The organism is Bradyrhizobium iriomotense (assembly GCF_018130765.1).
In the GTDB taxonomy this organism is placed as follows: domain Bacteria; phylum Pseudomonadota; class Alphaproteobacteria; order Rhizobiales; family Xanthobacteraceae; genus Bradyrhizobium; species Bradyrhizobium iriomotense_A.
This window is the reverse complement of record NZ_JAFCJZ010000002.1, coordinates 510,818-557,810: the sequence shown is the minus strand read 5'-3', so window position 1 is coordinate 557,810 and position 46,993 is coordinate 510,818. Positions and strand designations below refer to the sequence as shown.

Genomic DNA, 46,993 nt, shown 5'->3' with positions numbered 1-46,993 from the left:
ATCTGGCTCTCCGTGGGTTCGAGTGTGGAAACCCAAACCTATCGGAAAGGCCACGCTCACCGCCCCATGGAATCTACAAGACCGCGCCTTAAATCAATGCAGCCGGAACACGCCGTCCACGGCGCGCAGCTCGGCGGGCTTGATCAGCTTGGAATGCGCGACCGTCACCGAGAACAGGGGGCCATCGAGCTTTTCCTGCCAGAAGGCCAGGAAGTCGGTCAGCGCCGGGAATTTCGGAAACATGTCGTAGTTCTGCCAGACATAGGTCTGGAGCAGCGAGGGATGATCCGGCATCCGGTAGAGAATTTGCGCCGTCGTCAGACCGTAGCCCAGCATCTGTTTCCGGAAGTCCTCGGAAACGCCCCCAACCCGCAGTCCCATGCCAACCTCCTTTGCAGGAGCGCATTCAGGGGGCGGCTTTGCCGGTACGCTGCTTACGAGCCACCCGGAAACGATGCGCTCACATGAGAGAAATGTGACGCAAACTGACAACCCATCTCAAGCCCAAAAGTTTAACAAGCTGTTGAAATTCAATGCGTTAGCAGCAGACATGACTCCGTGCTAATACGGTCCCCGCGGGGGCCTCGAAGAGGCCTCCAAGGCTGGTTAACGATGGGAAAGAGATTCCAGCAGTCCACGCTTCCGGGTGCTGATTTTTCTGCTAGAAGCCCTTGCCCCCGCAAAATTCCTGTCCTATTTCAGCCTCGCCTGTGCTAGCACTCGCGGGCACAGACTGCTAACGCCCAAAAATTCCCATATCGTGCAACTACTTAGGAGGACTGCATGAAATTCCGTCCGCTTCACGACCGCGTCGTGGTCAAGCGCATCGACGCAGAAGAGAAGACCGCTGGCGGCATCATCATTCCCGACACTGCCAAGGAAAAGCCCTCCCAGGGTGAAGTCGTCGCCGTTGGCCCCGGTGGCCGCGACGAAGCCGGCAAGCTGATCCCGATCGACCTGAAGGTCGGCGACCGCGTGCTGTTCGGCAAGTGGTCCGGCACTGAGGTCAAGATCGACGGCGTCGATCTCCTGATCATGAAGGAAAGCGACATCATGGGCGTCCTCGACGTCCCCGCTTCCAAGAAGAAGGCGGCCTAAGAGCCCCTCTCTCCATCCAGTCAAACATTCCAAGGAAAGATCCAGATGGCAGCCAAAGAAGTCAAATTCTCGGTTGAAGCGCGCGACAAGATGCTGCGCGGCGTCGACATCCTCGCCAATGCGGTGAAGGTCACGCTCGGTCCGAAGGGCCGCAACGTCGTGCTCGACAAGTCGTTCGGCGCTCCCCGCATCACCAAGGACGGCGTCACCGTCGCCAAGGAGATCGAGCTCGAGGACAAGTTCGAGAACATGGGCGCCCAGATGGTGCGCGAAGTCGCCTCCAAGTCCGCTGACGCGGCCGGCGACGGCACCACCACCGCGACCGTGCTCGCGGCCGCGATCGTGAAGGAAGGCGCCAAGTCGGTCGCCGCCGGCATGAACCCGATGGACCTCAAGCGCGGTATCGACCTCGCGGTCGAAGCCGTCGTGGCGGATCTGCAGAAGAACTCCAAGAAGGTCACCTCGAACGAGGAGATCGCCCAGGTCGGCACCATCTCGGCCAACGGCGACTCCGAGATCGGCAAGTTCCTCTCCGACGCCATGAAGAAGGTCGGCAACGAGGGTGTCATCACCGTCGAGGAAGCCAAGTCGCTCGAGACCGAGCTCGACGTCGTCGAGGGCATGCAGTTCGACCGCGGCTACATCTCGCCCTACTTCGTCACCAACGCCGACAAGATGCGCGTTGAGATGGACGACGCCTACATCCTCATCAACGAGAAGAAGCTCTCCTCGCTGAACGAGCTGCTGCCGCTGCTCGAGGCCGTGGTGCAGACCGGCAAGCCGCTGGTCATCGTCGCCGAGGACGTCGAGGGTGAAGCGCTCGCGACCCTGGTCGTGAACCGCCTCCGCGGCGGCCTGAAGGTCGCGGCCGTCAAGGCTCCGGGCTTCGGCGATCGCCGCAAGGCCATGCTGCAGGACATCGCGATCCTGACCGGCGGCCAGGCGATCTCGGAAGACCTCGGCATCAAGCTCGAGAACGTCACGCTCAACATGCTCGGTCGTGCCAAGAAGGTGATGATCGACAAGGAGAACACCACGATCGTCAACGGCGCCGGCAAGAAGGCCGACATCGAGGCGCGCGTGGCCCAGATCAAGGCGCAGATCGAGGAGACCACCTCGGACTACGACCGTGAGAAGCTCCAGGAGCGTCTGGCCAAGCTCGCAGGCGGCGTCGCGGTGATCCGCGTCGGCGGCGCGACCGAGGTCGAGGTGAAGGAGCGCAAGGATCGCGTTGATGACGCGATGCATGCGACCCGCGCGGCTGTCGAGGAAGGCATCGTCCCGGGCGGCGGCGTCGCCCTGCTCCGTGCCTCCGAGCAGCTCAAGGGCCTGCGCACCAAGAACGACGACCAGAAGACCGGCGTCGAGATCGTGCGCAAGGCGCTGTCGGCTCCCGCTCGCCAGATCGCGATCAATGCCGGTGAAGACGGCTCGGTGATCGTCGGCAAGATCCTGGAGAACAAGGCCTACAATTACGGCTTCGACTCCCAGACCGGCGAATATGCCGACCTCGTCAAGAAGGGCATCATCGACCCGACCAAGGTGGTCCGCACCGCGATCCAGAACGCAGCCTCGGTTGCCGCGCTCCTGATCACCACGGAAGCCATGGTCGCCGAGCTGCCCAAGAAGGGCGGCGCAGGTCCCGCGATGCCCCCCGGCGGCGGCATGGGCGGCATGGACTTCTAAGGTCTGGCCACTCAGGCACGATACGAAATGCGAAACCCCGGCAGCGATGCCGGGGTTTTTGTTTGGGGGGCACACACTCTCTCGCTTCGTCATTCCGGGGCGCGCCCTCTTGGGCGCGAGCCCGGAATCCATAACCACGAATCTCAGTTGGTTATCCCGGAATAAAGATCATTCCAATTCGGGTTCTGCTCGTCGATCAGGCGCGTCTTCCAGTCGCGACGCCACTTCTTGAGCTCTTTCTCACGTGCGATGGCGGTTGCAGGATCGTCGTAGATCTCGAGACGAGCTTGTCGACTCCATACTTCGTCGTGAAGCCGGGAACGGCTCTTGTCTTGTGCTCGTACACACGGCGCACGAGGTCGTTGGTTACGCCGATGTAGAGCGTACCGTGTTTCTTACTCGCGAGGATGTAAACATAGTAGGCCATTCCATCCGCCTGTGGTTATGGATTCCGGGCTCGGCGCTCCGCGCCGCCCCGGAATGACGCCCCCCCTCACCCCACCTTGCCCAGCCGCTCCATGTGCGGATCGCCGTTTTCGTCGAGCGACCAGAAGATCCGCGTCACCTTGCCGACCAGGTTGTCCATCGGCACGAAGCCGAACGCCGACATCATGCGGCTGTCGGTGGAGTTGTCGCGGTTGTCGCCGAGCACGAAGAAATGTCCTGGCGGCACCGTGTAGACGCTAGTGTTGTCGAGGAAACCATTGTCGACGCAGTCGTAGGTCACATAGCTCGCGCCGCTCGGCAGCGTCTCGCGCCAGCGCTTGGCCTTCGCCTCGTCGTCGCCTCCGCAGGCCGCACCGGCGAACACCTCCTTCAGCGCCACGCGCGTCACCGGCTTGTCGTTGAGGAAGAGCTGCCCTCCCCGCATCTGAACGCGGTCGCCGGGCAGACCGACCACGCGCTTGACGTAGTCGACCGAAGTGTCCTTCGGCGTGCGAAAGACGACGATGTCGCCGTATTCGGGATCGGCGGCGAGGATGCGGCCCGAGATCCAGGACGGCGCGAAGGGGAAGGAATAGCGGCCGTAGCCATAGGCGTATTTGGCGGCGAAGACGTAGTCACCGACCACCAGCGTCGGCGTCATCGAGCCGGAGGGGATGTTGAACGGCTGGTACAGGAAGAAGCGAACCACGAACGGCGGCGACCACAGCACCGGGATCAGCAGGATCAGGACGACGATCGCCTTCCATTCGCTGGATCGCTCCGCGGGGCGGATCGTTTGCTCAAGAGTGGTCATTGGCCTGCCTGATCAAGATCGTAGTCGTGGCGAGATTACGCAACCTGCGCGCGCGTGCAATCCCCAGCGAACCTGCGAATTGGTCGCGCGTCGCGTGGATCGCGTTCACCGCGGGGCGACGCGGATGTGAAGGGCCGCCCGCGGGCGGCCCTTCGGCCCGGCCGGATGCCGGACGACAGGTTTCATTTGCAAAGGACGTGAGGACGCGGACGACGCTTCCTGGGAGATCAGCGGGCCGAGGCTTAAGCTTGCGTGACGACGGGCGCACGCGCGCGATCGCGCGAGGTGTGTCGCGCGGTCACGCGGAGCCACCCGGCATCAGCGCAAGCGGTTCTAAACGGTCGCATTGAAGCTATCTATAAACTCCCTGCGGGCAAAAACGAAATCCGCATATCGGAAGATGCCCTTACTGTCGGGGAAGCAATCAATAATTTGGAATATCTCAAATCCTCTCTCTTGCAGCCAGTTGATAATCTCGCTGGGCTGATAAGACTTTTGGAATCTCTTGATCAAAGATACTTCGGCGACGATAAAGTCTATTTTTGACAGAAGCGCCTCGCTTCCTTTCAGAACTTCCAGCTCGAAGCCTTCCGTGTCGATTTTTAGGAGCGTCGGATGTTTCAGCTCATCGGCACTCACAAGCTGGTCCAGCCTGCGGATTTGGACCTCTACCGTCTCAAGCTTTTTGTTGTAAAGGCCTGTCATCTTGGATGCGGTCAAAAGACTAGATCCAGGACCGTTGAGTTGGAGATAGCCGCTGCCGCTTGAGGAGCCGACAGCAAATTTCACGAGCCGCCCCTTCCTGCGTCCCAAGACTTGGCTTTCAAGATAAGAATGAAATTCTGCGTTCCCTTCCACCAGAATCAGTTCCGCATCGGGGAAATAGGCATAGAGATCTGGCGTACCGTATGCGACGCCAACGTCGATGATAGTCTCCACCTTCGGCAGGAGTTTTAGTCCGGCTAGTGCCGGGACCTTTCGCCTGATGCTGAATCCAAGCACAGAGAATGACTTCTTGATAAACCAGTGCAGAGATTTCATTTCAGGCAACGCCAAATTGATGCGTGGATTTGGATAGCTTTCTTGTGCGATCGGCGAGGTGGCTCGAAATCGCTCAGCCCGAATAGCGAGCCGAAAACCGCATCTGCATTCACGTAGCATCTCCCGCGCAGGTCGATGAACACTGCTAAAGCGACCGGGAGTGCTGGTCAAGGGCATGCCCACCGCCAGTTGAGGGTGCGTTGCTCGGCGGCCACATATGAGGCGATGTCTGCCCCGGAAACGGAGCCCGCCATGGCTGTCAATCTCACGGACCTCAAGACTCGGAACGAAGCACGCTGAAAGGTGATGCATGTCGGCCCGAAACGGGTTCCGGCGTTCGACGTCGTGGCACAGCGGCTAATCGCTCCGGCCGCCAAGGCGCGCTATGTTGGTGTGCAGGAGCGGCTGCGGAGGGACGGCTTCAGGCCGGTTCCGTGGCGGTTCGTAGCCATCGTCTCGGTGCGCGACGGGATGAGTGACAATCATCTGTTCTACCAAACTGAGCTATCCTCCGTGGGGCAAGAGATCGGAATCGAACCGATGCCTTCGGGAGGCGTTCAAGATTTTTCGTCGCAGCGTGCGCGCTGTGACGCGATCGTCACACCGAGACATCGCCTCAACTGCGCGACATCTCCTGGAAACACGCCCTCACCCAGTCGATCGTGACGCGCGCTGCGGCGTCGCGCTTGAGATGGTTTTGCACGAGCAGCCAGACGTCGCGCCGCTTCGGCAGCAGCGTGGCGCGCAGGCGGCGATCGCCGAGCAAGTCCGCACAGACATATTCCGGCAACACGCCCGCGGCCTGATGCGCGCGGATCAGGTTGCGGATGACGCGAACATTGTCGGTGACGCAGCGCGCGCGGGCTTTCTTCGTGCGCAGGAATTGCATCTCGGGAATGGTCCCGAGCTCATCCGGGTAGGCGCACAGCATCGGCTCGCCCTCGGTCGCAACCGGCTCGAAATAATAGATCCGGATATCGCCGAGCTTTGAGATCGCGAAGTCGCCCTTGTCGGGTTTGCGCAGGCGGATGGCGAGATCGGCCTCCCAGCGCGAGAATTTGACGTTCTCGCTCGAGGTGAGGAATTGCAGCGTCAGGCCGGGATTGGCACGCAGGAAGTCGCTCGCGCGCGGCGACAGCACCTCCTCGGCAACCGTGTTGGTAGAGGCGATGCGCAGGCGCCCCACCGGACCAGCCAGACTCTCACCGACGCGGTCGATCTCGGCGGCATGCGCGGCCATCGCCTCGACATGCGCCAGCACCGCCTCGCATTGCCGCGTCGGCCTGCGAACGCCATCGGCGGCCTCGAACAGACGCAAACCGAGCGCACGCTCGATGCGCGACAGCCTGCGCCCGACCGTCGTCTCGTCGATGCGCAGCCGCGCGCTGGCGCCCGCGTAGGTGCCCTCGTCCCTGACGGCAGCGATGATGCGCAGATCGTCCCAGTTCATGGCGCGAGGTTATACCGGCGCGGAGCGACCTGCAATATCGCAGCCACCCGCTGCAATATCCCTGCATATCGGCAGGCCTCCCCGGGGCTATGTTTGTTCAGCGTTTTTTGATCCGGAGATTTCCAAGACCATGACGACCGCAAAGACCCTGCTGCAGCTCGCCGGCGCCGATCTCAACCCGCCGCGTCTTGCCGACGCCGCGCTGGTGCTGATCGATATCCAGAACGAATATCTCGAAGGTCCTCTCGCTTTGCCCGACGCAGGACCTGCGATCGCGCGGGCGGCTGCGCTGCTGGCACGGGCCCGCGAGAGCGGAGCTGCGATCATCCATATCGCCCATCGCGGCAAGGCCGGCAGCCTGTTCGATCGCGGCGCCGACCGCGGCGCCATCGTCGCCGAGCTCAGCCCCATTGCCGGCGAGCTGGTGATCGAGAAGGAGTTGCCGAACGCGTTTGCCGGCACCGATTTGCGGGCGCGCCTTGCCGCAACCGACAGGAAGAACATCGTGCTGGCCGGCTTCATGACGCACATGTGCGTCAGCTCCACGGCGCGAGCCGCGCTCGACCTCGGCTTTCGCACGACGATCGACGCCGATGCCTGCGCCACGCGCGACCTGCCGGACGGCCGCGGCGGCACGCTGGACGCTCGCACCATCCACGAGGTTGCACTCGCCGAGCTATCCGACCGCTTCGCCATCATCGCGCGCGGCGATGCGCTGAAATAACGGAGCAACGCGATGCTGCAACTCTATTTCTCGCCGATGGCCTGCTCGCTTGCGAGCCGCATCGCGCTGATGGAAGCGGGCCTCGATGCGCGCTATCATCTGGTGCATCTCCGGACCAAGCAGGTCGTGGACGACGACAGCGACTTTCACGGTATCTCGCCGAAGGGCGCGGTGCCCGTCCTCGTGCTCGAGAACGGCGAGCGGCTGACCGAATGCGCGGCGGTGCTGCAATACATCGCCGACGCAAAGCCCGAGTCCGGCCTTGCACCGCGCTTCGGCGATCCCGATCGCTATCGCCTGCAGGAATGGCTGAGCTTCATCGGCGCCGAGATCCACAAGGCGTTCCTGTTTCCGACCTTCTGGTACAAGGACGACGGCTCGCTCGCCAAGCCGCGGGCACGGATCCCGCAGACCTTGTCGGTGCCGTCGGCGCATCTTGCCGACCGCGAATTCCTCGTGGGCAACAGCTTCACCGTCGCGGATGCCCATCTCGCCTGGGCCTTGCTGCTGCTCCGTCCCGCGGGGGTAGACATCGGAGAGTGGCCGTCGTTGTCGTCCTATCTCGAGCGCATGCAGGCGCGGCCGACCGTGAAGAAAGCGATCGCAACCGAGATGGCGCTGCGCAAGACCTTGGCGGCCTAGAGGCGGATCAGTCCACCCGCGCCAGCACGGCGAGCTTGCGGATGCCCTTGTTGCGGTAGGCATCGAGGAACGCGTAATAGTCCTTGAACGACACGCAGCCGTTGGAGTCGCCGTTCGGCCCGAGCATGAAGGTGTGCGCGAGCAGGCCGTCGCGGCCGTAGATCGCGCTCTCGCCGCCGATCGGGGTCAGGCGCAGCGCCGGCACGCCGTGGAACAGCGCTTCGCGCGGCTTCAGCGTGTAGATGTGCGGCGGCGTCACGCCGCGCATGCGGGTGCGCTGGGAGCGCGGATCGTCGAGATTGGAGCCGAGGCCGGAATGCGCCTCGAGCCTGGTGCCGTCGGGCAGATAGACCGTCTTGGCGGTGATGTCGTAGACCGCGGTGTCGCGCTCATAGGGCGGCGCGCCGCCGAACATCGGGTTCTGCTCCTTCGGCGCGATGGCCGCGGTCACGCTGGCATCGGCCGAAGCATAGGCGAGCAAGCCGCCGGACGGCTCACGCTTGCCCCAGAGCTTTTCCACCATCGACTGGCGCGGACCGGTGATCGACATCACCGCGGCCTTGGCGCGGTCGGCGAAAGACTTCGGCTTCGCCTCGGGCGCCGGGACGATCTCGGCCGGATCGGCCGAGGCCAGCTGCATCTGGCCCTCGGGCGCACGCTTGGTCTTATCGGTGGTCTTGTCAGTATTCTTGGCCGCCGGCTTCAGCGCTTCCGCGACCTTCGCGATCACGCCCTGCTTCGGGGCGTCCTTGGCCGCAGCAACCTGGGTTGCGGGCGCGGCGCTCGCCGCATTCGACGGCACGCCCTGCGTGGCAGCGGCGGCAAAGCGCTCGTTGAACATCTCGCGCGAGATCGGGGCAGCGACCTGGAGCCGGTCGGGCAGCAGGGCAAAAGCTTCGTTGATGGCCTCGCTGGCCTCGCGCAGCGCCACCCTGGGCGCGCGCTTGATCACGGGCTCGTCGTAGCCAATGCCGCCGACGCTGGGATAGACGCTCGCGCCGAGGATATTGCTGTAGATGGTCCAGCCGGCGCCCATCACGACGCAGCCGATCGCCGCGGCGCCAAGCCAATTGGTGGTGGTCATTTTCCGGGAAGATTTCCGCGAAGATTTCTTGGACTTCCGTGCCGCGTTACTCTGCGCAGCGATGCTCGTACTCATTCGCCTTGCGTCCAGGACGGTGTCACTCAGTCCCCCTTCGAAGCGCCGCTGGTCACGATCCGGGAACAGCATCTCGCAGGAGGTCGGAGCGTCATTAAGGCGACTTTTAGTTAAATGCGGATTAAGTTCGGGCAGATGTGGGGCAACTCGTTAACGCTGTCTCATTCTGAGAAAAAAGCCCGAAGAACTACGGACTTAGTCGCGTTTGTTAACCATAATTCTCGGCTGGATCGGGCGATCAGCGAACGTCTTACGGCCGCCTTCTCTAGGCGCATCCAACCAAGTCATTTTCGTGGTCTTCAATACCCGGACGATAGCGGGGAAGGATTGCGCGAGGCTGGTGCGCCGGCCGTCTCATCGCCTCTCGTGACGCACGGGCGTCCGGCGGATCGACGTCAATGCGCGCACACGCCACTGCACACCGCGTGGCGACACTACGCCCTGACCGAAAGTTGATCGCGCCGGGCTAGAAAATGCCGCAGCGAGAAAATAGCTGCGAGAAGCGGCACTATTCAGCAGCCTCTGCGTGTGATACGGTACCGTATCAGCATCGCCTTGAACTGTGCCGAGCACGCAAACGGAGGCTGGCATGAAAGGGATCGCACGCGCCGGAGTCATTGCTCTGGCGTGGTCGTTGTTGTTGATGGAATACGCGGCCGCGCAGCCGGCCCATGCGGGTTGCACGCCGTCGCCATCTGCAGCCGGAACGCAAGTCTGGCGCTGCGATAACGGCATCACGATTGTTGCGGAGAATGGCGCCAGGTTTGAACTAAAGGACGCCAACCGCGACGGACATATTGACTCCGTGGAGTTGAGCAGCAAGGCGCTGCTGGTCGAGGTGCCCAGGAAGCCCGGCGGCAATCCCTTCAGGGTGCTGACGCCGCAGGCGATTGCGGCCGTGCGCGGCACCAAATGGGCCGTCGATGTCGCAGAGGCAAAAACCGCGGTCTTCGTTGCCGATGGCCGCGTCGGCGTCTCCCGCAGGAGCGGCGGACGCGGCGTTGTGCTCGGACCGGGCGAAGGCGTCGACGTCGAGGCGACCGGTGCATTGACCGTCAAGACATGGGGCCAGCCGCGCGTCGATGCGCTGATGGCGAGACTGGGCCAATAAGGCTCCGACAATACGATTAACGCCCGCGCAGCAAGGCCCGGGCGACAAAGAAGATTGCATGACCTAATGACTAGACGCGTTCAGATCCTGGTGGCCCTCGTCCTCACCGCGCTGTGGGGCGCCGGCATCTATGCGGCTCACGCCAACGGTCATCTGCGCTTTCTCGATCGCCTCGAGGCGACGCTGACGGATTGGCGGACACAGGTCCGCGGCGTGCAGGCGCCGCCCGATCTCGTCACCATCGTCGCGATCGACGACACCGTCGTCAAACGCGGCGGCAGCTATCCGCTGCCGCGCGCCGATCTCGCCCGCGTCGTCGACACCATCGTGCAGTTCAAGCCGAAGGTCGTCGCCATCGACCTCTTGCTGGTCGACCGCAGCGCCGCGATCGGCGATGCCACGCTGGCCAGTACGCTCGCCACCGGTCCCATGGTGCTCGCCGCCGCGGCGATCTTTCCGAGCGCCAGCGAGACCGTGGCCCCAAGCAACCAGGGCCCCCTCGCCGTCCTGCCGCAAGCCGAGCGCTTCCTGCTGCCGCTGCCGGCGTTTGCCGATCACGCCGAGGTCGGCGTCGTCAACGTCGCCACCGGACAATCGGGCTCGCCACTCTCGGTGCCGATGCTGTTCCGGACCCAGGACAAGGTCGAGCTCTCATTCCCCTTACGTGTCGCCACCCGCGCGCTCGACAAGCCGCTGACGATCGCGCCGGACCGTCTCATGCTGGGCGATCGCGCGGTGCCGACCGACAGCGACTTCGCGCTGCCGATCACGTATTACGGCCCGCGCCGCACCATCCGCACCGTCAGCGCGCAGAGCATCTTCGACGGCACGCTCAACCGCGCGGCGATCGAGAACCGGATCGTGGTGATCGGCGCCTCGGTCGCCGGCGGCGGCGACTTCTATCCGACGCCGTTCGATTCCCTCATGCCCGGCGTCGAGGTGATCTCCACCGCGATCACGCATCTCGTCGCCGGCGACGGCATCATGCGCGACCACAGGGTTCATATCGCCGACGCGCTCACCGCGATCCTGTTGCCGGTGCTGCTGGTCGGCCTGCTTGCCTGGCGGCGCAGCGCGCTCGGCATCATGGCGGCGGCCGTCGTGATGATCGCCTGGGCCGGGCTCAACCTGTTCGCCTTCACGCACGGCCTCTGGCTGAACGCTGCGACCACGCTTGCAGCGACAGTGCCGCCGGTTGCGGTCTTCGCTGGCGTGCAGCTCTGGGCGGGCGGCCGCAAGGCGCAATATCTCACCGCCAAGAGCCGGTCGCTGGCGCAGTTCCAGGCGCCGGCGGTGCAGGAGTGGCTGGCGCGCGACCCCGATTTCCTGGCGAAACCGGTCCGGCAGGACGCGGCCGTCGTCTTCATCGATCTCTCGGGCTTCACCGCGCTCAGCGAGCGGACCGATCCCGATGCGTTGCGGGATATCCTGAATGCGTTTCACGCACGGATCGACACGGCGGCGACCGCGTGTGGCGGCATCGTCACCGGCTTCCTCGGCGACGGCGCCATGATCCTGTTCGGCCTGCCCGGCGCGATGCCCGATGACGCGGCGCGCGCGCTCAAATGCGCGATCGAATTGCATCGCAGCGTCGATCGCTGGATCGCTTCGCTGCCGCCCGCAATCGGCGATCAGCTCGGCTTCAAGATCGGCGCCCATTGCGGCCCGATCGTCGCCTCGCGCCTCGGCGGCAGCCACCAGCACATCACGGCGACCGGCGACACCGTCAATGTCGCGAACCGGCTGATGGAGGTCGCGGCCCAAAACGGCGCGTGCCTCGCGCTGAGCGATACGCTGCTGGGTGCGGCCGACTATCTCGGCGACCCCGACAGCTCGTTGAGAGGCCCCCTGTGCACACAGGTCCGCGGCCGCTCCGGCACGGTCGCCGTCTGGTTCTGGCGCGACGAGAGCAAGCCGGGCGAGACGGCGACCAAAGCAGAGATTACCGGCTGAATAGCCGCCGCCTGCGCCCAACACTCCGCCGTCGTCCCGGCCTAGTGCGCAATTGCGCACGGGGGCCGGGACCCATAACCACAGGGAGCGGTTTGGCGAAGACTAGTCGTGAACAGATCTTCACGCGGTACAAGCACCTGCGTTTATCGAGAGATCACGCGGTATGGGTCCCGGCCTCCGCCGGGACGACACCTAGATCTACCGCGCTTCCGGCGGCGGCGAGCGGTCGAGCACATCGCCCTTGGCGCCTTCGAGCAGATCGATGCCGTAGGTCTCGACCACGAGCGGGCCGCGCTTGCGCTGCAATTGCGCGATTTGCGTCACCTTCGCAAAGAGCTCGTCGAACGCGGGATGGCCGCCTGCACGCAGCTCGTCGACATAGAGCAGCTTGCCGGCAAGCAGCTTGGGATCAGGCTCGGGCATGTTGACCCAGCGGATGCGCTGGTTCTGCTGCACCACGCAGGTGCCGCGCGGCAGGTAGAAGGCGAGCCAGCCGGTGGTGCCGTAATCAGGCGCAAGCACGCAGGTCGCACCAACGCGCGCGCGCTCGGCTTCAATTTGCGCGGCGAGCTCGCGCCAGCCGACACCGACGCTGCGTACGGTCGCATCGCGGCGATAGCCCGATAGCCAGCCGGTGTTGGCCTGCACGACCAGCGCTGCAAACATCACGATGCCCACGGGCGCGGCCCAGCGCAGGCAGAAATCCGCCAGGCGCCGCGCGCGCGGCTTCCACTGCACGAGATTGGCGGCGGCCGCGGCCGCGAGCACGAAGGGCGGATAGACCGGCGCGAACCAGTTGGCCTCGACGCGGGCATGCAGCGAATGCCAGACGAAATAGGCGACGATGGTCCAGAACATCGTCTCGATCAGCACGCGCGAAGCCAGCGCGCCGGCCCGGTGCCAGGTCAACGCGTGCAGGCCCATCGCGCCGAGAATGAAGACCAGCGGGGTCGCGAACGCGACCTGGGTCGGGACCAGCTCGGCGATGAAGACCGGACGGAAGTCCTCAATCTTCGCTCGCCCGAGCTGCTTTGCGAACGAGACCCATTGATGATCGGCGTTCCAGAGGATGACAGGCGAGAACAGTGCCAGCGCAACAAGGCCACCGAGATAGGGCCAGGGCGAGAGAAACCAACGCCTGAGCTTCGGCACGGACGCGAGCCAGATCAGGATGGCGGCGCCAAAGAACATCGCGGTGTATTTCGACAGCAGCGCCGCGCCGACCGCGATACCGACCGCAAGCCACCAGGCGCCGCGGCCGGTCTCGAGCACCTTGGCGAGGAAGAACAGCACGAAGCTGGAGGCGACCAGCAGCGGCGCATCAGGCGTCACGATCAGCGTGCCGACGGAGGCCAGCAGCGTCACATTGAGCAGGATGGCGCTGGTCGCCGCGACGCGCACCCCGCCGAACAGGATCGCCGCGGAGCGGTAGATCGCATAGCTCATCGGCAGCGCGAGCAGGATCGAGACTAGGCGGACGCCGAGCTCGGTGTCGCCGGCGATCATGGTGCCGGCGCGGATGACGTAGGCGACCATCGGCGGGTGGTCGTAGTAACCACCGGCCAGGTTCTTCGACCACATCCAGTAATAGGCTTCGTCGAAGGTGATCGGCGTGAAGGCGGCCGCGACGAGCCGCAGGGCCACCAGCGCGAGAATCGCCAGCGCGGTGTTGCGGACGATCCGCGCGTCAGCTCCGCCCATCGTGAGCTATTTCTTGCGCCAGACGAACAGTCCGGACATCGCATAGTTCCACACCACGCCCATCAGCGCGCCGGCCAGGCCGGCCAGCCACCAGATCGGCTCCTGGTCGTAGACCGAGAAGGCGACGCCGACATTGGCGAGCAGACCGACGCTGCACACGATGTAGAAGGCGATCAGGCCGCGCAGCAGCGCAAAGCCCTTCAGCCGCTGATCGCGATAGGTCAGGAAGTTGTTGAGGATGAAATTGCTGGTCATGGCGACGATGGCGCCGGCAGCCTGCGCCTCCGCGAACGGCGCCTTGAACAGCTGAAGAGCAATGAACAGCGTGGTGAGATGCACCACCAGCCCGATGCCGCCGACCATCGCGAACAGGATGAAGCGCAGCGAGACGATGTCGTTGGTCAGCTTGGCCAGCACAAGGCCCAGGAAGTCGAGCGCGACCATGGAATCGAGCTTGCTCTCGCCGTGCTGGCGGGCGCCGAACGTGTAGGGAATCTCGACGGCGCGCAGGCTGCCATGCGCGGTCGCGACAACGTCGAGCAGGATCTTGAAGCCGTGTACCGACAGCTTGGGCGCGAGCTGCTCGAAACGGTCGCGGCGGATCATGAAGAAGCCGCTCATGGGATCGGCGATCTCGACCCGCAGCATCTTCCTGGCGACCTCGGTCGCCAGCGCGCTGGCGCCGGCGCGTTGCTTGTTGAAGCCTTCGCTCTTGTAGCCCTCGATATAGCGGCTGCCGACCACGAGCTCGGCCTGGTCGCTGGCGAGCAGCAACAACATCTTCGGCAGTTGCGTCTCGTCGTGCTGGAGGTCGGCGTCGATCACGGCCACATAGGGCGCGCTGGAGGCCAGGATGCCCTCGATGCACGCGCCCGACAGGCCGCGGCGGCCGATGCGGCGGACGCAGCGCACGCGACTGTCGCGCTGGGCCAGTTCGCGCACGACGTCCCAGGTGCCGTCCGGCGAGTTGTCGTCGACGAACACGACCTCCCAGGCGACGTTGACGAGCGTCGCCTCCAGGCGCCGGTACAGCACCGTGACATTGTCGCGCTCGTTGAAGGTCGGGACGATGACCGACAGTTCCGGCCCCTCTTGAGCCTGTGGCGGATGGTCGGAGCCCGGTCTGATCGCTTCATTCATGACGGCAGCGTATATCCGCCGCGTCCTGCGCTGCCAAGCCAGGGTTTTGAGGGGGAACGGGCCAAAAGGGGCCCCAAAATGCCAACGACCCCGGAACGGCGGACCGCGCGTACATCCGGCGCAGGCCCAAGCTATTCCAAGGTCGTCCCAGCGCCGGAGTTTTCGCTCAACGTCGCCGTTAGAACCTAGATAGGAACGCCAAAAGCGCTTCGCAAGGGGGCAAAAGCCCCTTTCCGGGACTAGTTCGGGACTTCCTTGATCACCGGGCCGCGCGGCGCAGGCGCGGCGGGGGCTGCGGGCGCCGCAGCAGGGGCCGGCTCGACCTTGGCCGGCTTGGGGGGCTTGCCGTACTGGCCGATCGGCCCGAAGACGACGGCGACCGCGAGCACGACCGCCGCGACGATCGCGCCCAGAATGCCACCCACCGACTCAGACGACATGGAAGCCCATCCCTGTTCCAGATGCGGCGAGTGATACCATGGATGAACGCGGCGCCGGAAGGGCCACAGGACCACGACGGTGAATCGAACTATTTCTGCGGCGGCCTGTGCTTGACGAAGGCCGTCACGATGTCCTTCTGCGCTGATTCCACCGCCCTGTTCGCGGTCGCGAGATGGGCGCCCGCATCGATGTTCGGATATTGCGTGGTGAGATAGTCCAGCAAGGCCACCCGGTAATATTGCCGCTCCGACGGACAGGCGCCCGCGACCGAGCGGCCGAAGTCCTGCTCCGACAGGCCCTGATTGGAGTCGCGCGAATATTCGCGCGCCAGGCAATGCCAGTAATCGTCGCGGCCCTGCATGGCGAGCTTCTGCGCGTTCTCGCCGTCGTCATCGTCCGCCCTAACAGCAGACGTCATGGCAGCAGTTGTCATCATCATGAGCGCCGCCCCCACCATCAGCATCCGCATCTTGTTCTCCTTCTGCGCAGATGATCTTCGCGAGCTTAAACGGGACGCGGCAACTGGCCAATCACAACTGGTTTGATTAGGATGCCGGCCTCCCCTCCACGTCGATGCGAGATCCTTCCGTGGCCAAAGCAAAAACCGTGTCCAAAAAATCCGGCAACATCTTCATCGGCATCGGCGGCTGGACCTTCGAGCCCTGGCGCGGCGTGTTCTATCCGGAGAAGCTGACGCAGGCGAAGGAGCTGTCCTACGCGGCCTCGAAGCTGACCTCGATCGAGATCAACGGCACCTATTACGGATCGCAGAAGCCGGAGAGCTTTCGCAAATGGGCGAGCGAGGTGCCCGACGGCTTCGTGTTCTCGGTAAAGGGACCGCGCTTTGCCACCAATCGCCGCGTGCTGGCCGAGGCCGGCGATTCCATCAAGCGGTTCTATGATTCCGGCGTGCTGGAGCTCGGCGACCATCTCGGCCCGGTGCTGTGGCAGTTCGCGCCGACCAAGAAGTTCGACGGCGCCGATTTCGGTGCGTTTCTCGAGCTGCTGCCGCGCAAGCTCGACGGGCGCGCGCTGCGCCATGTGGTCGAGGTCCGCCACGACAGTTTTTGCACGCCTGATTTCGTCGCGCTGATCCGCCAATTCGAGACGCCAGTGGTGTTCGCCGAGCACGGCAAATATCCCGCCATCGCCGACGTTGCCGGCGATTTCGTCTATGCGCGGCTGCAGAAGGGCAATGACGAGATCAAGACCTGCTATCCGCCGAAGCAGCTCGACGCCTGGGCGGAGCGTTTCAAGGATTGGGCTTCGGGCGGTGAACCGGACGACCTGCCGAAGGTTGACAAGGCCAAGCCGAAGAAGGAGCCGCGCGACGTGTTCGCCTATGTCATCCATGAGGGCAAGGTGCGCGCACCGCACGGCGCCATGGAACTGATCGCGCGGGTGAGCTGAGGATGGTTCATGGCAAAGGCGAAGAAGCTCTTCACCATCGGCTATGAGCAGACACCGCCCAAGGCGGTGCTGGACGAGCTGGAAGAAGCCGGCGTCAAGCTGGTCGTCGACGTGCGCGCGGTGACGTCGTCGCGCCGGCCGGGTTTCTCGAAGAAGCAGTTGTCCGCAGGACTCGACGAGCGCGGCATCGCCTATGTCCATCTCGCCGCGCTCGGCACGCCCAAGGAAGGCCGCCTCGCCGCCCGCAGCGGGCAATATGACGTGCTGGAGAAGATCTATTCAAAGCACCTGAAGACGCCGCAGGCGAAAGAAGAGATGGACGAGCTCTCGGCGCTGGTGAAGAAGGCCGGCCCGGTGTGCCTGCTCTGCTACGAGCGCGACCACACCCACTGCCACCGCCAGATGATCGCGGAGATCATCGAGGAGCGCGATGGGGTGACGGTGAAGAATTTGGCGGGGCGGCAGGTGTAGGTCTCGTTATTCCGGGGCGCGACGAAGTCGCGAGCCCGGAATCCATCAGGCGGCAGTACGCGTGGCGAGATGGATTCCGGGCTCGCGCTACGCGCGCCCCGGAATGACGGCTTACCCCTCACCCGCCAGCCGGAACGTCCCCTCCATCATCTGCACGCAGCTGCCGCCGACATGGGCGGAGACGGTCTTGCCGTCCTGCTTGCGAACACGCGTCAGAAGGATGCTCGGCCGGCCCATGTCAAAACCCTGGCCGACCGTGAGCTTCAGCTCGCCGTCGCGCGTAGGATCGAGATCGGCGAACAGCGCCGCCGCCGCGACCGTCGCGCTGCCGGTGGCGGGATCCTCGGCGAAGCCGCTGGCGCCGCGCATGAACATCCTCGCCTGGATGTCGCAAGGCGCCTCCGCCGCGGCCACCTCGCGCGTGTAGAACCACACCGAGAAGGCACCGTCGCGCGGAAGCACCCTGCCGAACGCGGCCGCATCGGGCCTCGCCCGCTTCAGCGCATCGCGCGAATGCAGCTCCGCCACCAGGAACGGCGTCCCGACGCCGACGACCTGCGGCGCGTGGCGATCGGTCCTGATATCGTCGGCCGTCAGGGAGATGCAGGCCGCGACGTCGGCGGCGGAAACTTCCGCCAGTCGCGACAGCGGCTGCGGCGCGGTCAGCTCGGTGCTGACCACCCTTCCCTGCTCTCTTCGAATGTCGACGGGCACGAGCCCCGCCTTCTCCTCGAACAGCAGGCGCGGCTTCGGCTCGTTCGCGAGGCTCGCCAGCACGAAGGAGGTGCCGACATTGGGATGGCCCGCAAAGGGAAGCTCCCTCACCGGCGTGAAGATCCGCACCTCGGCATCATTGGCCTTGTCGCGCGGCGGCAGCACGAAGGTCGTCTCGGAATAGTTGAACTCGGTGGCGATCGACTGCATCTGCGCGGTCGACAGGCCGCCGGCGTCGAGCACCACGGCGAGCTGGTTGCCGCCGAAGGCGCGGTCGGTGAACACGTCGACGGTGACGTAGCGGCGCTGCATCTTTCGCTTCCCCATGCAAATCGCGGCCACGACCGGCCGCATCGCGCGGCAGTCTACAAGTCGAAAACATCGCTCGTCATGCCCCAAAATTGAGTGCAATCGGAGCAATCGCGGAAAGAGATTTTAGAAGCGAAAGAGCTGACGTGGCGAGGCGAGCACTTGCGCGCGCTCGCTCTCGTCGACGATCAGCGCATCGAGAAATTCCCGGTTCTTCGCGTAAGTCTGCGTCGCCTCGAACTGCGTGTGCGGCCAGTCGCTGCCCCACAACAGGTGATCGAGGCCGTAGGCGTTGCGCAGCAGCGGATAGGCCTGCTTTGCGAAATCCTCGCCGGCCGCGCCGTTGCGATACGGCGCCGAGATCTTGACCCAGACATTTCTCGTCACCCCCAGCTTCAGCACCGACTGGAAACCGGGATCGGCGACACCGAGCTTCGGATCGGGCAACGTGTAGTGATCGAGCACGATGGTGACGCTGTGATCGAGCAGCTGCGGCGCAAGCAGCGCAAGGTCAGACGCATTGCGCTGGATCTCGACCTGCCACCCCATGGCTTTCACGTGCCCGAGCAGCGCCTTCCATTCGCCGGCGGCGAGATCGGGCAAGGGCTGGCCGACGAGATTGAGGCGAATGCCGGCGACGCCGGCGCGGTCGAGTGCACGCAGCTCGTCCGCGGTCACAGCGGGATCGACCACGGCGATGCCGCGCAGGCGGCCATTCGCCTGTTTCAGGCACTCGACCAGATAGGAATTGTCGGTGCCGAGAAAGCTCGGCTGCACCAGCACGCCATGGGTCATGTCGTTGCGGTCGAGCCGCTCCAGATAGAGCGCCAGCGACGCATCGTAGTCGGGTGCATAGCGCCGGCCTGGCGCCAGCTTGAGACCGCGGTGGAAGACATGGGCGTGGGTATCGATCGTCGGCAAGGCCGCCTCACTCCTGGCTGTGGTCGCGGCCACTGTGACGAGCGACGCGAGACTCGCGCCGAACTGGCGGCGCGTAAGGCCGCGCTGGGAAATTGTCATGGTGGCTTTTTCCCATCCGTCGTCAGACACGCGTCGCAGCGGTCTGTTCAAAGACCTTGCCGCGCGTCTCCGGCAGCAGCAGCACCGCGATCAGCACCAGCGAATAGGCGAAGGCCGCGTCGATGCCGATCGCAGGTCCAAGCCCGATACGATCGCTGAGGAAGCCGACCAGGAACGGGAACGCTGCGGAGACGATGCGGCCGAAATTGTAGCAGAAGCCGACGCCGGTGCCGCGCACGCCGGCCGGATAAAGCTCGCTGAACAGCGCCGCCATGCTGGCCGGAATGCCGGCGGAGAAGAAGCCGAGCGGAAAGCCGAGCACCAGCATCTCGCCGTTGGTCAGCGGCGCGAAGATGTAAATCAGAACCGTGATGATGCAGGCGGTGGCGAAGAAGGCGACGTTGGCCCGGCGCCCGATGCGATCGCTGATGATGCCGCTGGTCACGCAGCCGCAGAAGAAGGCAACGATGATGACGGCGAGATAGCCGCTGGAGCCCAGCACCGACAGGTGCCGCACTTCGCGCAAATAGGTCGGCAGGAAGGTGGTGAGCGCGGCATAGCCGCCATGGGCGCCGATGCCGAACAGGCCGCCGATCAGGGTCGAGCGCAGCACGTCGCGATGGAAGATGCCGGAGAGCGTGGCGAAGAACGGCGTCTTCTCGGCAGCTACGGCGCGCGGCGGCTCCTTCAATCCGCGGCGGATGAAGATGATGAGCAACGCGGGCAAAAGCCCGAGCGCGAACAAGAGCCGCCAGGCCATGTCGGCCGGCGCATAGGTGAAGACCAGCGCCGAGAGCAGCACGGCGGCACCCCAGCCCACGGCCCAGGCGCTCTGCACCGAACCGAGCGCCTTGCCGCGATGCTCGGGCCGGATGATCTCGGCCATCAGCACCGCGCCGCAGGCCCATTCGGCGCCGAAGCCGAGGCCCTGGATCGCTTTCAGAACCAGGAGCTGGGTATAGGTCATCGCGAAAGCGCAGGCGAAGGTCGCGAGCGCAAACGTGGCAACGGTGATCTGGAGTGCCTTGACGCGGCCAAAACGATCGCCGAGCGCGCCGCCGAACCAGCCGCCGAACGCGCCGAAGAACAGCGTGATCGAGCCGAGCAGCCCGGCATCGGCCTTGCTGATGCCGAACGCGGCGATCAGCGCGGGGATAGCGAGGCCGAACATCTGGACGTCGAGCGCATCCAGCGCCCAGCCGCCAAAGCTTGCCCAGAACGTGCGCCGCTCCAGCGGCGAGCTTTCGCTGTACCAATTCGACATGTTTCCTACCCCTGTACTCTTGTTGCTTGATTTGTTGTTGAGAGCGGCTGCTCTCACCGGATCTCGGCGTGATAGCGGAAGCGATCGGCGGGTCCGCGCGACCTTCGCCATTCGATCGGTCGCCGCTCGAGGTCGAGCGCGAGGCGCTCGATCACGATCAGCGGCGCATGGGCCTCGAGCCTGAGCAAGCGCGCCTGCATCTCGTTGGCGGTCTCGACGGTCAGGATTTCCTCGGCCGAGACCACAACCTCGCCGCAGCGCTCCTCGTAGAGCGGATACAGGAGGTCGCCGAATTCGGCGGTGTCGATGTCGAGGATCGGCGCGAAGCGCGACTGCTGCAGCCATATCTCCTCGGCGAGCAGCGGCACGTCGTCGATCAGGCGCAGGCGCGACAGGCTGATCACGGGCTCGCCGACGGGGATGCGCAGCGCCGATGCGACCGCCGATGTCGCCGGCACACTTTTGCGCCGGATGATGCGGCTCTTCGGCACGCGCCGCTCGCCGCTCTCGGACTGGAAGCGAAAGAAGCGGAACAGCGAGGAATTGAAGCGCGCGCGGCGCACGAAGGTGCCGCGGCCCTGCTGCCGCTCCAGCACGTTATCGCTGACGAGCTGGTCGATCGCCTTGCGCACGGTGCCGATGGCGACGCCGTAATGCGCAGCCAGCTCGGCTTCCGACGGGATCGGTTCGCCCGGCCGCCACTCATTACGGTTGATCCGCGCGGCGAGATCGTCGCGCAGGCGCTGATAGCGTGGCAGGCGGTCGTCGAGCGGCGCTGAATTCATATAGTCATATAGATGACTAGATGAGATGAGAGTCAAGCGCTACCTTGATACCGCCAAAGCTTACGTGGCGCCGAGGCCCTACCCCAGCTGAAACACCGCCACCTTCTGCTCGTAGCCGCGCACCTCGACCTCGCCGAGCGGGACGGCATCGTCACCGTCCTTCCCCAGCGCTTCGCGCACGGATGCAGAGATCAGCAGCTGCGAGCCGAACTCCTTGTTCAGCGCCTCCAGGCGCGAAGCGAAGTTCACGGTGTCGCCGATCACCGTGTACTCCTTGCGCCGGGGCGAGCCGATATTGCCGGCGACGACCTCGCCGAAATGAATGCCGATGCCGATCCGCAGCGGCCAGTTCGTCTCCGCATTGATGCGGTCCATAGCGGTCAGCATCTCGCGGCCTGCAGCGACCGCACGATGCGCGGCGTCGGAGGCTTCCAGCGGCGCGCCGAACAGTGCGAGGAAGCCGTCGCCCAAAAACTTGTTCACGATGCCGCCCTCCCGGTCGAGGATGTCGACCAGCACCGCGAAGGCGCCGTCGAGCCGGTCAACCACCTCCTGCGGGGTGCGCGACTGCGCGCCGGCGGTGAAGCCGCGGAAGTCGACGAACATCACCGCGACGCGGCGGACGTCGCCGCCCGCGCTGGTTCCCGACGCCATCAGCCGTTCCACAACTTGCGGCGAGACGTGCTGGCCGAACAAATTGGTCACGCGGTCGCGCGCGGTGGCGGCTGCGATGCTCGCGGCAAACTGGCGGCGGAGCTGCGCGCCGACGGAGCCTGCGAGCACGCCGCAGACCAGGATGACGGTGCTGCGCACAGCGTGGAAGTAGATCAGCGGCTCGCCGGCGTCGCTCGCCGAATTGTAATACAGCGCGACGGCCAGGAGTTGGGCCGCAGCCACGAATCCCGTGAAGGTCGACAGCCAGAAATCGAGCCGCAGCGTCGAAAGAATGACGAAGATGAAATAGACCAGTGGCAGCACGAAACCAAGCGCGGGCCCAGCGCCCATGCTGCGGATCTGCAGGATCAGGATGATCGTCGGCAGCGACGTTTCGATAAAGGCGCCGATATAGCGCCGGATCACCGGCAAGTCGCGATCGAGCTTGAGGTTTCGCCTGATCTGGCTGTGGACCCAGGCTTCGAAGAGGATGAAGCCCCCCAACAGGATGTATTCGCGGACGAGGCCCTCCGTCCCGCGCCAGACCCGGTTCACGAGAGCAGGGTCGATCAGGAAGGTCGAGGTGAGGAACAGGATCATGACGCAACCGGTGATGATCAGTGTCCGCACCCGCAACAGCTCGGTGCGCAGCACCTCCCGCGTCAGCTCGCGCTCGAAATCCTCGGACAAGGCGGCATGCTGCCGCATCTTCCTGCTCGCAAACCTGGCCATTCCACCCCCTGGTCATTCCGGGACGCGACGCAGTCGCGAACCCGGAATCTCGAGATTCTCAGGTGCGCAATTGCGCACCATAGTCCGATGCCAACGCATCGCCCCGGAATGACATCGGGGCCAGTTTGCCTCAATCCAGGGTGCGGCGGAAGCGCGTCACGGCGATGGTCATGGCGATCAGCATCAGGGCCGCCAGCGCCAGCGCGTCGAAATGCAGATTATGCATGCTCGCGCCCTTCAGCATGATGGCGCGGACGATGCGCAGATAATGGGTCAGCGGCAAGGCCTCGCCGACATATTGCGCCCAAGCCGGCATCCCCGCGAACGGGAACATGAAGCCGGAAAGCAGAATGCTCGGCAGGAAGAACATCATCGACATCTGCATCGCCTGGAGCTGGTTCTGCACCAGCGTCGAGATCGTGTAGCCGATCGACAAATTGGTGGTGATGAACAACGTCGAGAGCAGCGCCAGCAGGAACAAATTGCCGAGCACGGGCACGCCGAACAGGAACACGCCGATGCTGATGATCAGGAAGGCCTGGACGAAGCCAACCAGCACGTAAGGGATGATCTTGCCGAACATCACCTCGACCGGCTTGATCGGCATCGACAACAGGCTCTCCATGGTGCCGCGCTCGACCTCGCGCGTGACCGAGAGCGCAGTGAAGATCAGCATGGTCATGGTGAGGATGGTGCCGACGAGGCCCGGCACGATGTTGAGGCTCGACGCCGCGGCCGGATTGTAGCGGGCATGCGCCCGGATCTCGAACGGCATCTCCGGGGGATCGCCGATGTAGAGATCGTGCTTGAGCGCGGTCTGCACGATCATGCCGAGCGAGCCGAGCGCGGAGCTTGCGGCCACCGGATCGGTGGCATCAGCCGCGACCAGCAGTGCCGGCTTGTCGCCCCGTCGCACCGCCCGCTCGAAGCCGCGGGGGATCTCGACGCCGAACAGCACCTTGCCCGATTTCAACAGATTGTCGAAATCATCGACGTCGTGCACCTCGTACATGAAGCGGAAATAGGCGGTGTTCTCCAGCGCCTTCAGGATCGAGCGGGCAAGATCGGAGTCCTCCTGCAGCAACACCGCGCTCGGCAGATTGTGCGGCGTGGTGTTGATGGCATAGCCGAACAGCAGGAGCTGCATCACAGGCAGCATCACGATCATCGCGAATGAGACGCGGTCGCGCCTCAGCTGGATGAACTCCTTGATCAGCATCGCGTAGGAGCGCCGCAGGAAGCCGAAGCGCTCGCGGATTTCGGGTGCAGGGGCCGGATGATCGATTGCGCTCATTGGAAATTGTCCCTGGAGCGGCTCATCAACTCGATGAAGACGTCTTCGAGCGATGGCGATGATTTCTGCCAATGCAGGTCGCTCTTCTCGCGCCACGGCGCGATGCTGTCTTCGAGCGCGGCGACGTCGCGCCCCGAAACGTGCAGCGAGGTCCCGAACGGCGCCACCATGTCCACGCCCGGCTTGCCGGTGAGCGCGGCCGGGAGCCCGTTGAGGTCCTCGCCCGTGACGGTGTAGGTCGTGAGCGCCGATTTCGCGATCACCTCCTCCACCGTGCCGTGGGCCAGCAGATGGCCGTAGGCGATGTAGGCGATCTCGTGACAGCGCTCGGCTTCGTCCATGTAGTGGGTCGAGACCAGCACGGTGAGGCCGTCGGCAGCAAGCGCATGGATCTCGTTCCAGAAGTCGCGCCGCGCCTTGGGATCGACGCCCGCCGTCGGCTCGTCCAGCAGCAGCAGCTTTGGACTCGGCAGTGTGCAGGCCCCCAGCGCCAGCCGCTGCTTCCAGCCGCCGGAGAGTTCGCCCGCAAGCTGCTCCTCGCGGCCCGAGAGCCCGAGCCGCCTGATCATGTCGCGTGCGGCGCCGCGCGCGTCAGTGAGGCCATAGAGCCGTGCGACGAATTCGAGATTCTCCCGCACCGACAGGTCCTGGTACAGGCTGAAGCGCTGGGTCATGTAGCCGACCTGGCGCTTGATCTTCTCGGCGTCGCGCCGGATATCGTAGCCGAGACAGGTGCCCTCGCCGCTGTCGGGCGTCAGCAGGCCGCAGAGGATGCGGATGGTGGTGGTCTTGCCCGAGCCGTTGGGCCCGAGGAAGCCGTAGATCGAGCCGCGCTTCACCTGCATCGACAGATCGTGCACGACCTCGCGGCCGCCGAACGACTTGGACAGGCCCTTGACGTCGATCGCGATGCCGTTGCCGCCGTTCATCGCTTGTCCGCCACTGGAGTCTTCGGATTGAGGTAGACGTCGATCGGCTGTCCCACGCGCAAGGCATCGGGACGCGAGGGCCGCGCCTGGATCAGATAGACCAGCTTGTTGCGCTCCTCGAGGCTGTAGATGACAGGCGGGGTGTATTCGGCCGAGGTCGCGATGAAGTAGATCTTCGCGGTGAGATCGGCCGCGCAATTGTCGCACGCGATCCGCACCGTGTCGCCGATCGCAAGCTTCGGCAGCTCGGCCTCCGGCACGAAGAAGCGCAGCTTCATGTTGCCGGGCGGCATGATCGAGAGCACCGGCCGCTGCGCCGCCACCATCTCGCCCTCGCGAAAATAGATCTGCTGGATGGTGCCGGCGACAGGCGCAAAGCCCTTGCGCCGGGCCATCCGCGTCTCCGACGTCGCCACCCGCGCTTCTGCCACGCGCAGAGCGGAGACGGCCGAGTCGAGATTGGCCTGCGTGCCCGCCCCGGTCTTGCTGAGCGAGGCCGCACGGTCGTAGGTCTGCTGCGCATTCGCCAGCGTCGCCTTGTTCTGGTTGAGATCGGCGAGTTGGAGATCGTCGTCGACGGAATAGAGCTGATCGCCGACCTTGATCTCGTCGCCCTCGCGCACGCTGAGCTTCGTCACCCGGCCCGCTTCATCCGGACTGACATAGATCATGTCCGCCTCGACCCAGCCCTGGAAACCGGGATCGCGCTTCTCGTTGCATCCGGCAAGGCCGGTTGCGAGCACGAGCGCCAATGCCAATGAAGAAAATATCCGCGACGACGTCATGTCGTCCTCCGTTCGCCAAAAATCAAATCAAGATGAACGCGCAGCATGTCTTGCGCGTCGAGCGGCGCATGCCGTGCAAACAGGCTCTGCCAGATCACTGCGATCATCGCGGGCGCGACCAGGATCTGCGGATAGCGCGCGAGATCCTTTTCGCGGATCTCGCCGCGGGCAATCCCGAGCTCGATCAGCGCGCGCATCGCGGCGATCCCGCGCGAGACCACCTCGCGGTAGTAGAAATCGGCGACCGCGGGAAAGCGCGGCCCCTCCGCCACGATCAGGCGCACGAGATCGCCGCGCCTGGTGCCGATCACCTCCTTGAGGAAGTTGCCGGCGAAGGCTTCGATGAGGTCGCGCACCGAGCCCGCCGGCGGCGGCAGCGCCGTCAGCCGCGCCACGACAGGCACGATGACGATGCGCACCAGCTCCTCGAACATCGATTCCTTGTCCTTGAAGTGCAGGTAGATCGTGCCCTTGGCGACCCCGGCGCGCTTGGCGATGTCGTCGAGCCTGGTCGCGGCAAAGCCGCGCGCGATGAATTCCTCCATCGCCGCCTCAACGATCGCCGCACGCCGCTCCGCCGCGCGTGCAGCGCGGTTCGAGGCGGGTACCTCCACGCTGCCAGCAGGCGCAGAGCCCTTCGCGCTGGCGCGAGGTGCGGACGGCAAGGCGGTTTGGGTCGGCTTCTTGGTCATTTGAAATATATGACTGACTGGTCAGTCATAGTCAAGACAGTGAGGCAGCCCTATTCCAGCGAATAGATTAGCATTGACTAATTCATTAGCAGATGCTAATTGAACCGTATGATTGAAGCCGCCCCAAATCCCGTTACCACCGTGATGCGTGCCCTCGCCGATCCGACGCGGCGCGCCGTGTTCGAGCGTGTGTTCGAGAGCAAGGAGATCAGCGTCGCCGAGCTGACGCGCGGCAGCGGCGTGACCCAGGGCGCGATCTCGCAGCACCTGAAATCGTTGAAGCAGGCCGGCCTCGTCGCCGAGCGCGCCGAGGGCCGCAACGTCTACTACCGCGCCGCGCCGCAAGGACTCGAGCCGCTGGTGACCTGGATGGATCATTACGGCGTCTTCTGGCGCGAGCGCTTCCAGAACCTGCGTGACCTCTTGAAGGAGATCGATCCGTGAGTGCAGCCGCGTTGAAAGCCGAAACAAAGGACATCGTCATCGACGAGGTCTTCCCTCACACGGCCGAGACGATCTGGAAGGCGCTGACCAGCGCGCAGCTGATCGCGCGCTGGCTGATGCAGCCGACCGGGTTCGAAGCCGTCGAAGGCAACGCCTTCACGTTTCAGACCAAACCGGGCGGCAATTGGGACGGCGTCATCCATTGCCGGGTTCTCGAGGTCGTGGCGTTCAGGCGCCTCGTCTATGCCTGGAAGGGCGGGGACGAGCGCAACACCGGCTATGGCGCGCCGCTCGACACTGTCGTGACCTGGTCCCTCACCCCGGTCGAAGCCGGCACGCGGATCCGCCTGGTTCATGCCGGCTTCGTCCTGCCCAGGAACGAGTCGGCCTACACGGTGATGAGCGGCGGCTGGAAGAAGGTCGTCCGCCAGCTCGACGAGATCAGTGGCGAGTAAGGAGTTATCGCGATGGACAAGCCCTATACCGGCGGCTGCGCCTGCGGCGCGATCCGCTATTCGATTGTCGGTGAGCCGCTGTTCAGCAATCACTGCCAGTGCCGGGACTGCCAGCGGGAAAGCGGCAGCGGCCACGGCTCCTACGCGACCTTCGCGCGCGCCGGCGTCACGCTGAGCGGCGAGGCAAAGCACTGGGACATGGTCGGCGACAGCGGCAATGTGAAGACGCGCGGGTTCTGTCCGCAGTGCGGTCTGCCGGTCTATTTGACCTTCGCCGCGATGCCCGATGTCTTCACCATCCGCGCCGCGAGCCTCGACGAGCCCGCCCGCTACAAACCGCAGGCGGTGACCTACGGAGCGCGCGGGCATGGCTGGGATCATCTCGATCCGGACTTGCCGAAATTCGAAGGCATGCCGCCGGGGTGAGGTCCCGGCGCTAGCCAAAGTCCAGCACCATGCGGCCGTCGATCTTGCCGGCCTTCATGCGGTCGAAGACGTTGTTGATCTCGGCAAGCGGCACCTTCGTCACCTCGGCTTTGACCTTGCCGTCGGCGGCGAATGCGATGGCCTCATCCAGGTCGCGGCGGGTACCGACGATGGAGCCGCGCACAGTGATGCGCTTGAGCACGACATCGAAGATCGGCGTCGGGAACTCGCCCGGCGGCAGACCGACAAGGCTGACGGTGCCCTTCCGCCGGACCATCTTCAGCGCTTGGGCGAATGCCGGGGTCGAGACCGCGGTCACCAGCACGCCGTGAGCTCCGCCGCCGGTTGCCGCCAACACCTTGTCCACCGCATCGGCTGCAAGCGCGTTCACGGCGAGATCGGCGCCGGTCTCGCGTGCGAGCTCGAGCTTGTCTTCGGCAATGTCGACGGCCGCAACCTTGAGCCCCATCGCCTTGGCGTACTGAACCGCGACGTGGCCGAGCCCGCCGACGCCCGAGATCACGACCCACTCGCCGGGCTTTGCCTCGGTCTCCTTCAAACCCTTGTAAGTGGTGACGCCCGCGCAGAGGATCGGCGCGATGCCCGCGAAATCAATCGTTGCCGGCAGCTTTGCGGCGAAGGCGGCCGAGGCGATGACATATTCGGCGAAGCCGCCGTTCACGCTGTAGCCGGTGTTGTGCTGGTGCTCGCACAGCGTCTCCCAGCCGGTCTCGCAATATTCGCACGACATGCAGGCGTCATGCAGCCAGGCGACGCCGACGGCATCGCCGACCTTCAGGTTCTTCACGCCGGGCCCGAGCGCCGCGACGATGCCGGCGGCTTCGTGGCCGGGGATGAAGGGCGGAACCGGTTTCACCGGCCAGTCGCCGGAGGCGGCGTGCAGATCGGTGTGGCAGACGCCGCAGGCCTTGACCTTGACCAGGACCTCGCCGGGACCGGGCTGCGGCACCGGCACGTCCTCGATCACCAGCGGCTTGCCGAATTGTCTGACGACTGCGGCTTTCATGGTCGGCATGAGTCTGCTCCGTTTTGAATTGCGGAAACAGACTAGCGGCGACGGGCTGCGCGCCTTTGATTGGAGTCAAACCGCACAAAGTTTACGCAAAGCGCTCGCGCGATCGTGACACCGCGATGACAACGCGGCGCGAAGCGCCACCGACGAGTCAGCTGTGGAACTTTAACCCATCGACGATCTTGTCGATCACCTTGCGTTCGGCACGCATCGCGATCCCGACGAGATTGAGATCGGGGCGCGCCACCGCCCTCACCGCCTCGCGATTGGCGGCGTCATGCGTCGTCTTGAACATGTCTTCGGTATAGACGGCAGCCTTGACGCCACGCGTCAGTGCGCGATCGAGTGCGCGCGACAACGCCGGGGCATCGGCGCCGTAGATCAGGATCGGCTGGCCAATCAGCGAGAGATATTCCGTGCTTGAGGCATCCTCATAGGGCTCGCCGACGCATTCGGGAAACGCAGCCGCGATGCCGCTGGTGAGAAAGGCCGCAACGTTGAGCTTCTGCCAGGCCTGAAGATCGGTGCGGATCACGACGGCGATCTTGGTGTCGAACTGCATCTTTTCCTCAACTGTCATTCCGGGGCGCGCCGCTTGGCGCGAGCTAAGGTGCGCAATTGCGCACCCGAGAATCCATACTCCCGATAGTGGTTATGGATTCCGGGCTCGATGCTACGCATCGCCCCGGAATGACAGCAAGAGGAATCAGCGTTCGAAAAATCAGCCTTTTACGTCGCAGGCCCAGGCGCGGATCACGCATTCCTTGCCGCCGTACTTGTAGCATTCGCGCGTGGCGGCATTGAGCGAAGCCGAGATCTTCGGCTTGACGGCGTAGCCGTAAGCGCCGCAGGGGTTGGCGAGATCGACCGACATCGCCGCGCAAGCGCGCTTCATCGTCACCGTCGTGCAATCGCCCTTGCACTGCTTCTGCGCGGCGGCCCGGGCTTCGTGCTCGGCGCCGTAGTCAAAGGCCTGACCATAAGCGCCGCACTTGCCGACTGCAAAGGCGCCGGCGGCGTGCGCATTGGTGATGTGGCGGGCACCGGCAACACAGACCGACAGCGCAAAGAAAAACATCGCGCAACGGCGCGCGACGACGTTCGAAGCCATGGAAAAACCCCTCACCCCCAAGGCAGGTGGCGGCAACTCTAAGCGGCGGTCGTTTCCAGATGGTGAACGGGTGGTTGAAATCGGAGAGTTGGGAGATGCCGTAGGGTGGATTAGCGAAGCGTAATCCACCAACTTGGCTCAGCAAACGAGGAAGCATGGTGGGTTACGCCCAGCGCCTACGCTTCGCGCAGCCGCAAGGCTAACCCACCCTACGGATCACGGCACCTTCATCCCCGTCGTGCCGCTTCCAGCGCCTGCGGCGTGTCGATGTCGAGGAAGGCGCTCTCGCCGTCGACCGGCACTTCGGCGACGGCTTCGGTGTGCTTGGCGATCAGGTGCCGCGCGCCGACGTCGCCGTCGAGCGTCATCAACTCCCTAAAGAAGCGGCGCGACCACAGCACGGGATTGCCGCGGCGGCCCTCGCTGACGGGCACGACGATGAGATTGCCGCGATCCGGCGCAAAACTGTCGATGAGACGATCGATCAGGCCGGCGTCGATCAGCGGCATGTCGCCGAGACAAACCAGGGCGCCGTCGCAGGTCTCGGGCACAGCCGCGATGCCAGCCTTGACCGAGCTGGCGATGCCGCCTGCGAAATCCGGATTGCGAACGAACTTTACCTTCAGACCTTGCAGCGCCTGCTCGACCAGCTCGGTCTGATGGCCGGTGACGACGATCACCTCGGATGCTTTCGAAGCCAGCGCCTGCTCGGCCGCGATGCGCACCAGCTTCTTGCCATCGAGCTCGGCGAGCAGCTTGTTCGGTCCGCCCATGCGCGTGGAACGGCCGGCCGCGAGCACGATGGCGGCGACCTGGCTGTTGCCCTCGGTCTCCGGCTGTGCGCGCGGCTGCGGCCGCGTCACGATTTCCATCAAGAGGCCGCCGACGCCCATGCCCATCAGCTCGGACCGCGTCACCTTGATGCCGGCGAGAAGCCGCATCAAGACCCAGTCGAACCCGTTCTCGACCGGCGAGCGGGCGCAGCCCGGCGCGCCCAAGACCGGCACGCCGCCGGCCCGCGCGATCAGCAGGAGATTGCCGGGATCGACCGGCATGCCGAAATGCTCGATCTCGCCGCCGATCCCGGTGACGGCCGCGGGGATGACGTCACGGCGGTCGGCGATCGCAGACGCCCCGAAGACGATGACGAGCTCGGCGCCGATCGCGAGCAACTCCTTGATCGCCGCCGACAGCGCCCGCTCGTCGTGCTGGACCCGCCGCTCGGCGATGATGCTGGCGCCGGCCGGCGCAAGGCGCTCGGCAGTGACGCGCAGCGTCTTGTCGATTACCTTGGACGACAGGCCCGGCAGCAGCGTCGAGACCACGCCGACGCGCTGGATCACGTAAGGCGCGATCTTGAGGACGTCCTTGCCCGCGGCCATCACCGCGGCATCACGCAAGCTTCCTTCGACGCCGAACGGGATGATCTTGACGGTGCCGACCATCTCGCCCTCGACCACCGGCTTGAAAGCGGTGAGCGTCGCAAAGGTTATGGCCTCGTCGATATTGTTGATGCGGTCGACCGCGGCGCGGTCGATCACCAGCACGCCCGGCTGCGCCGCGAACAGATTGGCGCGGCCGGTGAAGGCGCGCTCGACATGGATGCCCTCGCCGCCGACGGCAAGCGCGATGCTGGCGGCCGCAACGTCCTCGGAGACGTCGCCCGCCTCCATGCGAACGACGACAATGTCCTTGATGCCGGCGCGCTCGAGCTGCTCGACCTCGGCAGGTCCAATGGTCGTGCCCTTCTTCAGCACCAGAGGTCCCTGGCGCAGGGTGTGGACGGTCACCCCGCCGATCGCATCCTTGGGGCTCGCCGGGCCGAATTTCATGCCGCTTCTTCTTTTTCCTTGGGAGGCAGCCGAAGCACCGCCGTGATCTCGGCCATGATCGACACCGCGATCTCCGACGGCGAGACCGCGCCGATCGCTAGCCCAATGGGCGCGTGGATGCGCGCGATGTCGCTCTCCTTCGCACCCTGTGCCCGCAGCCGGTCGCCGCGCTTGGCGTGCGTCTTCCGCGAGCCGAGCGCACCGATATAGAAGCAGTTGCGCTCGAAGGCGTGCAGCAGCGCGGGATCGTCGATCTTGGGATCGTGCGTCACCGCGACGAACGCCGTGTAGGCGTCGACATTGAGCGGCGGCAGCGCCGTGTCGGGCCATTCCGCGACCAGCGGAATGTCGGGAAAGCGCTCGGGGCTCGCAAACGCCGTGCGGGGATCGACGACGGTGACGTCATAGCCGAGCGAGCGCGCCAATGGCGCGAGCGCCTGGCTGATATGGACGGCGCCGATGATGACGAGCTTTGCGGTCGGCGCGTAGACGTTGAGGAACAGTTTTTTGCCGCCGGCTTCGACATTGGCGCTCTTGCCCATGCGAAGCTGCTTCTCCAGCTCGGCCCGCAGCGGGTCTTTTGCGAAGTCCGCAGCCTTCACCAGGCGCTGCTCGCCGGTCTCGGTCTCGGTGACCAAAATCACCGGCCGGCGCGCGGCGCGCTCGGCATTGAGTTCGTGCAAAATCGCGAGCTTCACGGCTAGCCGACCTTCTCGACGAAGACGCGGATGGTGCCGCCGCAGGACAGCCCGACATTCCAGGCGGTCTCGTCGGCGACGCCGAACTCCAGCATTTTTGGCTTGCCGCTCTCGATCACGTCCATGGCCTCGGTGACCACGGCGCCCTCGACGCAGCCGCCGGACACGGAGCCGAGGAAGGTCCCCTCGTCGTTGATGACGAGGCTCGAGCCCGCCGGACGCGGCGCCGAGCCCCAGGTCTCGACAACGGTGGCGAGCGCGACGCCACGGCCGGCCTTGTGCCAGTCCTCCGCCGCCTTCAGAATGTCCTCGTCGCGATCGAGCATGGTTAAGCCTCTCAAGCTGCGGAGCGGATCAGGCTGCGGTGATGCGGCGGCAGCGGCCGGGAGAGCGTCGTGATCAGCTCCTGGATCGAACTCAAATTATGCACGGGCCGGAATTCGTCAACGTGCGGGAGCATCATTTTGATGCCCTGGGCCTTGGCCTCGAAGCCGCCGAACCGCAGCAGCGGGTTGAGCCAGATCAGCCGCCGGCAGGACCGGTGCAGCCGGTCCATCTCGAAGGCCAGCCTGGAATCGGCCTCCCGCTCCAGGCCGTCGGAGATCAGGAGCACGATGGCGCCCTGGCTCAGCACCCGCCGCGCCCACAATTTATTGAAGTTGTGCAGCGAGGCCGAGATTCGCGTGCCGCCGGCCCAGTCCTCGACCGAGGCCGAGCAGCTCGCCAGCGCCTCGTCGGGATCGCGCTGGCGCAGCGCCCGGGTGACGTTGGTGAGGCGCGTGCCGAACAGGAACACCGAGACGCGCTTTCGCGCATCCGTGATCGCATGCAGGAAATGCAGGAACAGGCGGGTGTACTCGCTCATCGAGCCCGAGATATCGAGCAGCGCGACGATCGGCGCCGGCTTCTCGATCCGCCCCAAGCGATGGATGTCGATGATGTCGCCGCCGGTGCGTAAAGATGCCCGCAGCGTGCGGCGGAGGTCGAGGCGCAGGCCGCGAGCATCAGGCCTATGCCGGCGCGTCAGCAGCTCAGCCTGCGGCAGGTGCATCCGCTCGACGGCGTGAAGCGCCTCGGCGATCTCGGCCGCGCTCATCTGTGCAAAGTCCTTCTTCTGAAGGATCTCCTTGTCGGAGACCGACAGGCGCAAATCCTGCTCCTGGTGCTGCGGCGTCTCGGTCATGCGCGGCTGCGACATCGCCTCCTGGACGCGGCGGGCGCCGGCCTGCGGCTTCTTCTTGGCCTGCTCCGGTAGCGGCACCGAATCCAGCATGTGCTTCCATTCTTCGGAAGGCCGGAAGAAGAGGTTGAAGGCCTGCTTGAAGATCAGCGCATGTTCATGGCGCTTGACGAAGATCGCCTCGAGCGTGGTGAAGACATCGGACCGGTTGCCGATGTCGATCACCTGCAGCGCGCTCATGGCATCGATGACGGCGCCAGGGCCCACCGGCATGCCGGCGGAGCGTAGCGCGCGGGCGAAGCCGACGATGTTGTCGGCGAACTGCTCCGTCTGCTCGGGGGCAAGGTGGTTGATGGCCATGGTCTCGTATCCATCCCCTCGTCATTCCGGGGCGCGCCGCTTGGCGCGAGCCCGGAATCCATTCATCCACCGTCCTTGCGGCGCGATGGATTCAGGGTTCGCGCTACGCGCGCCCCGGAATGACGAGCTAGTTATGACGCGCGCGTCAATTCTCGCTCGTCGCTTCCTTCAGCACCTTCTGCAGGGTGTCGCCCTGCATGCGGGTGATGTCGTCCTGGTACTTGAGCAGCGCGCCCAGCGTGTCGCCGACCACTTGCGGGGTGAGCGAGCGGGCGTCGAGCTCGGATAGTGCAGTGGCCCAGTCGATGGTCTCGGCGACACCCGGCGACTTGTAGAAGTCCTGGTTGCGCAGCGCCTGCACGAAACGCACGACCTGCTGCGACAGCTTTGCGGAGATGCCGGGCACGCGCGTCTTGACGATCGCAAGCTCGCGCTCGGCGGCGGGATAGTCGACCCAGTGATAGAGGCAGCGCCGCTTCAGCGCGTCGTGGATCTCGCGGGTGCGGTTGGAGGTGATGATGACGATCGGCGGATGCGGCGCCCTCACGGTGCCGAATTCGGGGATGGTCACCTGGAAGTCACTGAGGATTTCGAGCAGGTAGGCTTCGAACGCCTCGTCGGCGCGGTCGAGCTCGTCGATCAGCAGCACCGGCGGACCGGCAACGTCGGGCTCCAGCGCCTGGAGCAGCGGCCGCTTGATCATGTAGCGATCGGCGAAAATGTCGCTCGAGAGCTGCTCGCGATCGGTGTCGCCGGCGGCTTCCGCCATCCGGATCGCGATCATCTGCGCCGCGCTATTCCACTCGTAGACCGCGGAGGAAACGTCGAGGCCTTCATAGCACTGCAGGCGGATCAGCTTCCGCCCCAGCGCCGCCGACAACACCTTTGCGATCTCGGTCTTGCCGACGCCGGCCTCGCCTTCCAGGAACAGCGGCCGGCCCATGCGCAGCGACAGATACGTCACCGTCGCCAGCGCCCGCTCGGCCAGATAGCCGCGCGAGGTCAGGAGTTCGAGCATCGCATCGACCGATGCCGGCATGGCACCGGAAGTATTGGCCGCTGAAGTCATGAAAGGCCAGTCTCGTTTACGCCCTCACACGGGGCAAGTATCGGGCCAGTTGGTGGCCCGCTTATTCCTTTGCGTTGGCCGCATCGACCGCCCGCCGCGTCAGCACACCGATGAGATGCGCGCGGTATTCGGCGCTGCCGTGGATGTCGCTGTTGAGACCTTCCGCCGGCACGTCGATGCCATCCAGCACCTTCGACGAGAAGCGCTTCTTCAGCGCTTCCTCGAATGCGGTGACACGGAACACGCCTTCGGAGCCGGCGCCGGTGACGGCAACACGCACGTCCGACGGACGGCGCGCCACGAACACGCCGACCAGCGCGTAGCGCGAGGCCTGGTTGCGGAATTTGATATAGGCGGCCTTCTTCGGCAGCGGGAACATCACCTTGGTGATGATCTCGTCGGCTTCCAGCGCGGTCGAGAACAGGCCCTGGAAATACTCCTCGGCCTTGAGACGGCGCTTGTTGGTGACGATGGTGGCGCCCAGCGCGAGCACCGCAGCCGGATAGTCCGCGGTCGGATCGTTGTTGGCGAGCGAGCCGCCGATCGTGCCCCTGTGGCGCACCGCGGGATCGCCGATCCCGCCGGCAAGGCTCGCCAGCGCCGGAATGGCTTCACCGACGATCGCGGAGGTCGCGACCTCCGCATGCTTGGCGGTGGCGCCGATCACGAGCGAGCGGCCCTTCATCTCGATCGTGTTGAGCCCCTCGATATGGGAGAGGTCGACCAGATGCGGCGGGCTTGCGAGGCGCTGCTTCATGACGGGAATCAGCGTGTGGCCGCCGGCGATCACCTTGGCGTCCTCGTTCTTCACCAGGAGGTTGGCCGCCTGGCGCACGGTGCCGGGGCGATGATATTTGAATTCGTACATCTGAATGTCCTGATCGCGGGATGCGCGTTACGCGAGATCGGATTTCGCCATCGCCTTGGCGCCGGCGGAGATCGAGGCGACGATGTTCTGGTAACCGGTGCAGCGGCAGAGATTGCCTTCTAGTTCTTCCCGGATCGTATGGTCGTCGAGCTCGTTGCCCTTGCGGTGCACGATGTCGATCGCGGTCATGATCATGCCCGGCGTGCAGAAGCCGCACTGCAGGCCATGGTGCTCGCGGAAGGCTTCCTGCATCGGATGCAGCGGCGCACCATCGGCGGCCAGCCCCTCGATCGTCTTGACCTCGTGACCGTCGGCCATCACCGCAAGCGTGGTGCAGGACTTCACGGCCTTGCCGTCGAGATGCACGACGCAGGCGCCGCACTGCGAGGTGTCGCAGCCGACATGGGTGCCCGTCAGGCGCAGATTCTCGCGCAGGAACTGCACCAGCAGCGTGCGGGGATCGACGTTTGCCGTCACAGGATTGCCGTTCACGATGAGGGAGATTTTTGCCATAAGCACTCTCTATCAGCGCCCCGACGGGTCCCGTCGAAGCGGTTCTTATAATTATTCCAACCTATCATATGGGCCATTGTCCCCTGGGGCAACATCACCCCGGACGCAAGGCGCCATGCCGAAAGGCGATAGGTTTCAGCCCTGTACCGCTAGCCCTGTACAGCTTTGGCGAAGTTCGCGAAAAACTCGTCGGCCAGCTTCTTCGCGGCGCCGTTGATCAGGCGCTGCCCAAGCTGCGCCAACTTGCCGCCGATCTGCGCCTCGACGTCGTAGGAGAGCAGCGTGCCGCCGTCCTTCTCCGCGAGCTTGACCGCCGCTCCGCCCTTGGCGAAGCCGGCCACCCCGCCCTCGCCTTCGCCTGAGATCTTGTAGCCGTTCGGCGGGTCGAGATCTGAGAGCGTCACCTTACCCTTGAAGCGCGCCGACACCGGCCCGACCTTCATTTTTGCCGTTGCGCGGAAGCCACCGTCCTCGGTCCTCTCCAGCTCCTCGCAACCGGGGATGCAGGCCTTCAGCACCTCGGGATCGTTGAGCTTGGCCCACACGGCCTCACGCGGCGCTGCGAGCTGGACTTCGCCGTTCATTGTCATGGCCATGGGGTGCCTCCCGGAATCTTGAACCTGGGTCGCGTAACTATAGTGCTGCTCAAGTAACGCACGGAGGCCACAAAGGAAAGGGCACGCCTGGTCACGTGCAATGCATATTCGCAACTGCAAAAAGCTTGCGCGAGCGGTTTTGGATTGGCAGAGCCGGGCCATGATGGTTAGGTCCCGCACGATATGAGCACATCCCTCTCCCCCCTGCTCGCGCCGATGCTGTCCAGCGCGGCCATGCGCGCCGTCTGCGACGATCAGTCGACGCTGCAGAACATGCTCGATTTCGAGGCAGCCCTGGCGCGGGCCGAGACCGCCACGGGCGTGATTCCCGCGGCCGCCGTCGGGCCCATTGAAGCCGCCTGCAAGGCCTCTTCCTTCGACATCGCGGCCCTGGCCGACGCCGCGACGCGATCCGGCAATCTCGCGATTCCCCTGGTGAAGGCGCTGACCACCAATGTCGCGAAAGCAGATGCGGAGGCCGCGCGCTACGTGCATTGGGGCGCGACCAGCCAGGATGTCATCGACACCGCGACCATGCTGACGCTTCGCGCCGGCATCGACGCTCTCGATGCCGACCTCAGCCGCGCCATCAAAGGTTTTGCGGCGCTCGCTCGCACCCATCGCAACACCGCCATGGTGGCGCGGACCTGGCTCCAGCACGCGCTGCCTATGCCGTTCGGGCTGAAGGCCGCGGAATATGCCGCAAGCCTCGCCCGTGCCCGCTGTCGCCTCAGGCGGCTCCGCCGCGAGGGCCTGGCACTGCAATTCGGCGGCGCCGCCGGTACGCTCGCCGCCCTCGGCGACAAAGGGCTCGCAGTCGCCGAACGATTGGCGCAGGAGCTCGACCTGCCACTGCCGGAGGCGCCCTGGCACACCCATCGCGACCGCATCGCGGAAGCGGCATCAGCCTTTGCGATCCTTGCCGGCAGCTGCGGCAAGATCGCGCGCGACGTCTCGCTGCTGATGCAGACCGATGTCGGCGAAGCCTTCGAGCCCGCCGGCGAAGGTCGCGGCGGCTCGTCGACCATGCCGCACAAGCGCAACCCGGTCGCCGCCGCAAGCGCGCTGGGCGCAGCCACCATGGCGCCGCAGCTCGCCGCGACGATTTTTGCCGCTCAAGTGCAGGACCATGAGCGCAGCGCCGGTCCCTGGCACGCCGAATGGCCGACGCTGCCGCAATTGATGCTGGTTGCTTCCGGTGCGCTCGCCGCCATCGTCGACATCGCCGAAGGGCTCGATGTCGATGCCGCGCGCATGCGCAGCAACCTCGATGCGACGCATGGGCTGATCATGGCCGAGGCCGTCACCTTCGCGCTGGCGGACAAGATCGGCAAGAGCGACGCACATCATCTCGTCGAGGCCGCGAGCAAGCGCGCGGTTGCCGAGAAGAAGCATCTGCGCGAGGTGCTGTCAGGCGATTCGCAGGTCACCGCGCATCTCGCACCGGAAAAAATTGCGGCATTGTTCGAGCCGATGGCCTATCAAGGGGCTTCGCAGGCCTTGATCGACCGCCTGCTCGACAGCCTCGATCGCGAATAGATACGGAGACGCCAGCATGCCCATGATCGATGCCGACGGTTGCCTGATCAACGTCTCCGTCGAAGGCCGCGACGGCGGGCCAACCCTGATGCTGTCCAACTCGCTCGGCTGCACGCTGCAGATGTGGGAGCCGCAGATGAAGGCGCTGACGCAGGTGTTCCGCGTCATCCGCTACGACCGCCGCGGCCACGGCAAGTCCAACGTTCCGCCTGGTCCCTACACGATGGAGCGGTTCGGCCGCGACGTGCTCGCGATCCTCGACGACCTCAATATCGAGAAGGTGCATTGGTGCGGCCTGTCGATGGGCGGCATGGTCGGGCAATGGCTGGGCGCCAATGCCCCGGAGCGCTTCGGCAAGCTTATCCTCGCCAACACCTCCTGCTACTATGCCGAGCCGACCAAATGGCTGGAGCGCATCGATGCGGTGAAGAAGGGCGGCATTGCGGCGGTCGCCGATGCCGTGATCGCGGGATGGCTCACCCAGGATTTCCGCGAACGCGAGCCCAAGATCACGGCGAAGATGAAATCGATGCTGCTGGCTTCCCCTGTCGAAGGCTATCTCGCCTGCTGCGAGGCGCTGTCGACGCTCGACCAGCGCGCGCTGCTGCCGAAGATCAAGAGCCCGACGCTGGTGATCGCCGGCCGCCACGACATGGCGACACCGATCTCGGCGGCCGAGCTGATCCGCTCGAACATTCCCGGCGCCAGCATGACCATCATCGACGCCGCGCACATTTCCAACGTCGAGCAGCCGCATGCGTTCACGGATGCGGTGGTGGGATTTTTGACGCAGCGCTGATTGCGCGCATCGTCATTCCGGGGCGATGCAAAGCATCGAACCCGGAATCTCGATCGGCATTCACAACCTCGAGATTCCGGGTTCGCCTCTTCGAGGCGCCCCAGAACTGATCCGGAGAAACACCATGGACGACCAGAAGCGCCGCGATGCCGGCATGAACGTGCGCCGAAAGGTGCTGGGCAATGCCTGGGTCGACAAGTCGATCGCGAACCGCAATGCCTTCAACACCGATTTCCAGGACCTGATCACGCGCTATGCCTGGGGCGAGATCTGGACGCGGCCGCATTTCGATGAGCGCACGCGGCGGGTGCTCGTCATCGGCACCATGGTCGCGCTCGGGCAATGGGACGAATTCCGCCTGCATGTGCGCGCGGCGCTCGCCGAGGGCGGCTTCACGCCTGATGACATCAAGGAAATCCTGCTCCAGCAGGCGATCTATTGCGGAGTGCCGGCGGCGAACCACGCCGTCAAGGAAGCCTCAGCGATTGTGCAGGAGCTCGGTCTGCTCAAGAGCTAGCGGCGCAGCGGCCTCGACGGCCTTTGGTGCCGGCTCCGGCCGTTCGATCAACACCACGATCGCAGCCCCCAGGAGCAGCAGAAGCTCGGTCGCGTGCAGGCGGAGGGCGGCCATCTCGCCGACCTTCGAGGCCATGACCATGCTCGCAAACGAGATCAGGCTGCCGAGCGCCAGCGCAATGCCGAGCGCCTCGTCACTACCGCCGTTCCTGCGGGTCCGGGGAATGCACAGCAGCACGAGGTAGATCGCAAAGAACGCCACGACGGTGAGCCGTCCCAGCGCCAGCAGCCAGGCCGCACGCACCGTGTCCATCCCCGCCATCTGGAGATGATCGCTGAGAAAGAGCGCCACCGCGACGCTCGGCCGCTCATAGAGGCCGTGCACCGGCGCAACGAAGATGTTGAAGGCGACCAGCGCCCAGGCCGGGATGAAATAGGCCGCCAGCAGTGCGCCGTTGACCGAGCCGATCCGCCAATTCCTGAACATGCCGCTATCCGCTTCGCCTGCCATCCGCCTTCGAGGGAAGGCTTTACCGGGAGCTAACTCGCATCGGACCATGGCGGCAATTTAAACCCTTTGTTTACCTTAACTGCCCGGCTGGCCGGTGCGCCGAACCAAGAAGAAGGCCCCGCCTTCCGGCGGGGCCCCTCCTACTCCTAGGCTCCCAAACTACTCGTCCTGGCCGCGCTGGCCGCCCTGCTGCTGGCCGGGCCGATCACCCTGGCGCATCGGGTCCTGCTGCTGCTGTCCGGGTTTCTGGCCGCCGCCCTGCTGTTGCGGGTTGCGCTGGCCGGGGTTCTGACTCTGCTGACCCGGATTCTGGTTCTGCTGCTTCGTCATTCGGGGAAACTCCCTTGTTGGACGTCAGAGGGGTCATAACGGCCGGCCTCCATTTTGGTTGCCCCGCGGAACCCGGTTCCTCGCACCTGCGGAACCTCCGAGATGACATCCGTAACCAAAATGACCTCTGTACAAGACCTTCTGCCGAGGCGTGAGCTGTTGCGGCGGCCAGTTCCCTCCTGTTACAAAACCGGCAGAACGCTCAAGGGCTGCCGGGGCCCGAGAAGAAACTCAATCACTCTCTCTCGAAGAAGCTCCCTTTGAGCCGCGTCAGGTTTGGTAACGGCAGCCTATGGATTATTTCGCCCAGCAGCTCATCAACGGCCTCGTGCTCGGTTCCATCTACGGCCTGATCGCGATCGGCTACACGATGGTCTACGGCATCGTCGGCATGATCAATTTCGCCCATGGCGACGTCTTCATGATCGGCGGCTTCATCGCCCTGATCACCTTCCTCATCCTGGTTTCGTTCGGCCTCACCGCGATCCCCGTGATCCTGCTCGTCGTGCTGCTGGTGTCGATGGCGATCACCGCACTCTACGGCTGGACCATCGAGCGCATCGCCTACCGGCCGCTGCGCCATTCCTTCCGCCTCGCCCCGATGCTGTCGGCGATCGGCATGTCCTTCGTGCTGACCAATTATTCGCAGGTGGCGCAAGGCGCCCGGGTCAAGCCGATCCCGCCCTTCATTACCGGCGGCTACACGCTGCATGAGAGCACGGACGGCTTCGTCATCCAGCTCTCCAACATCCAGATCATGGTGGTCATGACCACCATCGTGCTGCTGGCGATCTTCACCTGGCTGGTGTCGCGCACCCGGCTCGGACGCGACATGCGCGCCTGCGAGCAGGACCAGACCATGGCGGCACTGCTCGGCGTCGACGTCGACCGCACCATCTCCATGACATTCGTGATCGGCGCGGCGCTCGCCGCGGTCGCCGGCCTGATGTACCTGCTCTATTACGGCCTGGTCGACTTCTTCATGGGCTTCGTCGCCGGCATCAAGGCGTTCACCGCCGCCGTGCTCGGCGGCATCGGCTCGCTGCCGGGCGCCATGCTCGGGGGTCTTGCGATCGGCCTGATCGAGACGTTCTGGTCGGCCTATTTCTCGGTCGAATACAAGGACGTCGCGGCGTTCTCGATCCTGATCGTCGTGCTGATCTTCATGCCGACCGGCCTGCTCGGCCGTCCCGAAGTCGAAAAAGTCTGACGGACCGGCCGCGTGACAGCTCCCCCGACCATGACGGCAAAGCCTGCAAAGGGCATCTCCTTCCTCCTCAAGACCGCCTTCATCAACGCCCTCGTCGCGCTGGTGCTGTTCTCGCTGATGGTCGGCATCCGCACCGAGGCAGGCTCCGACGGCCAGCTCACCTATATGACGCGTTTCGGCGAGCTCGCCTCCCTCGTCGGCATCGTGTTCGGCGGCTCGATCGTGATCGAGCTATTGCGGCAGTGGATCGGCCCGACCGGCACCGAGAAGCTGGTGCCGCCGGCGATACAAAGCGGAATGTCGTTCGTCGGCCGCTACCTCGCGCCGGCGCTTCTGATCTTCACGCTGCTGGTACCCGTCATTTTCTATAACCAGCGCTACATCCTCGATCTCGCGATCCTCGTACTCACCTATGTGATGCTGGGCTGGGGATTGAACGTGGTGGTCGGGCTCGCCGGCCTGCTCGATCTCGGCTATGTCGCGTTCTATGCGGTGGGCGCCTATTCCTACGCGCTGCTCGCCACCAATTTCGGCTGGTCGTTCTGGGTCTGCCTGCCGCTCGCCGGCATCCTCGCCGCGTTCTGGGGCGTGCTGCTCGGCTTTCCCGTGCTGCGGCTGCGCGGCGATTATCTCGCCATCGTGACGCTGGCCTTCGGCGAGATCATCCGCCTCGTCATCATCAACTGGCAGAGCCTGACCGGTGGTCCCAACGGCGTCCCCGGCATTCCGCGTCCCACCTTCTTCGGTATCCCGCTCGACAACAGCGATGACGGGTTAGCAGCAAAACTCGGCATCGAGTACTCCTCGACCCACCGCATCATCTTCCTGTTCTACCTGATCCTGGCGCTGGCGCTGCTCACCAATTGGGTGACGATCCGCCTGCGCCGCCTGCCGATCGGCCGCGCCTGGGAGGCCTTGCGCGAGGACGAGGTCGCCTGCCGGGCGCTCGGCATCAACACCACGACGACGAAGCTCACCGCGTTCGCGACCGGCGCCATGTTCGGCGGCTTCGCCGGCGCGTTCTTCGCCACCCGCCAGGGCTTCATCAGCCCGGAATCCTTCACCTTCCAGGAATCGGCGCTGGTGCTCGCCATCGTCGTACTCGGCGGCATGGGTTCCCAGCTTGGCGTGGCCCTCGCCGCGCTCGCCATGATCGGCGGCTTCGAGCTGTTCCGCGGCCTCGAGACCTACCGCATGCTGGTGTTCGGCATGGCCATGGTGCTGATCATGATCTGGCGGCCGCGCGGCCTGATCGGCCATCGTGCCCCGACCGTGTATCTGACCAAGGCGCAGGCGATCTCCTCCGACCTCGTCAAGGAAGGGCACGGATGAGCGGCGACAAGATGAGCGATAAGATTGGCGACAAGATTCTTGGCGTCGACCGGCTGACCATGCGCTTCGGCGGCATCGTCGCCGTGCAGGACCTCTCCTTCGCCGCCGAGCGGAAGAAGATCACCGCGCTGATCGGGCCGAACGGCGCCGGCAAGACCACCGTCTTCAACTGCATCACCGGCTTCTACAGGCCGACCGGCGGCACCATCCGCCTCACCCATGACGACGGCCGGGTCATCGCGCTGGAACGGCTGAACGATTTCCGCATCGCCAAGCAGGCCAAGGTCGCGCGCACCTTCCAGAACATCCGCCTGTTTCCCGGCATGACCGCACTGGAAAACCTGATGGTGGCGCAGCACAACGCCTTGATGCTCGCCTCCGGCTTCACCTTGCTCGGCCTCGTCGGCGCGCCCGTGTACCGGGACGCCGAGAAGCGCGCGATCAATCTCGCCACCGACTGGCTGAGGCGCGTCAACCTGCTCGACCGCGCCGACGACGCCGCCGGCAACCTCGCCTATGGCGACCAGCGCCGGCTCGAGATTGCGCGCGCGATGTGCACCGAGCCCGCGCTGCTGTGCCTGGACGAGCCCGCCGCCGGCCTCAATGCGCGCGAGAGCGCCGCTCTGAGCGAGCTGCTGCTCTCGATTCGCAACGATGGCACCTCGATCCTGCTGATCGAGCACGACATGTCGGTGGTCATGGAGATCTCCGACCACATCGTGGTGATGGACCACGGGGTGAAGATCGCGCAAGGCACGCCGCGCGAGGTCCGCGACGATCCCAAGGTGATCGCCGCCTATCTCGGCACCGACGAGGAAGAGGCGGTGGCCGTGATGGAGGGCGGGACGTGACGGCGGCACCCACTCCCCTGCTCGCGATCCGGTCCTTGCGCGCTGCCTACGGCAAGATCGAGGCGCTCAAGGGCGTCGACGTCGAGATCAATGCCGGCGAGATCGTGGCGCTGATCGGCGCCAACGGCGCCGGCAAGTCGACGCTGATGATGACGATCTTCGGCAAGCCGCGGGCCCGTGCCGGTCAGATCCTGTACGAAGGCCGCGACATCACCGACGTCCCGACCCACGAGATCGCGCATTTGCGCATCGCGCAATCGCCGGAGGGCCGCCGCATCTTCCCGCGCATGAGCGTGGCGGAAAACCTCCAGATGGGGGCCGATGCCACCGGATGCACCGAGGCCGAGCGCGAGGCGACGCTCCAGCGCGTCTTCACGCTGTTTCCGCGGCTGAAGGAACGCTACGCCCAGCGCGGCGGAACCCTGTCCGGCGGCGAGCAGCAGATGCTGGCGATCGGCCGTGCCTTGATGAGCCGTCCCCGCCTGCTCCTGCTCGACGAGCCCTCGCTCGGGCTCGCGCCGCTGATCGCCCGCCAGATTTTCGACGCCATCCGCACCCTGAACCGGCAGGACGGCCTGACCGTCCTGATCGTCGAGCAGAACGCCAACCATGCGCTCAAGCTCGCCCACCGCGGCTATGTCATGGTCAATGGCCTGATCACGCTGGCCGGGACCGGCGCCGAGTTGCTGCAGCGCCCTGAGATTCGCGCCGCCTATCTGGAAGGCGGCCGGCACGGCTGAGCGCGGCCATATGCAACGCAATGTGGCGAGATATCTCCGCCAATGCCCGTATTTTGCCGGTGACTTCTCCTCGAATTCATTCAAGAATGGCGCCGGTTTGGACCGGGCATGCCCGGCGACTTCCACAGGCGACCACCCGCGAGGTATCTCATGAAATCACTGAAGCTCATCGGTCTGGCATTCGGCGCGTCGATCGCGCTGTCGAGCGCGGCATTCGCGCAGGATGTCACCATCGCAGTCGCAGGCCCGATGACCGGCGGCGAGTCCGCCTTCGGCCGCCAGATGAAGAACGGCGCCGAGATGGCGGTGGCCGATATCAACGCCGCCGGCGGCGTCAACGGCAAGAAGCTTGCGCTCTCCGTCGAGGACGATGCCTGCGATCCGAAGCAGGCACGCTCGATTGCCGAGAAGATCGCCGGCTCCAAGATCCCCTTCGTCGCCGGGCACTATTGCTCGTCGTCGTCGATCCCCGCCTCCGAGGCCTATGCGGACGGCAACGTCCTTCAGATCACCCCGGCCTCGACCAACCCGCTCTTCACCGAGCGCAAGCTCTGGAACGTGGCGCGCGTCTGCGGCCGTGACGATCAGCAGGGCCTGATCGCGGCGCAGTACATCGCCAAGAACTTCAAGGGCAAGAACATCGCGATCCTCAACGACAAGACCACCTACGGCAAGGGTCTTGCGGATGAGACCAAGAAGGCGCTCAACAAGGCCGGCATCACCGAGAAGATGTACGAGTCCTATAACAAGGGCGACAAGGACTTCAACGCGATCGTCTCGCGCCTGAAGCGCGACAACATCGACCTCGTCTATGTCGGCGGCTACCATCAGGAGAGCGGCCTGATCCTGCGCCAGATGCGCGACCAGGGCCTCAAGACGGTGCTGATGGCCGGCGACGCGCTCGCCGACAAGGAGTACGCCTCCATCACCGGCCCTGCCGGCGAAGGTACCCTGTTCACCTTCGGCCCCGATCCGCGCAACAAGGCGACCGCCAAGAAGATCGTCGATGCCTTCAAGGCCAAGAACATCGACCCCGAAGGCTATACGCTCTACACCTACGCGGCGATGCAGGTGTGGTCGCAGGCGGCCAAGAAGGCGGGCACCACCGACGCCAAGAAGGTCATGGAGGCGATGAAGGCCGGCAAGTGGGACACCGTGATCGGCCCGATCGAGTATGACGCCAAGGGCGACATCAAGCAGATCGATTACGTCGTCTACAAGTGGGACGCCAAGGGCGGCTACTCCGAGATCAAGGGCAACGGCACCTGACGCGGTTGCCGGGCCTCAGGCTGCCATCCAACACTCACCACGCCCCGGCTTGCCCCGGGGCGTTTCTTCTTGCGCCAAAGTCAGACGGCTGCGGGCAACTCGCCGCCCGCCGCGGCCTGGGCCTTCCGCAGCGCTTGCAGGAGGTCGTTTGGCCGAAACGGCTTTTGCAGGCAGACCACATTGGCGAGGTGAGGCGCTTGCTCCAGGAAATCCAGCGTCGTCATCCCGGACACCGCAATCACGGGGAGTCCCGGCGCTCGCTCGCGCAGGCTCGCGATGACATCGACGCCGCTGGTGTCGCCAAGGAAGATATCGACGATTGCCGCGTCACACGGGCTTTCCGCAAAGGCTTTCAGCCCGGCCGCCCCGCTTTCGGCCTCCACGACCTCGAAACGATTGACCCGAAGCACGATCGCGACCATCGCGCGGACGTCCTTCTGGTCGTCGATGATGAGAACGCGGGGCATAGGGAACAACTCCGGGATATTGAGATCAAATCGAATGATCCAAACCTGGAACCCAACACGGCGGAAGGGCATTATGGCACCGCCCAGTAAAGCGCATCTTACCCGCCCCCTATTCCAAGTTCCCACCAAAATTAAGTAATCTGTAACCTTCGGTTGAGTCGCACGGCAACGGTACAGGATACAAGCCTATAACCCGCTACCATAGAGCTGGCCCACGGCAATCCGAATGACGTCGATGACGATCGCCAAGACCGGTCTGCGAGAGGTGGACGTGCCCGCAACGATCGACCGAAGCACATTCCTTTCGACCCTCCCGGCCACCTCGACCGACCGCACCGCCGCATTGGTGATCGTCGGCGTGTCCGCGATCCTGTTCGCGCTGGCCGTCCCCTTCGCAGG

The 46,993-nt window shown here is 64.8% G+C and carries 52 protein-coding genes and 1 pseudogene (1 of these 53 only partly in view); 20 read left to right on the top strand and 33 right to left on the bottom strand.

Annotated elements, in window-relative coordinates; translation table 11 throughout:
* Nucleotides 1-93: 93 nt before the first annotated feature.
* On the bottom strand, nt 94-381 hold the full coding sequence (locus JQ635_RS06055; RefSeq protein ID WP_018648592.1) for an usg protein: 288 nt from the start codon (nt 379-381) through the stop codon (nt 94-96).
* 402 nt (nt 382-783) lie between these two features.
* Between JQ635_RS06055 and JQ635_RS06050 the strand changes: the two genes are divergently transcribed.
* Both JQ635_RS06050 and groL read left to right on the top strand, forming a co-directional pair.
* Entirely contained in the window at nt 784-1,098 is a 315-nt protein-coding gene (locus tag JQ635_RS06050; RefSeq protein WP_014494241.1) for a co-chaperone GroES, read from the top strand.
* 45 nt (nt 1,099-1,143) lie between these two features.
* Complete coding sequence (groL, locus tag JQ635_RS06045) at nt 1,144-2,784, top strand: chaperonin GroEL (RefSeq protein WP_211408947.1); 1,641 nt, start codon at nt 1,144-1,146, stop codon at nt 2,782-2,784.
* Nucleotides 2,785-2,927: 143 nt separating this feature from the next.
* On the opposite strand, the pseudogene JQ635_RS06040 reads toward groL, so the two are convergent.
* The 4 genes and pseudogenes from JQ635_RS06040 to JQ635_RS06025 form a co-directional block, all read right to left on the bottom strand.
* A pseudogene (locus tag JQ635_RS06040) lies at nt 2,928-3,211 on the bottom strand (GIY-YIG nuclease family protein).
* Nucleotides 3,212-3,277: 66 nt separating this feature from the next.
* Nucleotides 3,278-4,024 carry a signal peptidase I gene (lepB, locus tag JQ635_RS06035; protein WP_211408946.1) on the bottom strand — a complete coding sequence of 249 codons (747 nt, stop codon included), beginning with the start codon at nt 4,022-4,024 and terminating at the stop codon, nt 3,278-3,280.
* Between the two features lie 333 nt (nt 4,025-4,357).
* Nucleotides 4,358-5,242, bottom strand: a complete 885-nt coding sequence (locus tag JQ635_RS06030) for an FkbM family methyltransferase (RefSeq protein WP_211408945.1) — start codon at nt 5,240-5,242, stop codon at nt 4,358-4,360.
* Nucleotides 5,243-5,681: 439 nt separating this feature from the next.
* Nucleotides 5,682-6,515, bottom strand: a complete 834-nt coding sequence (locus tag JQ635_RS06025) for a LysR family transcriptional regulator (protein WP_211408944.1) — start codon at nt 6,513-6,515, stop codon at nt 5,682-5,684.
* A 130-nt stretch (nt 6,516-6,645) separates the two neighbouring features.
* On the opposite strand from JQ635_RS06025, the gene JQ635_RS06020 reads away from it, so the two are divergent.
* Complete coding sequence (locus tag JQ635_RS06020; RefSeq protein WP_211408943.1) at nt 6,646-7,239, top strand: cysteine hydrolase family protein; 594 nt, start codon at nt 6,646-6,648, stop codon at nt 7,237-7,239.
* A gap of 12 nt (nt 7,240-7,251) precedes the next feature.
* A complete protein-coding gene (locus JQ635_RS06015; RefSeq protein ID WP_211408942.1) occupies nt 7,252-7,881 on the top strand; it encodes a glutathione binding-like protein in 630 nt (209 codons plus the stop codon).
* 7 nt (nt 7,882-7,888) lie between these two features.
* Here JQ635_RS06015 and JQ635_RS06010 read toward each other — a convergent pair whose 3' ends face one another.
* A complete protein-coding gene (locus tag JQ635_RS06010; RefSeq protein ID WP_211408941.1) occupies nt 7,889-8,965 on the bottom strand; it encodes a DUF2778 domain-containing protein in 1,077 nt (358 codons plus the stop codon).
* Between the two features lie 664 nt (nt 8,966-9,629).
* Between JQ635_RS06010 and JQ635_RS06005 the strand changes: the two genes are divergently transcribed.
* Together JQ635_RS06005 and JQ635_RS06000 are read left to right on the top strand one after the other, a co-directional pair.
* The gene (locus tag JQ635_RS06005) at nt 9,630-10,151 is read left to right on the top strand and encodes a FecR domain-containing protein (protein ID WP_211408940.1); all 522 of its coding nucleotides are present in this window, start codon (nt 9,630-9,632) and stop codon (nt 10,149-10,151) included.
* Nucleotides 10,152-10,217: 66 nt separating this feature from the next.
* Nucleotides 10,218-12,104, top strand: coding sequence for a CHASE2 domain-containing protein (locus JQ635_RS06000; RefSeq protein WP_211408939.1), 1,887 nt, complete (start codon nt 10,218-10,220; stop codon nt 12,102-12,104).
* A 198-nt stretch (nt 12,105-12,302) separates the two neighbouring features.
* Here JQ635_RS06000 and JQ635_RS05995 read toward each other — a convergent pair whose 3' ends face one another.
* The 4 genes from JQ635_RS05995 to JQ635_RS05980 all read right to left on the bottom strand — a co-directional run bounded on the left by JQ635_RS05995 (nt 12,303) and on the right by JQ635_RS05980 (nt 15,855).
* Nucleotides 12,303-13,805: a glycosyltransferase family 39 protein gene (locus tag JQ635_RS05995; RefSeq protein ID WP_211408938.1), complete on the bottom strand. Its 1,503-nt coding sequence runs from the start codon at nt 13,803-13,805 to the stop codon at nt 12,303-12,305.
* 6 nt (nt 13,806-13,811) lie between these two features.
* Entirely contained in the window at nt 13,812-14,945 is a 1,134-nt protein-coding gene (locus tag JQ635_RS05990) for a glycosyltransferase family 2 protein (protein ID WP_211408937.1), read from the bottom strand.
* Nucleotides 14,946-15,184: 239 nt separating this feature from the next.
* Nucleotides 15,185-15,385, bottom strand: a complete 201-nt coding sequence (locus JQ635_RS05985; protein ID WP_211408936.1) for a hypothetical protein — start codon at nt 15,383-15,385, stop codon at nt 15,185-15,187.
* Nucleotides 15,386-15,474: 89 nt separating this feature from the next.
* Complete coding sequence (locus tag JQ635_RS05980) at nt 15,475-15,855, bottom strand: hypothetical protein (RefSeq protein ID WP_211408935.1); 381 nt, start codon at nt 15,853-15,855, stop codon at nt 15,475-15,477.
* A 104-nt stretch (nt 15,856-15,959) separates the two neighbouring features.
* Here JQ635_RS05980 and JQ635_RS05975 point away from each other — a divergent pair, with 104 nt between their 5' ends.
* Together JQ635_RS05975 and JQ635_RS05970 are read left to right on the top strand one after the other, a co-directional pair.
* On the top strand, nt 15,960-16,796 hold the full coding sequence (locus JQ635_RS05975) for a DUF72 domain-containing protein (RefSeq protein ID WP_211408934.1): 837 nt from the start codon (nt 15,960-15,962) through the stop codon (nt 16,794-16,796).
* Between the two features lie 9 nt (nt 16,797-16,805).
* A complete protein-coding gene (locus JQ635_RS05970) occupies nt 16,806-17,267 on the top strand; it encodes a DUF488 domain-containing protein (RefSeq protein ID WP_211408933.1) in 462 nt (153 codons plus the stop codon).
* A gap of 111 nt (nt 17,268-17,378) precedes the next feature.
* Here the strand turns inward: JQ635_RS05970 and JQ635_RS05965 are convergent, their stop codons facing one another.
* From JQ635_RS05965 to JQ635_RS05925, 9 genes are all read right to left on the bottom strand, one after another.
* Complete coding sequence (locus JQ635_RS05965) at nt 17,379-18,293, bottom strand: PhzF family phenazine biosynthesis protein (protein ID WP_211408932.1); 915 nt, start codon at nt 18,291-18,293, stop codon at nt 17,379-17,381.
* A 123-nt stretch (nt 18,294-18,416) separates the two neighbouring features.
* Nucleotides 18,417-19,310 (bottom strand): amidohydrolase family protein, encoded by an 894-nt coding sequence (locus JQ635_RS05960; RefSeq protein ID WP_211408931.1) that lies wholly within the window; start codon nt 19,308-19,310, stop codon nt 18,417-18,419.
* Nucleotides 19,311-19,332: 22 nt separating this feature from the next.
* Complete coding sequence (locus tag JQ635_RS05955; RefSeq protein WP_211408930.1) at nt 19,333-20,574, bottom strand: MFS transporter; 1,242 nt, start codon at nt 20,572-20,574, stop codon at nt 19,333-19,335.
* Nucleotides 20,575-20,627: 53 nt separating this feature from the next.
* On the bottom strand, nt 20,628-21,359 hold the full coding sequence (locus JQ635_RS05950; RefSeq protein ID WP_211408929.1) for a GntR family transcriptional regulator: 732 nt from the start codon (nt 21,357-21,359) through the stop codon (nt 20,628-20,630).
* Between the two features lie 78 nt (nt 21,360-21,437).
* Nucleotides 21,438-22,745, bottom strand: coding sequence for an adenylate/guanylate cyclase domain-containing protein (locus tag JQ635_RS05945; protein ID WP_211408928.1), 1,308 nt, complete (start codon nt 22,743-22,745; stop codon nt 21,438-21,440).
* A gap of 130 nt (nt 22,746-22,875) precedes the next feature.
* Nucleotides 22,876-24,039 (bottom strand): ABC transporter permease, encoded by a 1,164-nt coding sequence (locus JQ635_RS05940; protein ID WP_211408927.1) that lies wholly within the window; start codon nt 24,037-24,039, stop codon nt 22,876-22,878.
* On the bottom strand, nt 24,036-24,968 hold the full coding sequence (locus JQ635_RS05935; RefSeq protein WP_211408926.1) for an ABC transporter ATP-binding protein: 933 nt from the start codon (nt 24,966-24,968) through the stop codon (nt 24,036-24,038). Before JQ635_RS05935 ends, JQ635_RS05940 begins: the two co-directional genes overlap by 4 nt.
* On the bottom strand, nt 24,965-25,753 hold the full coding sequence (locus JQ635_RS05930) for an HlyD family secretion protein (protein ID WP_211408925.1): 789 nt from the start codon (nt 25,751-25,753) through the stop codon (nt 24,965-24,967). Before JQ635_RS05930 ends, JQ635_RS05935 begins: the two co-directional genes overlap by 4 nt.
* Nucleotides 25,750-26,445, bottom strand: coding sequence for a TetR/AcrR family transcriptional regulator (locus JQ635_RS05925; RefSeq protein WP_211408924.1), 696 nt, complete (start codon nt 26,443-26,445; stop codon nt 25,750-25,752). Before JQ635_RS05925 ends, JQ635_RS05930 begins: the two co-directional genes overlap by 4 nt.
* Nucleotides 26,446-26,553: 108 nt before the next feature.
* On the opposite strand from JQ635_RS05925, the gene JQ635_RS05920 reads away from it, so the two are divergent.
* From JQ635_RS05920 to JQ635_RS05910, 3 genes are read left to right on the top strand one after another with little or no spacing between them, the layout of a single operon-like run.
* The gene (locus JQ635_RS05920; RefSeq protein ID WP_011088398.1) at nt 26,554-26,889 is read left to right on the top strand and encodes an ArsR/SmtB family transcription factor; all 336 of its coding nucleotides are present in this window, start codon (nt 26,554-26,556) and stop codon (nt 26,887-26,889) included.
* On the top strand, nt 26,886-27,344 hold the full coding sequence (locus tag JQ635_RS05915) for an SRPBCC family protein (RefSeq protein ID WP_211408923.1): 459 nt from the start codon (nt 26,886-26,888) through the stop codon (nt 27,342-27,344). The genes JQ635_RS05920 and JQ635_RS05915 overlap by 4 nt, the downstream gene beginning before the upstream one ends.
* A gap of 12 nt (nt 27,345-27,356) precedes the next feature.
* On the top strand, nt 27,357-27,770 hold the full coding sequence (locus JQ635_RS05910) for a GFA family protein (protein WP_211408922.1): 414 nt from the start codon (nt 27,357-27,359) through the stop codon (nt 27,768-27,770).
* A gap of 10 nt (nt 27,771-27,780) precedes the next feature.
* Here the strand turns inward: JQ635_RS05910 and adhP are convergent, their stop codons facing one another.
* The 11 genes from adhP to JQ635_RS05855 all read right to left on the bottom strand — a co-directional run bounded on the left by adhP (nt 27,781) and on the right by JQ635_RS05855 (nt 37,030).
* Entirely contained in the window at nt 27,781-28,806 is a 1,026-nt protein-coding gene (gene adhP, locus JQ635_RS05905; protein ID WP_211408921.1) for an alcohol dehydrogenase AdhP, read from the bottom strand.
* A gap of 148 nt (nt 28,807-28,954) precedes the next feature.
* Entirely contained in the window at nt 28,955-29,365 is a 411-nt protein-coding gene (locus JQ635_RS05900) for a DUF2000 family protein (RefSeq protein WP_211408968.1), read from the bottom strand.
* A gap of 159 nt (nt 29,366-29,524) precedes the next feature.
* Nucleotides 29,525-29,914 carry a DUF4189 domain-containing protein gene (locus JQ635_RS05895; RefSeq protein WP_211408920.1) on the bottom strand — a complete coding sequence of 130 codons (390 nt, stop codon included), beginning with the start codon at nt 29,912-29,914 and terminating at the stop codon, nt 29,525-29,527.
* 227 nt (nt 29,915-30,141) lie between these two features.
* The gene (locus tag JQ635_RS05890) at nt 30,142-31,746 is read right to left on the bottom strand and encodes an NTP transferase domain-containing protein (protein WP_211408919.1); all 1,605 of its coding nucleotides are present in this window, start codon (nt 31,744-31,746) and stop codon (nt 30,142-30,144) included.
* On the bottom strand, nt 31,743-32,444 hold the full coding sequence (locus JQ635_RS05885; protein ID WP_211408918.1) for an XdhC family protein: 702 nt from the start codon (nt 32,442-32,444) through the stop codon (nt 31,743-31,745). Before JQ635_RS05885 ends, JQ635_RS05890 begins: the two co-directional genes overlap by 4 nt.
* Before the next feature lie 2 nt (nt 32,445-32,446).
* Nucleotides 32,447-32,770 (bottom strand): XdhC family protein, encoded by a 324-nt coding sequence (locus JQ635_RS05880; RefSeq protein ID WP_092227990.1) that lies wholly within the window; start codon nt 32,768-32,770, stop codon nt 32,447-32,449.
* Nucleotides 32,771-32,781: 11 nt separating this feature from the next.
* On the bottom strand, nt 32,782-33,984 hold the full coding sequence (locus JQ635_RS05875; RefSeq protein WP_211408917.1) for a vWA domain-containing protein: 1,203 nt from the start codon (nt 33,982-33,984) through the stop codon (nt 32,782-32,784).
* A 145-nt stretch (nt 33,985-34,129) separates the two neighbouring features.
* The gene (locus JQ635_RS05870; protein ID WP_211408916.1) at nt 34,130-35,053 is read right to left on the bottom strand and encodes an AAA family ATPase; all 924 of its coding nucleotides are present in this window, start codon (nt 35,051-35,053) and stop codon (nt 34,130-34,132) included.
* A 61-nt stretch (nt 35,054-35,114) separates the two neighbouring features.
* Entirely contained in the window at nt 35,115-35,921 is an 807-nt protein-coding gene (locus JQ635_RS05865) for an FAD binding domain-containing protein (RefSeq protein ID WP_211408915.1), read from the bottom strand.
* Nucleotides 35,922-35,948: 27 nt separating this feature from the next.
* On the bottom strand, nt 35,949-36,434 hold the full coding sequence (locus tag JQ635_RS05860; protein WP_008137528.1) for a (2Fe-2S)-binding protein: 486 nt from the start codon (nt 36,432-36,434) through the stop codon (nt 35,949-35,951).
* A 149-nt stretch (nt 36,435-36,583) separates the two neighbouring features.
* On the bottom strand, nt 36,584-37,030 hold the full coding sequence (locus JQ635_RS05855) for an SRPBCC family protein (RefSeq protein ID WP_211408914.1): 447 nt from the start codon (nt 37,028-37,030) through the stop codon (nt 36,584-36,586).
* A 183-nt stretch (nt 37,031-37,213) separates the two neighbouring features.
* On the opposite strand from JQ635_RS05855, the gene JQ635_RS05850 reads away from it, so the two are divergent.
* The 3 genes from JQ635_RS05850 to JQ635_RS05840 all read left to right on the top strand — a co-directional run bounded on the left by JQ635_RS05850 (nt 37,214) and on the right by JQ635_RS05840 (nt 39,885).
* Nucleotides 37,214-38,569, top strand: coding sequence for a 3-carboxy-cis,cis-muconate cycloisomerase (locus tag JQ635_RS05850; RefSeq protein ID WP_211408913.1), 1,356 nt, complete (start codon nt 37,214-37,216; stop codon nt 38,567-38,569).
* Nucleotides 38,570-38,585: 16 nt separating this feature from the next.
* Nucleotides 38,586-39,368, top strand: coding sequence for a 3-oxoadipate enol-lactonase (pcaD, locus tag JQ635_RS05845; RefSeq protein WP_211408912.1), 783 nt, complete (start codon nt 38,586-38,588; stop codon nt 39,366-39,368).
* Between the two features lie 124 nt (nt 39,369-39,492).
* Complete coding sequence (locus JQ635_RS05840; protein WP_026312440.1) at nt 39,493-39,885, top strand: carboxymuconolactone decarboxylase family protein; 393 nt, start codon at nt 39,493-39,495, stop codon at nt 39,883-39,885.
* Here JQ635_RS05840 and JQ635_RS05835 read toward each other — a convergent pair.
* Together JQ635_RS05835 and JQ635_RS05830 are read right to left on the bottom strand one after the other, a co-directional pair.
* Nucleotides 39,847-40,371, bottom strand: coding sequence for a hypothetical protein (locus JQ635_RS05835; RefSeq protein ID WP_211408911.1), 525 nt, complete (start codon nt 40,369-40,371; stop codon nt 39,847-39,849). The genes JQ635_RS05840 and JQ635_RS05835 overlap by 39 nt on opposite strands.
* Nucleotides 40,372-40,554: 183 nt before the next feature.
* A complete protein-coding gene (locus tag JQ635_RS05830) occupies nt 40,555-40,725 on the bottom strand; it encodes a hypothetical protein (RefSeq protein ID WP_211408910.1) in 171 nt (56 codons plus the stop codon).
* Nucleotides 40,726-41,017: 292 nt separating this feature from the next.
* Here JQ635_RS05830 and JQ635_RS05825 point away from each other — a divergent pair, with 292 nt between their 5' ends.
* From JQ635_RS05825 to JQ635_RS05805, 5 genes are all read left to right on the top strand, one after another.
* Entirely contained in the window at nt 41,018-41,935 is a 918-nt protein-coding gene (locus JQ635_RS05825) for an ABC transporter permease subunit (RefSeq protein ID WP_211408909.1), read from the top strand.
* Nucleotides 41,936-41,965: 30 nt separating this feature from the next.
* On the top strand, nt 41,966-43,267 hold the full coding sequence (gene livM / locus JQ635_RS05820) for a high-affinity branched-chain amino acid ABC transporter permease LivM (RefSeq protein WP_211408967.1): 1,302 nt from the start codon (nt 41,966-41,968) through the stop codon (nt 43,265-43,267).
* A gap of 11 nt (nt 43,268-43,278) precedes the next feature.
* Nucleotides 43,279-44,118 carry an ABC transporter ATP-binding protein gene (locus JQ635_RS05815; protein ID WP_246583314.1) on the top strand — a complete coding sequence of 280 codons (840 nt, stop codon included), beginning with the start codon at nt 43,279-43,281 and terminating at the stop codon, nt 44,116-44,118.
* Complete coding sequence (locus JQ635_RS05810) at nt 44,115-44,858, top strand: ABC transporter ATP-binding protein (protein ID WP_183240402.1); 744 nt, start codon at nt 44,115-44,117, stop codon at nt 44,856-44,858. The genes JQ635_RS05815 and JQ635_RS05810 overlap by 4 nt, the downstream gene beginning before the upstream one ends.
* A 150-nt stretch (nt 44,859-45,008) precedes the next feature.
* On the top strand, nt 45,009-46,127 hold the full coding sequence (locus JQ635_RS05805; protein WP_211408907.1) for a branched-chain amino acid ABC transporter substrate-binding protein: 1,119 nt from the start codon (nt 45,009-45,011) through the stop codon (nt 46,125-46,127).
* Between the two features lie 80 nt (nt 46,128-46,207).
* On the opposite strand, the gene JQ635_RS05800 is transcribed toward JQ635_RS05805, so the two are convergent.
* Nucleotides 46,208-46,594 (bottom strand): response regulator, encoded by a 387-nt coding sequence (locus tag JQ635_RS05800; RefSeq protein ID WP_211408966.1) that lies wholly within the window; start codon nt 46,592-46,594, stop codon nt 46,208-46,210.
* Nucleotides 46,595-46,820: 226 nt separating this feature from the next.
* Between JQ635_RS05800 and JQ635_RS05795 the strand changes: the two genes are divergently transcribed.
* Nucleotides 46,821-46,993, top strand: partial view of a PAS domain S-box protein gene (locus JQ635_RS05795; protein ID WP_211408906.1) — the start only. 2,653 nt of this gene lie beyond the right edge of the window; only the first 173 of its 2,826 coding nucleotides appear in the window; its start codon is at nt 46,821-46,823; its stop codon lies off the right edge, out of view.

Excerpts from the sequence above, each read along its gene's own strand:
- JQ635_RS06055 (WP_018648592.1), bottom strand. The coding sequence starts at position 381 with ATGGGACTGCGGGTTGGGGGCGTTTCCGAGGACTTCCGGAAACAGATG.
- JQ635_RS06050 (WP_014494241.1), top strand. The coding sequence starts at position 784 with ATGAAATTCCGTCCGCTTCACGACCGCGTCGTGGTCAAGCGCATCGAC.
- groL (WP_211408947.1), top strand. The coding sequence starts at position 1,144 with ATGGCAGCCAAAGAAGTCAAATTCTCGGTTGAAGCGCGCGACAAGATG.
- lepB (WP_211408946.1), bottom strand. The coding sequence starts at position 4,024 with ATGACCACTCTTGAGCAAACGATCCGCCCCGCGGAGCGATCCAGCGAA.
- JQ635_RS06030 (WP_211408945.1), bottom strand. The coding sequence starts at position 5,242 with ATGCCCTTGACCAGCACTCCCGGTCGCTTTAGCAGTGTTCATCGACCT.
- JQ635_RS06025 (WP_211408944.1), bottom strand. The coding sequence starts at position 6,515 with ATGAACTGGGACGATCTGCGCATCATCGCTGCCGTCAGGGACGAGGGC.
- JQ635_RS06020 (WP_211408943.1), top strand. The coding sequence starts at position 6,646 with ATGACGACCGCAAAGACCCTGCTGCAGCTCGCCGGCGCCGATCTCAAC.
- JQ635_RS06015 (WP_211408942.1), top strand. The coding sequence starts at position 7,252 with ATGCTGCAACTCTATTTCTCGCCGATGGCCTGCTCGCTTGCGAGCCGC.
- JQ635_RS06010 (WP_211408941.1), bottom strand. The coding sequence starts at position 8,965 with ATGACCACCACCAATTGGCTTGGCGCCGCGGCGATCGGCTGCGTCGTG.
- JQ635_RS06005 (WP_211408940.1), top strand. The coding sequence starts at position 9,630 with ATGAAAGGGATCGCACGCGCCGGAGTCATTGCTCTGGCGTGGTCGTTG.
- JQ635_RS06000 (WP_211408939.1), top strand. The coding sequence starts at position 10,218 with ATGACTAGACGCGTTCAGATCCTGGTGGCCCTCGTCCTCACCGCGCTG.
- JQ635_RS05995 (WP_211408938.1), bottom strand. The coding sequence starts at position 13,805 with ATGGGCGGAGCTGACGCGCGGATCGTCCGCAACACCGCGCTGGCGATT.
- JQ635_RS05990 (WP_211408937.1), bottom strand. The coding sequence starts at position 14,945 with ATGAATGAAGCGATCAGACCGGGCTCCGACCATCCGCCACAGGCTCAA.
- JQ635_RS05985 (WP_211408936.1), bottom strand. The coding sequence starts at position 15,385 with ATGTCGTCTGAGTCGGTGGGTGGCATTCTGGGCGCGATCGTCGCGGCG.
- JQ635_RS05980 (WP_211408935.1), bottom strand. The coding sequence starts at position 15,855 with ATGCGGATGCTGATGGTGGGGGCGGCGCTCATGATGATGACAACTGCT.
- JQ635_RS05975 (WP_211408934.1), top strand. The coding sequence starts at position 15,960 with ATGCGAGATCCTTCCGTGGCCAAAGCAAAAACCGTGTCCAAAAAATCC.
- JQ635_RS05970 (WP_211408933.1), top strand. The coding sequence starts at position 16,806 with ATGGCAAAGGCGAAGAAGCTCTTCACCATCGGCTATGAGCAGACACCG.
- JQ635_RS05965 (WP_211408932.1), bottom strand. The coding sequence starts at position 18,293 with ATGCAGCGCCGCTACGTCACCGTCGACGTGTTCACCGACCGCGCCTTC.
- JQ635_RS05960 (WP_211408931.1), bottom strand. The coding sequence starts at position 19,310 with ATGACAATTTCCCAGCGCGGCCTTACGCGCCGCCAGTTCGGCGCGAGT.
- JQ635_RS05955 (WP_211408930.1), bottom strand. The coding sequence starts at position 20,574 with ATGTCGAATTGGTACAGCGAAAGCTCGCCGCTGGAGCGGCGCACGTTC.
- JQ635_RS05950 (WP_211408929.1), bottom strand. The coding sequence starts at position 21,359 with ATGAATTCAGCGCCGCTCGACGACCGCCTGCCACGCTATCAGCGCCTG.
- JQ635_RS05945 (WP_211408928.1), bottom strand. The coding sequence starts at position 22,745 with ATGGCCAGGTTTGCGAGCAGGAAGATGCGGCAGCATGCCGCCTTGTCC.
- JQ635_RS05940 (WP_211408927.1), bottom strand. The coding sequence starts at position 24,039 with ATGAGCGCAATCGATCATCCGGCCCCTGCACCCGAAATCCGCGAGCGC.
- JQ635_RS05935 (WP_211408926.1), bottom strand. The coding sequence starts at position 24,968 with ATGAACGGCGGCAACGGCATCGCGATCGACGTCAAGGGCCTGTCCAAG.
- JQ635_RS05930 (WP_211408925.1), bottom strand. The coding sequence starts at position 25,753 with ATGACGTCGTCGCGGATATTTTCTTCATTGGCATTGGCGCTCGTGCTC.
- JQ635_RS05925 (WP_211408924.1), bottom strand. The coding sequence starts at position 26,445 with ATGACCAAGAAGCCGACCCAAACCGCCTTGCCGTCCGCACCTCGCGCC.
- JQ635_RS05920 (WP_011088398.1), top strand. The coding sequence starts at position 26,554 with ATGATTGAAGCCGCCCCAAATCCCGTTACCACCGTGATGCGTGCCCTC.
- JQ635_RS05910 (WP_211408922.1), top strand. The coding sequence starts at position 27,357 with ATGGACAAGCCCTATACCGGCGGCTGCGCCTGCGGCGCGATCCGCTAT.
- adhP (WP_211408921.1), bottom strand. The coding sequence starts at position 28,806 with ATGCCGACCATGAAAGCCGCAGTCGTCAGACAATTCGGCAAGCCGCTG.
- JQ635_RS05900 (WP_211408968.1), bottom strand. The coding sequence starts at position 29,365 with ATGCAGTTCGACACCAAGATCGCCGTCGTGATCCGCACCGATCTTCAG.
- JQ635_RS05895 (WP_211408920.1), bottom strand. The coding sequence starts at position 29,914 with ATGGCTTCGAACGTCGTCGCGCGCCGTTGCGCGATGTTTTTCTTTGCG.
- JQ635_RS05890 (WP_211408919.1), bottom strand. The coding sequence starts at position 31,746 with ATGAAATTCGGCCCGGCGAGCCCCAAGGATGCGATCGGCGGGGTGACC.
- JQ635_RS05880 (WP_092227990.1), bottom strand. The coding sequence starts at position 32,770 with ATGCTCGATCGCGACGAGGACATTCTGAAGGCGGCGGAGGACTGGCAC.
- JQ635_RS05875 (WP_211408917.1), bottom strand. The coding sequence starts at position 33,984 with ATGGCCATCAACCACCTTGCCCCCGAGCAGACGGAGCAGTTCGCCGAC.
- JQ635_RS05870 (WP_211408916.1), bottom strand. The coding sequence starts at position 35,053 with ATGACTTCAGCGGCCAATACTTCCGGTGCCATGCCGGCATCGGTCGAT.
- JQ635_RS05865 (WP_211408915.1), bottom strand. The coding sequence starts at position 35,921 with ATGTACGAATTCAAATATCATCGCCCCGGCACCGTGCGCCAGGCGGCC.
- JQ635_RS05860 (WP_008137528.1), bottom strand. The coding sequence starts at position 36,434 with ATGGCAAAAATCTCCCTCATCGTGAACGGCAATCCTGTGACGGCAAAC.
- JQ635_RS05855 (WP_211408914.1), bottom strand. The coding sequence starts at position 37,030 with ATGGCCATGACAATGAACGGCGAAGTCCAGCTCGCAGCGCCGCGTGAG.
- JQ635_RS05850 (WP_211408913.1), top strand. The coding sequence starts at position 37,214 with ATGAGCACATCCCTCTCCCCCCTGCTCGCGCCGATGCTGTCCAGCGCG.
- pcaD (WP_211408912.1), top strand. The coding sequence starts at position 38,586 with ATGCCCATGATCGATGCCGACGGTTGCCTGATCAACGTCTCCGTCGAA.
- JQ635_RS05840 (WP_026312440.1), top strand. The coding sequence starts at position 39,493 with ATGGACGACCAGAAGCGCCGCGATGCCGGCATGAACGTGCGCCGAAAG.
- JQ635_RS05835 (WP_211408911.1), bottom strand. The coding sequence starts at position 40,371 with ATGTTCAGGAATTGGCGGATCGGCTCGGTCAACGGCGCACTGCTGGCG.
- JQ635_RS05830 (WP_211408910.1), bottom strand. The coding sequence starts at position 40,725 with ATGACGAAGCAGCAGAACCAGAATCCGGGTCAGCAGAGTCAGAACCCC.
- JQ635_RS05825 (WP_211408909.1), top strand. The coding sequence starts at position 41,018 with ATGGATTATTTCGCCCAGCAGCTCATCAACGGCCTCGTGCTCGGTTCC.
- livM (WP_211408967.1), top strand. The coding sequence starts at position 41,966 with ATGACGGCAAAGCCTGCAAAGGGCATCTCCTTCCTCCTCAAGACCGCC.
- JQ635_RS05815 (WP_246583314.1), top strand. The coding sequence starts at position 43,279 with ATGAGCGATAAGATTGGCGACAAGATTCTTGGCGTCGACCGGCTGACC.
- JQ635_RS05805 (WP_211408907.1), top strand. The coding sequence starts at position 45,009 with ATGAAATCACTGAAGCTCATCGGTCTGGCATTCGGCGCGTCGATCGCG.
- JQ635_RS05800 (WP_211408966.1), bottom strand. The coding sequence starts at position 46,594 with ATGCCCCGCGTTCTCATCATCGACGACCAGAAGGACGTCCGCGCGATG.